Origin of the sequence: Dietzia sp. Die43 (assembly GCF_024519835.1) — a bacterium.
Lineage (GTDB): Bacteria > Actinomycetota > Actinomycetes > Mycobacteriales > Mycobacteriaceae > Dietzia > Dietzia kunjamensis.
Map to the genome: position 1 here is coordinate 56,942 of NZ_JALJRF010000015.1, position 52,373 is coordinate 109,314.

General features: G+C 70.5%; 47 protein-coding genes, 1 tRNA gene and 2 pseudogenes (1 of these 50 cut by a window edge). 33 read left to right on the top strand and 17 right to left on the bottom strand.

Annotated features, from left to right (window positions below):
• A protein-coding gene (locus NR111_RS13545; RefSeq protein ID WP_187352252.1) for a WhiB family transcriptional regulator crosses the window boundary here: on the bottom strand, nt 1-38 show its beginning. It extends 340 nt beyond the left edge of the window; 38 of the gene's 378 nt are visible here — the first part of the coding sequence; its start codon is at nt 36-38; its stop codon lies off the left edge, out of view.
• A 268-nt stretch (nt 39-306) separates the two neighbouring features.
• On the opposite strand from NR111_RS13545, the gene NR111_RS13550 reads away from it, so the two are divergent.
• The 4 genes from NR111_RS13550 (at nt 307) to NR111_RS13565 (ending at nt 6,080) form a co-directional block, all read left to right on the top strand.
• Complete coding sequence (locus tag NR111_RS13550) at nt 307-2,688, top strand: transglycosylase domain-containing protein (protein ID WP_256821110.1); 2,382 nt, start codon at nt 307-309, stop codon at nt 2,686-2,688.
• A 28-nt stretch (nt 2,689-2,716) separates the two neighbouring features.
• Nucleotides 2,717-3,700: a metallophosphoesterase gene (locus tag NR111_RS13555; RefSeq protein WP_069389392.1), complete on the top strand. Its 984-nt coding sequence runs from the start codon at nt 2,717-2,719 to the stop codon at nt 3,698-3,700.
• Nucleotides 3,701-3,752: 52 nt separating this feature from the next.
• Nucleotides 3,753-3,826: transfer RNA gene (locus tag NR111_RS13560), tRNA-Pro, on the top strand.
• A gap of 160 nt (nt 3,827-3,986) precedes the next feature.
• The gene (locus tag NR111_RS13565) at nt 3,987-6,080 is read left to right on the top strand and encodes an acyl-CoA dehydrogenase (protein WP_256821081.1); all 2,094 of its coding nucleotides are present in this window, start codon (nt 3,987-3,989) and stop codon (nt 6,078-6,080) included.
• Between the two features lie 111 nt (nt 6,081-6,191).
• On the opposite strand, the gene NR111_RS13570 is transcribed toward NR111_RS13565, so the two are convergent.
• Nucleotides 6,192-7,649, bottom strand: coding sequence for a hypothetical protein (locus tag NR111_RS13570; RefSeq protein ID WP_256821082.1), 1,458 nt, complete (start codon nt 7,647-7,649; stop codon nt 6,192-6,194).
• A 137-nt stretch (nt 7,650-7,786) separates the two neighbouring features.
• Between NR111_RS13570 and mbhE the strand changes: the two genes are divergently transcribed.
• From mbhE to NR111_RS13615, 9 genes are all read left to right on the top strand, one after another.
• Nucleotides 7,787-10,861, top strand: coding sequence for a hydrogen gas-evolving membrane-bound hydrogenase subunit E (gene mbhE, locus NR111_RS13575; RefSeq protein ID WP_067716239.1), 3,075 nt, complete (start codon nt 7,787-7,789; stop codon nt 10,859-10,861).
• On the top strand, nt 10,858-11,190 hold the full coding sequence (locus NR111_RS13580) for a sodium:proton antiporter (RefSeq protein WP_067716236.1): 333 nt from the start codon (nt 10,858-10,860) through the stop codon (nt 11,188-11,190). Before mbhE ends, NR111_RS13580 begins: the two co-directional genes overlap by 4 nt.
• A complete protein-coding gene (locus NR111_RS13585) occupies nt 11,187-12,785 on the top strand; it encodes a proton-conducting transporter membrane subunit (protein WP_256821083.1) in 1,599 nt (532 codons plus the stop codon). The genes NR111_RS13580 and NR111_RS13585 overlap by 4 nt, the downstream gene beginning before the upstream one ends.
• A complete protein-coding gene (locus NR111_RS13590; protein WP_069390351.1) occupies nt 12,782-13,114 on the top strand; it encodes a Na+/H+ antiporter subunit E in 333 nt (110 codons plus the stop codon). The genes NR111_RS13585 and NR111_RS13590 overlap by 4 nt, the downstream gene beginning before the upstream one ends.
• Nucleotides 13,111-13,383 carry a monovalent cation/H+ antiporter complex subunit F gene (locus NR111_RS13595; RefSeq protein WP_067716228.1) on the top strand — a complete coding sequence of 91 codons (273 nt, stop codon included), beginning with the start codon at nt 13,111-13,113 and terminating at the stop codon, nt 13,381-13,383. The genes NR111_RS13590 and NR111_RS13595 overlap by 4 nt, the downstream gene beginning before the upstream one ends.
• Before the next feature lie 5 nt (nt 13,384-13,388).
• Entirely contained in the window at nt 13,389-13,745 is a 357-nt protein-coding gene (locus tag NR111_RS13600; RefSeq protein WP_067716225.1) for a monovalent cation/H(+) antiporter subunit G, read from the top strand.
• Nucleotides 13,742-15,127, top strand: coding sequence for a magnesium transporter (mgtE, locus tag NR111_RS13605; protein ID WP_256821084.1), 1,386 nt, complete (start codon nt 13,742-13,744; stop codon nt 15,125-15,127). The genes NR111_RS13600 and mgtE overlap by 4 nt, the downstream gene beginning before the upstream one ends.
• 172 nt (nt 15,128-15,299) lie before the next feature.
• The gene (locus NR111_RS13610; RefSeq protein ID WP_256821085.1) at nt 15,300-16,430 is read left to right on the top strand and encodes a TIGR03857 family LLM class F420-dependent oxidoreductase; all 1,131 of its coding nucleotides are present in this window, start codon (nt 15,300-15,302) and stop codon (nt 16,428-16,430) included.
• Nucleotides 16,423-17,484 carry a phosphotransferase family protein gene (locus NR111_RS13615; RefSeq protein ID WP_256821086.1) on the top strand — a complete coding sequence of 354 codons (1,062 nt, stop codon included), beginning with the start codon at nt 16,423-16,425 and terminating at the stop codon, nt 17,482-17,484. Before NR111_RS13610 ends, NR111_RS13615 begins: the two co-directional genes overlap by 8 nt.
• A 118-nt stretch (nt 17,485-17,602) precedes the next feature.
• Here the strand turns inward: NR111_RS13615 and NR111_RS13620 are convergent, their stop codons facing one another.
• Nucleotides 17,603-19,129 carry a catalase gene (locus NR111_RS13620; protein WP_256821087.1) on the bottom strand — a complete coding sequence of 509 codons (1,527 nt, stop codon included), beginning with the start codon at nt 19,127-19,129 and terminating at the stop codon, nt 17,603-17,605.
• A gap of 69 nt (nt 19,130-19,198) precedes the next feature.
• On the bottom strand, nt 19,199-19,639 hold the full coding sequence (locus NR111_RS13625) for a Fur family transcriptional regulator (protein ID WP_256821088.1): 441 nt from the start codon (nt 19,637-19,639) through the stop codon (nt 19,199-19,201).
• A gap of 211 nt (nt 19,640-19,850) precedes the next feature.
• Here NR111_RS13625 and NR111_RS13630 point away from each other — a divergent pair, with 211 nt between their 5' ends.
• Nucleotides 19,851-20,705 carry a universal stress protein gene (locus NR111_RS13630; protein WP_256821089.1) on the top strand — a complete coding sequence of 285 codons (855 nt, stop codon included), beginning with the start codon at nt 19,851-19,853 and terminating at the stop codon, nt 20,703-20,705.
• Nucleotides 20,706-20,895: 190 nt separating this feature from the next.
• Here NR111_RS13630 and NR111_RS13635 read toward each other — a convergent pair whose 3' ends face one another.
• The gene (locus NR111_RS13635; RefSeq protein WP_256821090.1) at nt 20,896-22,548 is read right to left on the bottom strand and encodes a hypothetical protein; all 1,653 of its coding nucleotides are present in this window, start codon (nt 22,546-22,548) and stop codon (nt 20,896-20,898) included.
• A 57-nt stretch (nt 22,549-22,605) separates the two neighbouring features.
• Here NR111_RS13635 and NR111_RS13640 point away from each other — a divergent pair, with 57 nt between their 5' ends.
• Together NR111_RS13640 and NR111_RS13645 are read left to right on the top strand one after the other, a co-directional pair.
• Complete coding sequence (locus tag NR111_RS13640) at nt 22,606-23,580, top strand: class E sortase (RefSeq protein WP_256821091.1); 975 nt, start codon at nt 22,606-22,608, stop codon at nt 23,578-23,580.
• Nucleotides 23,581-23,584: 4 nt separating this feature from the next.
• Nucleotides 23,585-23,737, top strand: a complete 153-nt coding sequence (locus tag NR111_RS13645; RefSeq protein WP_167457851.1) for a hypothetical protein — start codon at nt 23,585-23,587, stop codon at nt 23,735-23,737.
• A 74-nt stretch (nt 23,738-23,811) separates the two neighbouring features.
• On the opposite strand, the gene NR111_RS13650 is transcribed toward NR111_RS13645, so the two are convergent.
• The gene (locus tag NR111_RS13650) at nt 23,812-24,603 is read right to left on the bottom strand and encodes a SurA N-terminal domain-containing protein (RefSeq protein ID WP_256821092.1); all 792 of its coding nucleotides are present in this window, start codon (nt 24,601-24,603) and stop codon (nt 23,812-23,814) included.
• 149 nt (nt 24,604-24,752) lie between these two features.
• Nucleotides 24,753-25,892, bottom strand: a complete 1,140-nt coding sequence (locus NR111_RS13655) for a hypothetical protein (protein ID WP_067716212.1) — start codon at nt 25,890-25,892, stop codon at nt 24,753-24,755.
• 106 nt (nt 25,893-25,998) lie between these two features.
• Between NR111_RS13655 and NR111_RS13660 the strand changes: the two genes are divergently transcribed.
• Nucleotides 25,999-27,648, top strand: coding sequence for an MFS transporter (locus NR111_RS13660; RefSeq protein ID WP_256821093.1), 1,650 nt, complete (start codon nt 25,999-26,001; stop codon nt 27,646-27,648).
• Nucleotides 27,649-27,698: 50 nt separating this feature from the next.
• Here the strand turns inward: NR111_RS13660 and NR111_RS13665 are convergent, their stop codons facing one another.
• Both NR111_RS13665 and NR111_RS13670 read right to left on the bottom strand, forming a co-directional pair.
• Nucleotides 27,699-28,031 (bottom strand): cupin domain-containing protein, encoded by a 333-nt coding sequence (locus NR111_RS13665; RefSeq protein WP_067716210.1) that lies wholly within the window; start codon nt 28,029-28,031, stop codon nt 27,699-27,701.
• A gap of 74 nt (nt 28,032-28,105) precedes the next feature.
• Nucleotides 28,106-30,175, bottom strand: coding sequence for an NADPH-dependent 2,4-dienoyl-CoA reductase (locus NR111_RS13670; protein ID WP_256821094.1), 2,070 nt, complete (start codon nt 30,173-30,175; stop codon nt 28,106-28,108).
• Between the two features lie 333 nt (nt 30,176-30,508).
• On the opposite strand from NR111_RS13670, the gene NR111_RS13675 reads away from it, so the two are divergent.
• From NR111_RS13675 to NR111_RS18560, 3 genes are all read left to right on the top strand, one after another.
• Nucleotides 30,509-31,060, top strand: coding sequence for a CAP domain-containing protein (locus NR111_RS13675; protein WP_256821095.1), 552 nt, complete (start codon nt 30,509-30,511; stop codon nt 31,058-31,060).
• Between the two features lie 253 nt (nt 31,061-31,313).
• The gene (locus NR111_RS13680) at nt 31,314-31,958 is read left to right on the top strand and encodes a CAP domain-containing protein (protein ID WP_067716201.1); all 645 of its coding nucleotides are present in this window, start codon (nt 31,314-31,316) and stop codon (nt 31,956-31,958) included.
• A gap of 162 nt (nt 31,959-32,120) precedes the next feature.
• Nucleotides 32,121-32,690 (top strand): CAP domain-containing protein, encoded by a 570-nt coding sequence (locus tag NR111_RS18560; protein WP_308202019.1) that lies wholly within the window; start codon nt 32,121-32,123, stop codon nt 32,688-32,690.
• 43 nt (nt 32,691-32,733) lie between these two features.
• Here the strand turns inward: NR111_RS18560 and NR111_RS13690 are convergent, their stop codons facing one another.
• Nucleotides 32,734-33,270, bottom strand: coding sequence for a TetR family transcriptional regulator (locus NR111_RS13690; RefSeq protein ID WP_256821096.1), 537 nt, complete (start codon nt 33,268-33,270; stop codon nt 32,734-32,736).
• A gap of 106 nt (nt 33,271-33,376) precedes the next feature.
• Between NR111_RS13690 and bioB the strand changes: the two genes are divergently transcribed.
• The 4 genes from bioB to bioD all read left to right on the top strand — a co-directional run bounded on the left by bioB (nt 33,377) and on the right by bioD (nt 37,983).
• The gene (bioB, locus tag NR111_RS13695; RefSeq protein ID WP_256821097.1) at nt 33,377-34,528 is read left to right on the top strand and encodes a biotin synthase BioB; all 1,152 of its coding nucleotides are present in this window, start codon (nt 33,377-33,379) and stop codon (nt 34,526-34,528) included.
• 91 nt (nt 34,529-34,619) lie between these two features.
• Nucleotides 34,620-35,942 carry an adenosylmethionine--8-amino-7-oxononanoate transaminase gene (locus NR111_RS13700; protein WP_256821111.1) on the top strand — a complete coding sequence of 441 codons (1,323 nt, stop codon included), beginning with the start codon at nt 34,620-34,622 and terminating at the stop codon, nt 35,940-35,942.
• A complete protein-coding gene (locus tag NR111_RS13705; protein ID WP_256821098.1) occupies nt 35,939-37,183 on the top strand; it encodes an 8-amino-7-oxononanoate synthase in 1,245 nt (414 codons plus the stop codon). The genes NR111_RS13700 and NR111_RS13705 overlap by 4 nt, the downstream gene beginning before the upstream one ends.
• Nucleotides 37,180-37,983, top strand: a complete 804-nt coding sequence (bioD, locus tag NR111_RS13710) for an ATP-dependent dethiobiotin synthetase BioD (protein WP_256821099.1) — start codon at nt 37,180-37,182, stop codon at nt 37,981-37,983. The genes NR111_RS13705 and bioD overlap by 4 nt, the downstream gene beginning before the upstream one ends.
• Here bioD and NR111_RS18565 read toward each other — a convergent pair.
• Together NR111_RS18565 and NR111_RS13715 are read right to left on the bottom strand one after the other, a co-directional pair.
• Complete coding sequence (locus tag NR111_RS18565) at nt 37,961-38,266, bottom strand: acyl-ACP thioesterase domain-containing protein (protein WP_306228581.1); 306 nt, start codon at nt 38,264-38,266, stop codon at nt 37,961-37,963. The two genes, bioD and NR111_RS18565, sit on opposite strands and share 23 nt — an antisense overlap.
• Nucleotides 38,152-38,892 carry an acyl-ACP thioesterase domain-containing protein gene (locus tag NR111_RS13715; RefSeq protein ID WP_306228561.1) on the bottom strand — a complete coding sequence of 247 codons (741 nt, stop codon included), beginning with the start codon at nt 38,890-38,892 and terminating at the stop codon, nt 38,152-38,154. Before NR111_RS13715 ends, NR111_RS18565 begins: the two co-directional genes overlap by 115 nt.
• A gap of 201 nt (nt 38,893-39,093) precedes the next feature.
• On the opposite strand from NR111_RS13715, the gene NR111_RS13720 reads away from it, so the two are divergent.
• The 3 genes from NR111_RS13720 (at nt 39,094) to NR111_RS13730 (ending at nt 40,908) form a co-directional block, all read left to right on the top strand.
• Entirely contained in the window at nt 39,094-39,888 is a 795-nt protein-coding gene (locus NR111_RS13720) for a phosphatase PAP2 family protein (protein WP_256821100.1), read from the top strand.
• 110 nt (nt 39,889-39,998) lie between these two features.
• On the top strand, nt 39,999-40,187 hold the full coding sequence (locus NR111_RS13725) for an antitoxin VbhA family protein (protein WP_061229775.1): 189 nt from the start codon (nt 39,999-40,001) through the stop codon (nt 40,185-40,187).
• A gap of 16 nt (nt 40,188-40,203) precedes the next feature.
• Nucleotides 40,204-40,908, top strand: a complete 705-nt coding sequence (locus NR111_RS13730) for a Fic family protein (protein WP_256821101.1) — start codon at nt 40,204-40,206, stop codon at nt 40,906-40,908.
• Nucleotides 40,909-40,961: 53 nt separating this feature from the next.
• Here NR111_RS13730 and NR111_RS13735 read toward each other — a convergent pair whose 3' ends face one another.
• A complete protein-coding gene (locus NR111_RS13735; RefSeq protein ID WP_069390034.1) occupies nt 40,962-41,312 on the bottom strand; it encodes a helix-turn-helix transcriptional regulator in 351 nt (116 codons plus the stop codon).
• A 98-nt stretch (nt 41,313-41,410) separates the two neighbouring features.
• Between NR111_RS13735 and arsB the strand changes: the two genes are divergently transcribed.
• The 3 genes and pseudogenes from arsB (at nt 41,411) to NR111_RS13750 (ending at nt 43,359) form a co-directional block, all read left to right on the top strand.
• Nucleotides 41,411-42,523 carry an ACR3 family arsenite efflux transporter gene (gene arsB, locus NR111_RS13740; protein WP_069390035.1) on the top strand — a complete coding sequence of 371 codons (1,113 nt, stop codon included), beginning with the start codon at nt 41,411-41,413 and terminating at the stop codon, nt 42,521-42,523.
• Nucleotides 42,520-42,927, top strand: a pseudogene (locus NR111_RS13745) (low molecular weight phosphatase family protein); the annotation flags it as partial. The gene arsB and the pseudogene NR111_RS13745, both read left to right, overlap by 4 nt.
• Nucleotides 42,928-42,945: 18 nt before the next feature.
• Nucleotides 42,946-43,359 carry an arsenate reductase ArsC gene (locus NR111_RS13750; RefSeq protein ID WP_256821112.1) on the top strand — a complete coding sequence of 138 codons (414 nt, stop codon included), beginning with the start codon at nt 42,946-42,948 and terminating at the stop codon, nt 43,357-43,359.
• Between the two features lie 55 nt (nt 43,360-43,414).
• Here NR111_RS13750 and NR111_RS13755 read toward each other — a convergent pair whose 3' ends face one another.
• From NR111_RS13755 to NR111_RS13765, 3 genes are all read right to left on the bottom strand, one after another.
• Nucleotides 43,415-44,905 (bottom strand): glutamine synthetase beta-grasp domain-containing protein, encoded by a 1,491-nt coding sequence (locus NR111_RS13755; RefSeq protein WP_256821102.1) that lies wholly within the window; start codon nt 44,903-44,905, stop codon nt 43,415-43,417.
• Between the two features lie 92 nt (nt 44,906-44,997).
• Nucleotides 44,998-45,675, bottom strand: a complete 678-nt coding sequence (locus NR111_RS13760) for a trimeric intracellular cation channel family protein (protein ID WP_256821103.1) — start codon at nt 45,673-45,675, stop codon at nt 44,998-45,000.
• 15 nt (nt 45,676-45,690) lie between these two features.
• A complete protein-coding gene (locus tag NR111_RS13765; protein ID WP_256821104.1) occupies nt 45,691-46,671 on the bottom strand; it encodes an LLM class flavin-dependent oxidoreductase in 981 nt (326 codons plus the stop codon).
• Nucleotides 46,672-46,966: 295 nt separating this feature from the next.
• On the opposite strand from NR111_RS13765, the gene NR111_RS13770 reads away from it, so the two are divergent.
• The 3 genes from NR111_RS13770 to NR111_RS13780 all read left to right on the top strand — a co-directional run bounded on the left by NR111_RS13770 (nt 46,967) and on the right by NR111_RS13780 (nt 51,861).
• Nucleotides 46,967-48,121 (top strand): phosphotransferase family protein, encoded by a 1,155-nt coding sequence (locus NR111_RS13770; RefSeq protein ID WP_256821105.1) that lies wholly within the window; start codon nt 46,967-46,969, stop codon nt 48,119-48,121.
• Nucleotides 48,122-48,223: 102 nt separating this feature from the next.
• Complete coding sequence (locus tag NR111_RS13775; RefSeq protein WP_256821106.1) at nt 48,224-48,652, top strand: (deoxy)nucleoside triphosphate pyrophosphohydrolase; 429 nt, start codon at nt 48,224-48,226, stop codon at nt 48,650-48,652.
• Nucleotides 48,653-48,795: 143 nt separating this feature from the next.
• Nucleotides 48,796-51,861 carry a DUF3427 domain-containing protein gene (locus NR111_RS13780; RefSeq protein WP_374210733.1) on the top strand — a complete coding sequence of 1,022 codons (3,066 nt, stop codon included), beginning with the start codon at nt 48,796-48,798 and terminating at the stop codon, nt 51,859-51,861.
• 48 nt (nt 51,862-51,909) lie between these two features.
• On the opposite strand, the pseudogene NR111_RS13785 reads toward NR111_RS13780, so the two are convergent.
• A pseudogene (locus NR111_RS13785) lies at nt 51,910-52,373 on the bottom strand (hypothetical protein); the annotation flags it as partial.

Sequence of the window (52,373 nt, forward strand, 5' to 3'; positions counted from 1 at the left end):
TCGGAGGAGTGGGTGGTCCCGGGGAGGGTGGACGTCATCGAAGTGCCCCTAGCGTGAGTGGAGTCGTGGACGGGTTCACCGCCCACGTCTCCGGCCTTCTGAGCCCGCCCGACGCGGCGGACTCACTGTGTCGGCGGGCGTTCGCACCTGGGATTCGTGTATCGCGATCCCATTCCGGTCCGATCCGTCCCGCGTTCCCCCATATTGTTACCGCAGTCACACAACAGAAGTAAAGAGTCGACACATGATCGCCGCGCGACGGGTGGTCCCGGAGGGGTGGTCACGTACCCTGTGCGTGTGTCGGCTATGAGTTCGCTGGGAAAGCTGGTCGCGACGTGTGTCGCCGCCGGGGTGGTCACGGCGGGGTCCCTGTTCCCGATCGCGGGGGCAGCGGGGCTGGCATCCAACAAGATGGCCGACACGTTGGCCGGGACGTCCGCGGACCTCATCAAGGGTGACCTGCCGTCGATCTCCACGGTGACCGACTCGGCCGGCGCCCCCATCGCGTGGCTGTACGACCAGCAGCGCGTGCCGGTGCCCAGCGAGGAGATCTCGCAGCAGATGAAGCTGGCGATCATCGCCATCGAGGACCGCCGGTTCGCGGACCACAACGGTGTCGACTGGCGAGGCACCGTCCGCGCGGCCCTGACCAACGCCACCTCGGGCGAGGTCGAGCAGGGCGCGTCGACGATCGACCAGCAGCTGGTCAAGAACTACCAGTTCCTCGTCTCCGCCGAGAACGACGCGGAGCGTCGCGCCGCGGTCGAGACCACACCCGCGCGCAAGATCAAAGAGATCCGGATGGCGCTCACCCTCGACGGGGAGTTGAGCAAGGACGAGATCCTCACCAAGTACCTCAACCTGATCTCGTTCGGCAACGGCACGTTCGGCGTCCAGACCGCCGCGCAGACCTACTTCGGCGTCGACGCCCGCGACCTCAGCGTCTCCCAGGCGGCGATGCTCGCGGGCATGGTGCAGTCCACCAGTCGGTTCGACCCGTACACCAACCCCGAGGGCACCACGCAGCGCCGCAACACCGTCATCGACACGATGGTCCAGACCGGCGCCATCACCCCGGCCGAGGGCGAGGCCTACGCGGCCGAACCGCTGGGCGTGCTCAAGCGACCGAACCCGCTGCCCCGCGGGTGCATCACCGCCGGTGACAGCGGATTCTTCTGCGACTACGTCCTCCAGTACCTCGAGGAGAACGGCCTGAGTCGCGACATGGTGGAGCAGGGCGGGTACACGATCCGCACCACCCTCGACGAGACCGTCCAGTCCAACGTCCAGCGCTCGGTCGACACGTACGGCAACCCGACCGCCCAGGGCGTGGCCGAGGTGATGAGCGTCGTCCGGCCCGGCAAGGACGCCCACAAGGTCGTCGCGATGGCCTCCAGCCGCCAGTACGGACTCGAACTGGGGGACAGCCAGACCGTGCAACCGCAGCCGTTCTCGCTGGTCGGTGACGGCGGGGGCTCGGTCTTCAAGGTCTTCACCGTCGCCGCCGCCATGGAGAAGGGCATGGGCACCAACACGACCCTCCCGGTGCCGCGTCGCGTCCAGGTCTCCGGACTCGGCGCCGGTGGCGCCGCCGGGTGCCCGCCCGCACAGTACTGCGTGGAGAACGCCGGCTCGTACCCCTCCTCCCTGTCCGTGACCGACGCCCTCGCGCAGTCGCCCAACACGACGTTCGTGAATCTCATCAAGGACGTGGGCGTCTCGCCCACCGTCGACATGGCGGTCCGCCTCGGCATGCGTTCCTACGACCGTAAGGGCACCGCGCCCGGAGGCGACTCGATCAGCGAATTCGTCAAGAAGAACAACCTCGGCTCGTTCACCCTCGGGCCCACCGCCGTCAACGCACTGGAGCTGTCCAACGTCGGCGCCACCATCGCCTCCGGCGGCGTCTGGTGTCCCCCCAGTCCCATCGAGTCGATCACCGACCGCACCGGCGCACCCGTCGAGCTGAACGAGCCGGAGTGCGAGCAGGTCGTCGAGGAAGGGCTCGCCGACACCCTCGCCGTCGCCATGTCCAAGGACCACGTGGGCGCCGGCACGGCGGCCAGCGCCGCATCGGGCGCCGGGTGGAGCCTGCCGATGTCCGGCAAGACGGGAACATCCGAGGCCAACCGGTCCTCCGCGTTCCTGGGCTTCACCAACAACTACGCGGCGGCCGTCTACGCGTTCAACGACGGCACCACCACCACCGAGCTGTGCACCAGCCCCCTGCGCCAGTGCTCGTACGGCAACCTCTTCGGTGGCCTCGAGCCGGCACAGACCTGGTTCTCGGCCTTCTCCCCGATCGCCGACATCTACGGTCCGCTCCGACTGCCCGCACCCGATCCCGCCTACCAGGCCGGGACCAGCGGGGCCGCCGCCCCGGACGTCGCGGGCATGAGCCAGTCCGCCGCGACGTCGCTGCTCACCAACGCCGGGTTCGTCGTCAACACGCAGTTCGTCTCCGGCACGGGCCGCCCGTACGGCACCGTCATCGGCGTCGACGGCAGCACCGGCATCCCCGGGTCCCAGCTCACCCTCCGCGTCTCCGACGGATCGGGCGGCGGCGGGGGCGGGGGCACCGGCGCGCAGGGGCAGGGCGCCTCCGGCCCGGGGGCGCCGGTCGGGGACGAACCCATCGTGCTCAACGTGCCGGGCCTGGCCCCCATCACCATCTCGCCGCCGCGGTGACCCCGCCCGGCGTCGGTAGTCTGGACTGATGTCACGCCCTTCACGCAAGACCCGGGTTTCGACGACCTCCCCCGCCCGCGCGGCGGCCGTCCTCGCCGGGGCGGTCGTGGCGGGAACCGTGTACGCCACGGGCTGGGAGCGCAACGCCTTCACGCTGCGCCGCCACTCCCTGCCGCTGCTCGCGCCCGGCTCGCGGCCCCTGACGATCCTCCACGTCTCGGACCTGCACATGATGCCCGGCCAGAAGCGTAAGCAGCAGTTCGTCAACTCGCTGGCGGAGTTGGAGCCCGACCTGGTCGTCAACACCGGCGACAACCTCTCCGACGCCCGGGCCGTGCCCTCCGTGGTCCAGGCCCTCGGGCCACTGCTCGACCGGCCCGGGGCGTTCGTGTTCGGCTCCAACGACTACTACGCCCCGGTCCCCAAGAGCCCGCTGCCGTACATCGGGATAGGCCGCCAGAAACACTCGGCCGTCCCGTTGCCGTGGCGGGATCTCAGGGCCGCCTTCACCGAGCGGGGCTGGGTCGACGCCACCCACCAGCGCGCCGAGATCGCGGTCGACGGCCGTAGCGTGCTCGTCGCCGGTGTCGACGACCCCCACATCGGACGGGACCACTACAACGAGATCGCCGGACCCGCCGGGCCCGCCTTCGACCTGCGGATCGGGTTGCTGCACTCCCCGGAGCCACGCGTGCTGGACCGGTTCGACGCCGACGGGTACGACCTCGCGCTCGCGGGGCACACCCACGGTGGTCAACTCTGCCTCCCCACCGGCGCGATCGTCACCAACTGCGGCATCGACCGCTCGCGGGCCCAGGGTCTGTCCGCGTGGGGCCGGAACCTGGTGTTGCACGTCTCCGCCGGCCTGGGCACCTCCCCGTACGTGCCGGTTCGGACGTTCTGCCGCCCGGAGGCGACCCTGCTGGAACTGGTCGCCGCCCCCGGTGGTGGCGGCGAGGGATCCGAGGTCCCGGTGACCCCGCAACGGGTGAAGGTGCCCCTGCCGGCCTGACCCGGTTTCGCGATTCCGGCGGCGGGGCGCTAGAGTATCCCTCGTTGTCGACCGGGGTGTGGCGCAGCTTGGTAGCGCGCTTCGTTCGGGACGAAGAGGCCGTGGGTTCAAATCCCGCCACCCCGACAATGCGAGGGCCCGGATCACGTCGGTGATCCGGGCCCTCGGTCTTTTCGTGCCCTCGGCCAGTTCGTGCCGTGCCCTCGGGTTCCCCCTGCCGTGGTGCCGTCGACGTGGGGCCGCTCTTCCGGTGCACAGCGGCGCGGACTCTCCGTAGAGTCGTGTCATGACCTCCGAGACCGACGTCCAGAACGCCGCCGCCGCAGGGGACAGTGCACCTGGGACCGGCCCGGCCGTGCACCCGAACTACGGCCGCATCACCACCACCGGGGCGGGGGACGCGGTCCTCGCGGCCTCGCTGCAGAAGGTCCTCGACGGGACCTGGGCCGATGCCCGCGAGTTCACGCGCGAGGCCATGACCCCGGACATGCTCAACCCGATCGGGCTGGGCATGGAGGAGCATCGCGACCATGTACTGGCGCAGCTCCAGCGCCTGGCCGACTCCGGGATGCCCAAGCTGGGGTTCCGCGAGGAGGACGGTGGGACCGGTGACACCGGCGGGGCGTTGACGTCCTTCGAGATGCTCGGCCACCTCGACCTGTCCCTCATGGTCAAGGCCGGCGTCCAGTGGGGCCTGTTCGGCGGCGCGATCGCCAACCTCGGCGACTCCGAGACCCGTAAGAAGTACCTGCCGGACGTCATGTCCCTGGACCTGCTCGGCTGCTTCGCCATGACCGAGGTCGGCGGCGGCTCGGACGTGCAGAACCTGGAGACGACGGCGACGTTCGATCGTGAGACCGGCGAGTTCGTCGTCAACACCCCCACGCCCAGCGCGGAGAAGGCCTACATCGGCAACGCCGCCCGCGACGGCCGGATGGCCGCCGTGTTCGCCCAGCTGATCACGACCGCGGACGACGGCGGGGAACTCCGCCACGGTGTCCACTGCCTGCTCGTGCCGATCCGCGACGAGGCCGGTAACGACCTGCCGGGGGTGCGCACCTCCGACCACGGCCCCAAGGGCGGCCTCGCGGGCGTGGACAACGGCAAGATCTGGTTCGACGACGTGCGGGTCCCGCGGGAGGCGCTGCTCGACCGCTTCGGCGCCGTCGACGCCGACGGGGAGTACTCCTCCCCCATCGATTCGGTGGGCGCCCGATTCTTCACCATGCTCGGCACGCTCATCCGCGGTCGGGTGTCGGTGGGAGCGGCGGCGGGCGCGTCCGCGCGCACCGCGCTGGCGCTGGCCGTGCGGTACTCGCTGGTCCGCCGGCAGTTCGACCACCCGGAGACCGGCAAGGGCATCCCGCTGCTGGAGTACCGCGAGCACCAGCGTCGGCTCATGCCACGGGTCGCCCGCGCGTACGCGTTCGCGTGCGCCCAGAACGCCATCATCCTCGAACTGGACGAGTTCGAGAAGAACCCGGAGGCCTTCGACGAGGTCCGTCGCCGCGAGATGGAGACCCACGCCGCGGGCATCAAGGCCTCGGTCACCGCGTTCGCCAACGACACGATCATCGAGGCCCGCCTGGCCTGCGGCGGCGCCGGCTACATGGCGGAGAACCTGCTCACGGAGATACGCAAGGACTGCGACGTCTTCTCGACCTTCGAGGGCGACAACGTGGTGCTCACCCAGTTGGTGGGCAAGGAGCTCCTGAGCTCCTACGCCGCGGACTTCGGCGACATGGACCAGCGCGAGACCGTCGCGTTCGCGCTGAGCACGGCCGTCGACGTGGTGCAGGAGAAGGCCCGCGCCTCCACCCTGTGGCAGAAGCTCGTCGACGCCGTGACGGACCGCGAGCACACCGACCTGCTCGATCGCGGCAACCAGCTCCAGCTCCTCGTCGACCGCGAGGAGCACCTGCTGGAGACGGTCGCGCGACGGCTGCGCAAGGCGCAGGGCCAGGACGGTTCGGCGGCGTTCAAGGTCTTCAACTCGGCGCAGGATCATCTCCTGCAGGCCGGTCGCGCCCACATGGACAGCTGGGTGTTCGCCCGCTTCGCCGAGGCCGTGGAGGCCTGCGAGGACCCGGAGGCCAGGGAGGTCCTCGGGATGTTGTGCGACCTGTACGTGCTCGACATCGTGGACGGCGACAAGGGCTGGTTCCTCGAGCACAACCGTCTGACGACCGAGCGGACGAAGGCGGCCACCGCGGCCCGCAACCGTCTCTGCACCAAGTTGGCCGGCCGGGCGCGCACGCTGGTCGACGCCTTCGCGATCCCCGAGTTCGTCTTCAGCGTCCCCATGCTCACCGACGGCGGCGTGGACGCGATCACCGACGAGCCCTCCGACGAACACGAGGTCGTCGGCCTGGCCGACTGACCTCGCGCGACCCCTTCATCCCGAAGAGCGTTCCGCACACGTTTCCCGAGAGGGAGGCGTGCGGAACGCTCTTCTCGTCGGCGCGGGAGCGGGTCCGCCTCGGCGCGACGTCTACCGGCGGGCGCGGGGCCGCCCGGCGACGATCACCGCCAGAAGCGAGAACACCGCGACCGCCAGCAGGACCGCCGCGCCGGTCCAGGCGACGGAGGCGGGCCCGGACAGGAGCACGGCGTCGAGCGCCGCGGTGGCCTGCCCGGTCGTGGTCGCCGAGGTGACGGTGACGATCGCCGAGGGCGCACCGCCGGCGACCCACACCCACCACGCCGCGCCGGCCGCCGCGGCGGCGAGGATCACCGCCGTGATCCGACCGGGCCACGGGCCGAGCACCGCGACGAGTGCGCGCCACAGGGCGGAGGAGGCGACGACGACGAGGGCGACGAGAGCCACGGCGGCAGTAGCCCCGCCCGCGGTGGGGCCGTCGGCGGTGGCCAGCGCCCACGCGGACAGGCCCGCGGTGAGCAGGGTCAGCGCGAGAACCGACTCCGCGATCGACGAGCCGGGCCGGCGGACGAGCTGGACGAGCAGTGCTCCGAGCATCGCTGCGGCGGCGACGCCGAGGATCCCGGCGGAGGTGCGGCGCTCGGAGTCGTCGGCGGCCGCGGCGGCCTCCAGCCCGGCGTCGCCCTGCTCGACGGCCAGGGCCCGCCCGGTCTTGCCGATGGACTCCTGGGTGCGGCCGGCGGAGTCGGCGACGCTGGCCGCACCGTCGCGGAGCGTGTCGGCTCCCGTGGCGAGCTCGCCCGCGCCGCCGGCGAGTTCGCGGGCGCCACGGGTGGCGGAGTAGACGCCGTCGCGCAGCTCGGCGCCCGGGGCGGAGAGTTGGCGGGCGAGTTCCGCCGCGCCGGAGTCGAGCTGGTCGAGGTTGCTCAGCGTGTTCTGGTCGAGGCCCTGGGTGGCCAGCTGGTCACGGAGCCCGGTCAGGGCGTTGCGCGCCTGGACGACCTCGGGGGCGTCGCCCTGCAGCCGCGACAGGGCGTCCTCGATCGCGGTGGAGACCTGCCCCTGGATCACGGCGACCCCGCGGACCGCACCCACGACCTGACGGACGCCGCCCGCGACCTCCTCGGCCCCGGATCCGGCCTGCCCCATCCCCGCCTGCAACTGCTCCATGCCCGTGGCCAGCTCCGCGGAGCCGTCGCGCAGCTGCCCGGCACCGTCGGCGAGTTCGGCCGTCCCGGAGCGCAACTGCTCTGCTCCGGCGACCGTGAACGACGAGTTGGCCGACGCCTCCGACAGCGCCGAACGCAGCGGCCCGCCGGCGCCGGGGGCGGCGTCCTCCTGCTGGGGGGTCGGCCCGACCACCGCCCACAGTGCGGCCAGGACGAGGGGCAGGACGATCAGCGCCAGGCCCAGCAGCCGCCGCGCGGGTCCCCCGCGGGCGGCGCCGACCTCGTGGCCCGGGGCGTCCGGCGCGTCCGGGGGGTCTGATCGAGGGGAGGTGCCGGGGTCGGTGACGGGCAGGATGTCGGTGTGCGGCGAGGTCTCAGAGGGGGCGTCCGAGGAGGTCATGGCCGGATCGTAGCCCCCTGGAACCGGTGTTCCCGCAGGTCACTCGGCATGCCCCCGCATCGGTGTCCGTGGCTCTTGATAAACTTCCGTGGAAACCTTCGCACCCCTCGCCACCCGCTGCCGCGCAGGAAGGAGCCATGAGCCCCGTCCTCGCGATCGCTGCTGCAGGTCTGGCCACCCTGCTCGCATGGCCGCTCACACGGTGGTTGGGCCGGGGCGCGGGATGGCCGCTCGCGGCGCTCTACCTACTGGGGGCGTCCGCGCTCCTGTGGCCGCTCTCGCTGGCCCTGTCGGGGAGGCCCACCGAGGTCGTACGCATCCCCTGGGTGCCCGCCCGCGACTGGACCCTGGACCTGTTCGCGGACCCCACGGGCCTGCTCTTCGCGATGCTCGCGTTGGTGATCGGCGCGATCGTGTTGATCTATTCGTCGTCGTATCTCTCCGGCGGCGGTGACCACGGGCACGGGCGTCGGCACGCCCGCGGGCGGCGCCCACAGCACTACGGCTTCTACCAGCTCATGACCCTGTTCACGGTCTCCATGCTGGGGCTCGTCCTCACGGACTCGATGGTGCTGCTCTACGTGTGCTGGGAGCTCACGTCCCTGGCGTCGTTCGCGTTGATCGCCAACTCGGGCCGCCCCGCCTACGCCGCCGCGCTGCGCACCCTCACGGTGACCGTCGTCGGTGGCCTCGTGCTGCTGGGCGCGCTCGTGGCCATGTGGTTGCGCACCGACACCACCTCCATCTCGGAGGCCCTCGCGCACGACGTGTGGTCCACCGACCCCGGCTTCACCGCAGCGATCGCGGTCGCCGTGGCGGTGGCCGCGTTCACCAAGTCCGCCCAGTTCCCGTTCCACTTCTGGCTGCCGGACGCGATGGCGGCGGCGACCCCGGTGAGCGCGTACCTGCACGCCGCGGCCGTGGTCAAGGCCGGGATCTTCCTGTTCATGCGGTTCTCCCCGGCCTTCCACGACGTGCCGGTGTGGAACGCACTGCTCGTGTCCGTGGGCATGGGAACCGCCGTGATGGCGGCCGTGTTCGCCCTGCAGAAGACCGACCTCAAGCAGCTCATGGCCTATTCCACCGTGAGCCAGCTGGGGTGGATCACCGCGGCGATCGGCGTGGGGACGCAGGAGGCGCTCGCCGCCGCCGCACTGCACACCGTCGCCCACGCCCTGTTCAAGTCCGGGCTGTTCATGCTGGTCGGCGTGGTCGACCACGAGGCGGGGGCCCGCGACATCCGCGACCTCGGCCCGCTGTGGCGCCGCATGCCGTGGACGTTCGGCGCCACCGTGCTCGGCGCGGGCGCCATGGCCGCCGTGCCGCCCACCCTGGGCTTCGTGTCCAAGGAGTCCATGCTCATCGCGTTCGGCGACGTCGCCGGCGGGAACACGGTGGCGGTGACCGCCCTGCTGACCGCCGCCGTGATCGGGGCGATCCTCACCTTCCTCTACTGCGCCCGGATCGTGCTGGGCGGCTTCCTCGGCGTCTACCGCGACCCGGCCCGGACGGCGGCCGACCCGGACGAGGTCCACGAGGCACCGGTCCGGCTCTGGCTGCCCGCGGCCCTGCCCGCCGCGATCGGGTTGCCGCTGGCGCTCGTGGTCTGGGTCTTCGACGTGCCGATGTCCGCGGTCGCCGAGGCCGCGGCCGGTTCGTTCGGCTGGCCCCCGAACGAACCGGGCACCGCCGTCGTCTATGGCACCGCTCCCGCCGGGACGATCGACGACCTGACCTACGAGGCCCACTTCGTCCTGTGGCACGGGCTGACCCTCGAGGTCGGGCTCACCGCCCTGATCCTCGTCGTCGGTGCCCTGCTGGCCTGGAAGCGCACGCCGATCGACCGCGCACTCGACCGGGCGCTGCTGCCCTTCACGGGCGCCTCCGTCCTCGAGGGCCTGACGTCGGCGGCCACGCGCGCCGGCCGCGCGCTGGTCCGTCCCACCGCGTCGGACTCCCCCGCTCGGCACGCCGGCGCCCTGCTGGCGGTCCTGAGCGTCTACGCGGTCGGGATCGGCGGCTGGGCACTGGCGACGGGCAGTGAGATCCCCCCGCGCGTCGGCGGGCTCGAGAACGCGATCGACGTCGTGTTGCTCCTCGTGGTCGCGGTGGGCGTGCTGGGGCTGTGCGTCACGCGCTCGCGCCTGTCGGCCGCGGTGCTGCTGTCGGCCGTCGGGATCGCCGTGACCATCCAGATCTTCGGCCTCGGCGCGCCCGACGTCGGACTGACCCAGCTGCTGGTCGAGGCGCTCACGATCATCATGTTCGTGCTCGTCCTGAGGCGGTTGCCCCGCGACTTCATCACCGCCTCCCGCCCGAGGAACACCGCCGCCATCGTGCTGGCCGTCCTCACCGGCATCACAACCACCATCGGTGTGCTGGTCTTCACCGGGCGCCGGGAACGCTCCCCGATCGGCGTGTACCTGCTGGAGAACAGCCCCGAGATCACCGGCGGGAGCAACATCGTCAACACGATCCTCGTGGAGTTCCGCGCTCTCGACACCTTCGGCGAGGTGGCCGTGCTCGGCGTGGCCGGCATCGCGATCCTCGGCGTCCTCGGCTCGGTCCGGGCCACCGCCCAGACCATGGATCCCGAGTCCGTCCGCGAGACCCTGCCCGGTTCCGCGAAGAGCACCGGCACGGCCGCGGAGGCGTTGGAGGACGCCGCCCGCAACACCGTGCCGTTGAAGCTGCTCGCACGGGGCGTGACGCCGGTCCTCGCCGTGGTCTCCGTGATGCTGCTGTGGCGTGGCCACAACGAGCCCGGCGGCGGTTTCATCGCCGCCCTGGTCGCGGCGTGCGCATTCGCGCTGGTCTACCTGGCCCGCGAGTCGGATCGCCCCGTGAGCCGACGCTCCACCCCGGTCGCGCTCATCGGCGGGGGGCTGGTGGTCGCCGGACTCACCGGGATCGGCGGCTACGCGCTCGGGCAGTTCCTCCAGCCCGCTAACGGGTACTTCCTGGGCCAGCGCCTCTCCAGTGCCCTCATCTTCGACCTCGGGGTCTACGCCGGCGTCCTCGGACTGGTCATGACCGCGTTCAACACGCTCGGCGCGGGCCGCGCCCCCGCAGAGGTCGTCTCCGGCCCCGACGCGCCGGACACCGGCCGCCGGAAGTCAGGCCCGCGGAAAACCAGTGGTGGGGCCGGTACCGGCGTAACCGGGGGCACCCCGGGGACTCGTCGCGGAACCGACGAGGAGGTCGCCCGGTGACCATCGCGATCATGATCGGCGTCCTCACCGCGGGCGGCGTCTACCTGATGATGCAGCGCGGCATGGTCCGTGTCGTGTTCGGTCTCGCGCTCATCAGCCACGCGGTCAACCTCACGTTGCTCAGCGCTGGCGTGGCGGCCTGGCGGGCCGAGCCACTCGCCGACGTCAACGCAGTCGACGTGTCCGCCGACCCGCTCCCCCAGGCGTTCGTCCTCACCGCGATCGTCATCACGCTCGCGGTGACCGTGTTCATGCTCTCGCTCGCGGTGGTGAGCCGCGACGACGACACCCACAACGTCCCGCCCACCGGTGAGGAGTACGCGTCGTGACCGCCCTGCTCCTGCCCCTGCTGGCAGCCATTCCCGTGATGGCCGCCGCCGTCACGGCGATCCTGCCGTCCCGGCAGGCCGGCCGTCTCGTGGCGCTGGCGGTCCCGGCGGCCACGGCGGTCGCCGGGCTCGTGCTCCTCGTACTGCACCGGTCCGAACCGGTGATCGCCGCCTCGGTGGGCGGCTTCGTGCCGGGCGTCGCGATCCCCTTCGTCTCCGACTCGTTCGCCGCGCTCATGCTGGTCACCACCGGTGTGGTGGCGTTGATGTCCCTGGTGTTCTGTGACCAGACCGGCGAGTTCGGCCGGAGCCGCTACTTCGCCCCGCTGGCCCTGCTGCTGCTCGCCGGCGCCAACGGCGCCCTGCTCACCGGCGACCTGTTCAACCTCTTCGTCTTTGTCGAGGTCATGCTGCTGCCCTCGTACGCGCTCATCGCCATGACGGGCACGTGGCGCCGCCTCGGCGTGGGCCGGTTGTTCGTCGTGATCAACCTCCTCACCTCCACGCTGCTGCTCGCGGGCGTCGGCTTCGTGTACGGCACCGCCGGAAGCGTCAACCTCGCCGTGCTCGCGGGAGCGGCACAGGAGGACGGCCGGGTCGCCGCCGCCCTGGGTGTGGTGCTCATGGCCCTGTGCATCAAGGCCGGCGCCGTACCCGTCCACGGGTGGCTGCCCCGCGCCTACCCCGGCACCTCCGCCGGGGTCATGGCGCTGTTCTCCGCGCTGCACACCAAGGTGGCTCTCTACGCGGTCATCCGGATCTGGGCCACCGCCTTCGACCTCGATCCGGCATGGGGCCGCGTCCTGTTGGTCGTGGCGCTGGTGACCGCGCTGTGGGGTGCCGTCGCCTCGGCGTCCCCCGTCGGCGCCCGCGAGATCCTCGCCTGGCAGATGGTCTCCGGGGTCGGCGTCATCCTCGCCGCGCTGGCGGTCGCGCAGGCCCCCGGCGGTGCGATCGTCTACATGATCCACCACATGGTCACCATCGGGGCGCTCGTGATGCTGATCGGTGCCGCCGAGCACGTCTACCGCAGCGGACAGCTGGCTGGGCTGTCGGGCCTCTGGTACCGCGAACGTCCGCTAGGGGTGCTGCTGGTGCTCGCCATCGCGGCCCTCGTCGGACTGCCGCCCACCTCGGGGCTGACCGGCAAACTCGAGGTCGTGACCGCCGCCCTGGGGACGGGTGGCGCATGGGGAGTCGCCACCGTCGTCGTCGTCCTGGTCTCCTCCCTCATCGGGCTCGTGGCCATGCTCCGGTTGTGGCGCGGCATCATGTGGGGCGGACCCGCGCCCCGTCCCGGCGATGACGACGGTGACAGCGACGAGCGCCAGCAGGGGGTTGACGAGCACGGCGGCGATGACGGCGACGACGACGATGACGACGACGTTCGCCCGTCTCCGCGCGTGCCGGCGCGCCTGCTCGTGCCCGGGGGCGTACTCGCGGCCCTGTCGGTGGCCATCTTCCTGGGGTACGGGGCGATCGCCCCGGAGGTGGACCGGGCGGTGGCCGGCCTCGTCGACACCGGCGCGTACGTCTCGGCCGTGCTCGACGGCCCCGATGCGATGACCGACTCGACGATCGGGGGACGCTCGTGATCCGCCGGGTACTCCGCGCCCCGGTCGTCCTGGGGTGGTTGCTGTGGAACGTCGTGCTGTCGTCGGTGGCCCTGGCCAAGGAGGCCGTCACACCCGGTCCGATCGGCACCCCGGTGCTGGTGCGCTATCCCATGCGCTGCCGCACCGACGTGGAGATCACGGCCCTGGCCTGGGCGATCACCGTCACGCCGGGGACACTGGTGACGGTCATCGGTGATGACGAGATGTGGGTCCACGTCGTGCTCGGCGGGCCCCGTCAGGAGATGATCGAGTTGCTCGGTCGGACCGAGGACCGGGTGCTGTCCGTTCTGCGAGGTGAAGACGAATGAGCCCGCTGCTGACGGTGCTGCTGGCCGTGTCGACCGTGATCGTCGTCGCGAGCATGGTGGTGGCGGCGGTCCGCGCGGTACGCGGACCGGGCGATGCCAACCGTGCCGTCATGGCTGATCTGAGTTACTTCTGCGCGGTGGCACTGTTCGTGCTGTTCGTGATCCGTCAGGGATCTGCGGTGGCACTGGACGTGGTGATGCTCGGATCGCTCATCGGTGTGCTCTCGACCGTCGCCCTCGCGCGGTTGCTCTCCCGAGGACAGCGGTGACGGGGATGGAGGGCTCGATGATCGCGGACCTGGTGATCGGTGTACTGGCGCTGCTCGGGTCGCTGTGCTTCCTGGTGGCCGCTGTGACCATGTCCCGGGCCGGCGACGCGCTGACCCGGATCAACATCCTGTCCGTGGCGACCGGCCTGGGGATGATGCTGTTCATCTTCTCGGCCTACGGGCACGAGCTGAGATCCGGGTTCTCCTGGGCGCAGCTGCTCATGGCGCTGGTGGCCCTGGGAGCGACGGTGGTGGTGACCACGGTCGCCTCCATGACGCTGGCCCGCGCCGCCTACCGGGCGGACGGCAGACTCGACCCGCTGACGGCCTACGACGACATCGCCGAGGAGACCGGGACATGACCGGGCCGGGTGACGCACGCGACGGCCGGGACCAGACCCTGCGTGATCCGGCCGACGCCGCCCGACGGATCGACTCACTGATCGACAGTGGTGACCTGCGCACGGCCTCCGACATGGTCGAGGAGATGCCGCCCTGGCTGATCGTCGACGTCCTCGAGCGCAGCGGCGCCAAGGACCGGGCCGTGCTGTTCCGGTTGCTGTCCAAGGGCACCGCGCTGGTGGTCTTCGAGGCCCTCGACCCGCCGCTGCAGTCCGAGCTGATCCGCGCGCTGCACACGGACCGCGTCAACCAGATCTTCACCGACCTCGACCCCGACGACCGGGCCGGGCTGATCGACGAACTCCCGGCGCGCGTGGCCACCCGGCTCATGCGGGAACTCGACCACGACGAGCAGGCCCTCACCGCAGCGGTGCTCGACTACCCGGTCGGCTCGGTCGGTCGGCGGATGAGCCCGGAGTTCATCTCCACCCACCCCGACGTCACCGCCGGCGAGACCCTCGACCGTGTGCGCCAGCGGATCGACGAGGCCGAGACGATCTACGGCATCCCGGTGACCGACGACCAGCGTCGCCTGGTGGGGATCGTGGGCCTGCGCGCGATCATGCGCGCCGAGCCGGGGACACCGGTCCGCGACCTGATGAACGACGCGATCACCGCGCGGGCACGCGAGTCCGCCGAGACCGCCGCGCGCAGGTCAGCGGAGGAGCGCCTCATCGTGATGCCGGTCGTCGACGACGAGGGCCGGCTGGTCGGGATCCTCACATTCGACGACGCCCTGCGGGTCCTCGAGGACGCCGAGACCGAGGACACCGCGCGCGCCGGTGGTGCGGAACCGCTGCGCGCGCCCTACCTCGCGACCCCGGTGCGATCGCTGGTGCGGTCGCGTGTGGTCTGGCTGCTGGTCCTCGCCCTCGGTGCCGCGCTCACCGTCCAGGTGCTCGAGGTGTTCGAGGGGACGATCGAGCAGGTGGTGGCGCTGTCACTGTTCGTGCCACTCATCATCGGCACAGGCGGCAACACCGGAAACCAGGCGGCCACCACCGTGACCCGCGCCCTCGCACTGGGCGACGTGCGTCCCCGCGACGGGCTGCGCGTCCTGGGCCAGGAGGTGCGGACCGGGTTCACGCTGGGTCTGGTCCTCGGCGCGGTGGGGGCACTGGCGGCGGGATTGATCTACGGCACCGATCTGGGCCTCGTGATCGGGTTGACCCTGCTGGTGTTGTGCACCGTCGCGGCGACCGTGGGCGGTCTGATGCCGCTCCTCGCGCAGGCCGTCCGCGCCGACCCGGCCGTGTTCTCCAACCCGTTCATCACGACGTTCGTCGACGCCACCGGGTTGATCGTCTACTTCCTCATCGCGCGGGCGGTCCTGGGCCTGTAGGCGGAACTCCCCGGTGCGCTGCGGTGCGCTGCGCTGCTTCGCCGACCCGCGACACCGTAGGGCGACCGAGCCGACGGAGCGCGGGAACCGCCGCTGACGGGCACCACGTGGCGCTAGGGTGACACATGTCACATCCGGCTCGTCCGGAGTCCCCACCGCCCTGAAGGTGTCCATGGCCGACGAAGCCACAGCACAACCGCCTGCCGTTCCCCCGGACCTCATGCCCGAGCTCGCCTGCTACGGGCTGGCCGGACACAGCGCCTCCCCGGCGGATCTCATCGCCGAGGCCGCGCGGGCCGAGGAACTGGGCCTGGGATCCATCCTGCTGTCCGAGAGGTTCGCACTCAAGGACGCCGCGGTGATGGCGGGCGCGGCGGTCGCGGCCACCACCCGGATCGGAGTGGGCACCGCCGCGACCAACCACAACACCCGCCACCCGCTGGTCACCGCGACCATGGCGACGACCCTGCACCGGATGTCCGGCGGACGCTACGCCTTCGGCCTGGGCCGCGGGATCCCCCTGCTCTTCGACATCATGGGCCTCCCGCACGTGACGTCGGCGCAGCTCGAGGACGCGATCGGCATCTACCGCACGCTGTGGGGCGGTGAGGCCGTCATCGGTCACGACGGCCCGGCCGGCAGCTACCCGTACCTGATGCAGGACGCGTCGTTCGACGAGGACATCCCGGTGCTGATGATGGCGATGGGCGACAACCAGCTGCGGCTGGCTGGGCGGATCGCCGACGGCGTCGTGCTCCACACCTTCATGTCGGATGCGGCGGTGCAGCGCTGCGTCCGCCTGGTCCGGGAGTCCGCGGAGCAGGCCGGCCGCGACCCCGCGGGCGTGCGGATCTGGTCGGTGATGGCGACCATCGAGCACTCGCTGGACGAGACGGCGCGGTTGCGCAAGCTCGTCGGGCGACTGGCCACCTACCTCACCGGCTACGGCGAGGTCCTGGTGCGGGTGAACGGGTGGGACCCGGCGGGACTCGAGGCGTTCCGCTCGGACGAGCGACTGTCCTCCCATTCCGGCGCGCTCGACGCCACCGACGATCTCGACCTTCTGCGCCATGCCCGCGAGGTCCTGCCCGACGCGTGGCTCGCCACGGCCGCCGTCGGCAGCGCCGCGCAGTGCGCCGACCGGATCGAGGGCCAGCTCGCGCTCGGCGCCGACTCGGTGGTCCTGCACGGTGCCACTCCCGACGAGCTCGCCCCGGTGCTCACCGAGTGGCGCGGGCGCCGGGACCCCGACCGCTTCGCCCACCTCGAGCCCAATCCCGGAAGGATCTCCCGTCATGACTAGTGTCGCGTCGAACCCGCAGGTGGTCTGTACGCCGGAGGAGGTCACCGCGCCGTGGCTGTCGCAGGCCCTGGGCACCGAGGTCCGGTCGGTGCGGACGGAGCTGGTCGGCACCGGTCAGATCGGATGCGGCCTGCTCGCCCACGTCGACGGCGACGGGCTCCCGCCGACGCTGTTCGTGAAACTGCCGAACCCCGACGAGGGCATGCGGCCGCTGTTGCACGGCGTGTACCGGACCGAGGTGCTGTTCTATCGTGACCTCGCGCCGACCGTGGCCGTGCGGGTCCCGCGGGTCCGGTTCGCCGCACTCGGCGAGCGGGAGGGCGAGTTCACGCTCATCCTCGACGACGTCACCCCGCTCGTCCAGGGCGACCAGCTCGCCGGGCTGACGATCGACCAGGCCCGCGACTGCGCCGTCAACCTCGCGGGACTCCACGGCCCGCGCTGGTGCGACCCCACGCTCCGGAGCATCGAGGGCCTCGCGGCGCCGACGGTCGAGGACAACGTCACTCTCCAGGAGCTCGGCGGGCCGGCGCTGGAGGCGTTCCTCTCCGAACTCGGGGGAAGACTCGACGACGACGAGCGCCGCATCATGGCGGAGATCGCCCCGCTGATCGCCCGGTGGGCCAACGGGCGGGCCGAGCGGTTCGCGCTCCTGCACGCCGACTACCGGGCCGACAACATGCTGGTGGACCCGACCGGGAACCGTCCCTCGCTGGCCTGCGACTGGCAGACGCTCGCGGTGGGCCTGCCCGGGCGTGACCTGGGCGGATTCCTCGGTTCGAGCCTCACCGTGGACGACCGGCGGGCCGCCGAGCGCGACATCGTGGCGGACTACCACCGGGCCCTGCTGGGTCACGGTGTCACCGACTATTCCGCCGACGCCTGTTGGGACGACTACGTCTACGGCCTGCTGCAGACGCCGGTGCTGGGGATCTTCGGCTGGATGTACGGCACCCGGACGGATCGGGGTGACGAGATGTTCGCCCTGCTGATGCGGCGGGCGTGCCGCGCCATCGCGGATCACGACGCGCTGGCGGTGGCCAGGGCCGGTTGACCGACGACGACACAACGAAATCCGCTACCCCGCCCCCGGATTCGCTAGTCCAATCGGAGTAGCGAATCCGTAGGGGGAGTAGCGGATGTTGGCGTGCTACTGGCCGGCTACCGGGGTGTCACTCCTGCAGCGTGTGGTTGCCGCGGGGGCTCGCCTCGACGCCTGCCTTGACGGCCTCGCAGAGGCCCTGGTCGACGGCGGCCCAGTAGGCATAGACGCGGTCGAGCAGCTCGGTCTCCGACGGGTCGATCGCCGAGACGTGACCGGCGATGTTGGCCGCCAGCCGCTCGCGGGCGGCGTCGTCGAGGACCTCGCGGTACAGGATTGAGGCCTGGACCGAGTCGGTGTCCTCGGCGTGCGGGCTCACGTCGCCGCGGTGGATGTCCGAGCCCTTGGTGTCCCAGGCGCCGATGTCGAACGCCTTGGACGCGTCGGCGGTCGGACCACCCAGCGAGTTGGGGTGGTACTCGGCCTGCGCGGGGTGCGGGTACTCGTACTGCATGGCGCCCTCCTTGGAGTAGGAGTTCACCGGAGACAGCGGACGGTTGACCGGCACCTGCTGGTAGTTGGCGCCGATGCGGTAGCGCTGGATGTCCGGGTAGGCGAAGACGCGGCCGAGCAGCATCTTGTCGGGCGAGAAGCCGATGCCCTTGACGATGTTGGTCGGCGCGAACGCGGCCTGCTCGATCTGCGCGTGGTGGTTCTGCGGGTTGCGGTTCAGCGTCATGGTGCCGACCTTGCGCAGCGGGTAGTCCTTCTGCGACCACGTCTTGGTGAGGTCGAAGGGGTTGTACTTGTACCCGTCCGCCTCGTCGACCGGCATGACCTGGACGTGAAGGTCCCAGGACGGGTAGTCACCGTTCTTGATGGACTCGAACAGGTCCTGACGGTGGTAGTCGGCGTTCTCGCCGGCCAGCTTGTCGGCCTCGGCCTGCGTGAGGAAGTCGATGCCCTGGTTGGTCTTGAAGTGGAACTTGACCCAGTGGCGGACGCCGGCGGCGTTGATGAACTGGTAGGTGTGCGAGCCGAACCCGTCCATGTGGCGCCAGGTCTTGGGGATGCCGCGGTCGCCCATGAGCCAGGTGACCTGGTGGGTGGACTCGGGGCTCAGGGTCCAGAAGTCCCACTGCATGGCGTGGTTGCGCAGGCCGGAGGCGTTCTTGCGGCGCTGCGAGTGGATGAAGTCCGGGAACTTCATCGCATCGCGGATGAAGAAGATCGGCGTGTTGTTGCCGACCATGTCGTAGTTGCCCTCTTCGGTGTAGAATTTCAGGGCGAAGCCGCGCGGGTCGCGCCAGGTGTCCGGGCTGCCCTTCTCACCGGCGACGGTGGAGAAGCGGGCGAGCATCGGGGTCTTGACGCCCTTCTGGAACAGGCCGGCGCAGGTGATGTCCGAGATGTCCTCGGTGGTCTCGAACTCGCCGAACGCGCCCGAGCCCTTGGCGTGGGGCAGGCGCTCCGGGACGTTCTCCCGGTTGAAGTGGGCGAGCTTCTCGATGAGGTGGAAGTCGTGGATCGGCTGCGGACCCTGCGGGCCGACCTGGGCGCTGAACTCGTCGTGCGGGACGGGCTGGCCACTGTCGGTGGTGGTGTGGGAGTTCGGCTGGAAGTCGCGCACGCCGCGGTCTGCGGGATGAATGGTCACGTCAGTTGCTCCTCGAGATGGGGTGTGGAGTAGAAGGTGCGGAGTAGTGGTGTGGTCCAGGTCTCAGTATCAGACACGCGAGGCCTGCTCTGCCTGGCATTCGGGGCAAGTTCCCCAGTAGTTGACCTCTGCTTCATCGATCTCGAAGCCGTGGTCCCGGTCGACGGTGAGGCAGGGGGCGTGTCCGACCGCGCATTCGACGTCCTCGATGCGCCCGCACGTCCGGCACACGAGGTGGTGGTGGTTGTCCCCCGTCCGTCGCTCGTACAGCGCCGGGGAGCCGGCGGGTTCGATGCGGCGCATGAGGCCGACGTCGGTGCACACGCGCAGCGCGTCGTAGACGGTCTGCGTGGACACCGCGCCCAGCCGTTCCCTGACGAGAGTCGCGACGTCCTCCGCCGCGATGTGGGGACGACCGGCGACGACGGCGAGGACCGCCAGCCGCGGCGAAGTGACCCTCAGCCCGGCATCGCGGAGCACTGCCCCCTGGTCCTCGGTTGCTGTCGTCATGGGCATCACCCTAGCCCACTTTCTGGAATAGGTCCAGAAAACGAGGGGCTCTGTTCTAGGAATCCCATCGGCCGACCCGGCACGCGTCCGGGGTCCGCGGGGCACGGGCGACCGTCAACGGGCTGCGACTAGGCTGGACCCGGACCCCGGATCGCCGTCACCGCACCGCGGCGGCCCTGACCGCGTGCCCCCGAACCTGCAGGAGGAACCCATGTCGGAGACCACCACCGGACCGGTCGTGTGCGGGTACGACGGCTCGCGTGACGCCCGCAGAGCCGTGGCCTGGGCGGCCGCCTGGGCGCGCGACCACGGCACGTCACTCGAGGTGATCTCCGCCGACCGGGCGGTGGGCCGCGTCGTGGCGTTCGACGAGACCGCCCGCGCGAACGTCGAGGGAGCGATGCGCGACCAGCTCGCCGACCTCACCGCCGACGTCCCGACCACCCACCGGGTGATCGCGGACAGTCCCGTCAGCGCGCTGGTCGGGGCCGGCGCCGCCGCCTCGGCGATCGTCGTGGGCAGCCGCGGCCTCACCGCGCGCGAGGACTTCGCGATGGGGTCGACCTCCGCCGGCGTCGTCGAGCACGCGACCTGCCCGGTCCTCGTCATCACCCCGCGGACGCCCGAGAGCCCCACCGGGGGCCCGGTCGTCCTGGCCGCCGACGGTTCGGCGGCGAGTGACCCCGCCGTGGCGTTCGCGTTCGCCGAGGCCGAGCGCCGGGGTGTCACCCTGCGCGCCGTGCACTCGGTGGAGGTGCCCAGGTTGCCGGGCACGTCCCTGTTCGACCTCGACCAGTTGGCCGAGAGCGTGCTCGCCGAGGACGAGAAGGAAATCCTCGACTCCCTCGCCCCGCACGAGGCCCGCCACCCGGAGGTCAGCGTCGAGCTCATCCTCGTCGTCGGCGAGCCCGCCGTCACGGTCGCTGACGAGGCCACGGGGGCGTCACTGCTGGTCACCGGCTCGCGTGGCCACGGCGGATTCGCCGGATTGCTGCTCGGGTCCGTCAGCCGCCGCCTGCTCCAGACGGCGCCGTGCGCGGTCGCGGTCGTCCGCCCCGCCGACTGACCCCCGCCGCCTGACCCGCGCCGACAAGAGGATTTCGCGTGTATCGCCCGAGAGCGGCCGCGCGTTTTCCTCTTGTCGGCGGCAGGGTCGGCTTGTCGTCGGGAGGGTCGGTGCGCGGGTGCGCGGGTGGGCGGGAAGACGGTTCGGCGCGGGTGGTCGGGCGTGCGCCGCCGCGGTCGTGCAGTCCGCGTCAGGCCGGGCCGATGCGGAGCATGCGGGTGAGGGTGGGTTGCCACATCACGCCGGGCGCGTCGCCGCGGGAGGCGATGGTGCCGGTGAGTTCCATCGGTTCGTCCAGCGGGGCGTGGCCGAGGAAGCTGCGGGCCACCTCGCGGCCGGTCTCCACGTCGGTCGAGGTCACGTCGACGGGCCCGAACTTCTGCGCGAGCCCCTGATCGAGCGCCGAGGCGAGCCCCGGGTCGGTCGCCGAGCCGGGCCCGGACAGCACGCGGGGCGGGCCGTAGGCCAGCGCGTGGATCTGCCCGTCGCCGGTGGTGAGCTTGGGCAGAGACGCCGTCCGGGACAGCGAGGTCCACGCGCGCGAGCACGCATCGTCTCCGACGCCGACGCCGTCCGGCCCCCCGGCCCCGTCGGCCCGCACGTCGATACGGGTCATCCCTCCCGTGTACGGCGCCGACGGGGGCACCGCGGGACCGTCGACGGCGAAGGGCGGGTACTCGAAGCCGTATGTGTTGACCAGCACCAGCGCGTTTCCGGTCGCGATGATCGAGTTCTCGGTGGCCGCGGGCCCGTCGATGAGGACCCCGTCGGCGGCGGCCGAGTCGGGCCGCAGGGTCGTGGCGAACGCGGGCATCCGGCACACCTGCGACCCGTCGTCGCGGCGCAGGACGATCAGCTCGGGGTGCTCGGCGTCGTCGCTGATCGCCACGAGCGAGTCGCCGGGCCCGAAGTAGGTGGGCGTGGTCCCCGACCCTTGCGCGAGCAGGCCCGGTTTCCGCGCCTGCCCCACCTCGTAGCCGCGCCGCCAGCGCACGCTCGGCGTCCCGTCCTCGGAGCTGTCGATCTCGTAGAGGGCGCGGGTGGTTATCGCCGACGCGCCGCCGGGCCGGACCGTCAGCCCGTTGGTGATCTTCTCCCCTGCCGGCAGGGCGAGACTGCGGAGCTCGTCGTCGTCGCCCCCGGGCCGCACGGTCCCCACCACCCCGCCGGAGGTGGCGAACCACACCCGCCCGTCGAAGGCGGGCATGAGGCCGGTGACCGCATCGCCGGCCGGGACGGCCGGGGAGAGATCGGCCAGGACGTCGACCGTCATGCGCCACGGGCCGGCGTCGGTGCGTTCGTGCCCGACGGCCAACAGCCTGCGGTTGCCGTCCGCGACGACCACCCGGTCGCGGTCGTCGAGGTACCCGTAGACCCCGCCGAGCAGCGCTCCCTTGGCCAACTGCACCTCCGCCAGCACTGCCGCGGTGTCGGGGTGGAACAACTTGACCGTCGGCGCGAGCGGGGTGGGCGGGGTGAGTCCGACGTACGAGGTGCACAGCGCGACCGGGAGGCCGTCCGTGCCCACGAAGACGGTCGAGCAGGTGGCTCCGGTGAGCGCTGACGTGACCGCCGGGGTCGTGCCGGGACCGCGGCCGGGCAGGGTGTCGGTCGAGGCCGCATCGCCGTGGACGGTGGCCGTGCCCGCGGGGCCGAGCCCGGGCGGGGCGGCCGCCTGCGGCGCGGCGACGGCGGGCGCCGACGGTGCTTGCGCGGTGGCAGAGGCGGGCAGCAGGACCGCGCCGGTGCCGAGCCCAACGATCAACGCCGCAGCCGTGACCGCCCCGGCGGCCGAGACCCTCCGGGCAACCCGGACCGTCCCCGCCGGGGGCTTCCGTCTCATCGAGCGCATGGGGTTGATTCCATCACCGCCGGCACCGCGGTGTCCCCGGATCCGGTCGTGAGACGATTCCAGCGTGGCGCCGAGGAACGGGCATGCACCGGGGTGGTCGAGCAGATGAGCCGGCCCCCCGACCCATCGCGCATACCGGCCCCGTCGCGCACACCGGCCCGCAGCGCAGCCGGCGACTCCCGCCGCGAGCCCGGCGAGCCCCGCCGCGCGCCGGGCGTCGGCCAGATCCTCGGCGAACTGCTGCTCACCGTGGGCGTGGTCCTGCTGCTGTATGTGTTCTACGAGGCGTTCTGGACGAACCTCGCCTCCGGGCGACTGCAGGCCGAGGCCGCCGCCGGGCTCGAGGAGAAGTGGAGCGACGGCCCCGTCCCCGACGCGAGTGGCCCCGACGCGGCCGGTCGGCCCGCCGGCGATCCGGTCCCGCCGCCCGGGCCGACGCTCGGCGACCCCTTCGCCCGGATCCACCTGCCGACGCTCGGCCCGGACGCGGTCTACGCGGTGGTGGAGGGGACGCGGGCCGAGGACCTGCGCACCGGGCCGGGCCACTACCCCGGGACCCAGCTGCCCGGCGAACCGGGCAACGCCGCGCTCGCGGGCCACCGCAACGGCTCCGGCGCCGTCTTCGAGCACCTCGACCGGCTGGACTCGTGCGACGCGATCGTCATCGAGACCGAGACCCAGTGGCAGACCTACCGGCTCCTGCCGGTGGAGCGCGGCGGCGCGGAGCGGCTCGCGGCCGCCCGCGACTGCCTCACCCCGCGGCAGGCCGACCGCGTCGCCGTAGGCGACTACGCCCACGTCGCGGGCCGGCACATCACGACCCCCGACGCGGTCGAGGCGATCGCCCCGGTCCCCGGCGTGGCGGGCGCGCCCGCGGACGACGCGACCGAGGCCCCCGAGCGCCTGCTCACCCTGACCACCTGCCACCCGATGTACTCCAACGCCGAGCGGCTCATCGTGCACGCCGCCCTCGTGGAGACCGCCGCGAAGACCGACGGCCGCCCGGCCGCCCTGGAGGAGTGAGCCGATGTACGCCTACCTGTGGCGATCCCTGCCCGGCCCGCGCCCGGTGAAGGTCGTGCTCGTCCTCCTCGTACTGGCGGCCGTGTTCCTACTGCTCATGGAGGTCGTGTTCCCGTGGGTGGCGCAGCAGCTGCCGCACACCGACGTCACCGTGTAGGCACGATCACCGCGCAGGCGCCGTGACCGTGGCGGCGACGTCACCGCGGCGGCGACGTCACCGCGGCGGGCCCCCTAGATGTGGACGGTCACGTCCGCATCCGCGCGGAGCTTCTGCGACAGCTCCTCCATCGCGCCGGCCTCCTTCTCGGCCCGCACCTGCTCCTCGACCTGGCCGCGCACCTGCTCCAGCGGCGGCAGCCCGCCACCGCCGGCCGCACCACCGCCGGACATCGCCTGCTGCTGCGCGACCTGCTCGTAGGCGGCCTGCACCTCGGCGTCGGTCACCTCGAACACCCCGTACTCGTCGGTGATCAGCTTCTGGACGCGCAACTGCTTGTCGATCTGGTCCAGCACGGCCGCGCGGTCCAGGCCCTGCCCGCCCATCGCCTCGACGAACTCGTCGGTGCTGACCTGGTTGCGCTCGGCGAACACGGCCAACTCGGCCTGGATCTCCTCATCGGAAACCTCGATCCCCCGAGTGCCGGCCTCCTGCGTGAGCAGTTCGGTGCCGATCAACCCGTCGGTGGTCAGCTCCTTGAGCTGGGCCTCGTCGACGGGCTGGCCGGACATCTGGGCCTGCATGCTCATCTGCTGGTACTGGTTCTCGAACACCGACAGGAACTCGTCGCGTGAGATCTCGGTGCCGTTCACCTCGGCCACCGGGTCGGGGATGTCGGAGGTGTCGGGCCCGTCCGCGGACTGCTCGCTCTCCTGCCCGGGCTCAGCTGCCTGTTCGGACTGCTCGGCTGCTGCCTGCGTCTGGGCGGCGCCGCCCTCGTCGTCGTCGCCCCCGGCGCCGCACCCCGCGACCACCAGTACGAGTCCTGCGGCGGCGACCGCCGACCTCCATGTTCGTGAGCGCACTCGATCTCCTGACGTTGACGTGTGCGTGAAGCCGCGACGCTACACATCCGAGTTGAGCGGGAGCTGTGCACGAGACGCCAGCGGGTGCGGGCAGCGCGCCGTCACGCGCCGCCCGCACCCACGTCGGCGTCGGGGGCCGGCGTCGGGGGTCAGAATCGGAGGATCGCGCCCTCCGCCACGTCCTTCGGCAGGGAGTCCACCACAACCACCGATCCGGACGTGGCCAGGACCTGACCGACCGCGGTGTCCAGATCGTCGGGGCCGTGCTCGGCGGTGCAGCGACGACGGGTGAGCAGCAGCGTCTCGACGCGTCCCTCGCGGGCGGCGTGCAGGATGTCCGACCCGCCGCCTGCCAGTGCGCGACCGGCGCCGATCGCGTCACCGAAGCGTTCCGCGACCGCGTCGGACTGCCGTTGCATCGCCGGCCGGACCACCGCCCACGCGCGCTCGTGCAATTCGGCGGGCGACAGGGCGTCCGGGTTGCCGGCGGCCACCTCGTCCACCAGGTGTTCGTAGTTCAAGTACCCGCGGAACTGCGGGAGATGCTCGGTCACCGCCGCCAGGACGACGGGCCGCCGATCGTTGGGGCGCAGCGCCTCCTGCAGTCCCTTCGCGATCTGCCGCAGGAACTTCTCCCGCTGCACGTCCCCGACCTCGGCGCCCGTGCCGTGACTGTGCACCATCCCCCCGCCGGCCCTGTTCGCCCCGGGGCCGGCGCCGGCGGCCCCGCTGAACCGCTGCTGCTGGTGCGAGGGCGGCTGGATATCGCCGGCCATGTCGTCGATCGAGGACGGGATCGAGCCCAGGTCGAGCTCGCGGATAGTCGAGGCGGTGCCCTCGAGCAGGCGGACCTTGTTCTGACTGCCGGCGAGGACCAGGAACTCGCCGTCACCGACCGCGGCCGGCACGATCGGCCGGACGGCGAACCGGTCGCTCACGTGGACCGCCTCGGCGACGTCCGTGGACAGGCGGTACGCGCGCCAGAACCCCTTCGACGCGAACAGCGCGAGACCGTCGGACAGGCGCTGCCAGTACGCGTCGTCCTCCAACAGGGCGACCAGCGGGCCGAGGATCTCGTCGGACTCCTCCTGGGCCACGCCGTGCGCCTTGAGTCGGGTCTCGGCGTCCTTGATGAGCGACTTGGCGCGGATGGGGTTCTCGCGGACCTCTGCCCCGGCCCGGGCCGTGGGCAGGAAGATCGACACGGCCCGGCCGCTGGCGGTGCCCAGCTCGGCGAGGTCGGTCAAGGGGATCGGATCGACTTCTGCGGTGCGGGTGACATCAGCCATGACCCGACGCTACTGACCGCAGCGGGGCACGGGTAGGTCGTGACAGGGTTGTTGCGCGCCCGTGACCTTCGGGCCCGGGGCGTCCGCCGTGGATACCATCGCGGAAGTGACCGATGCGCCCGTGACCCCCGCGACGACCCGGCCGGTTAGCACCGCCCGGGTCCTCACCACCCTGATGGTCCCGATGTTCATGGCGCTGCTCGCGCTGTCGGTGATCAACGTGGCGCTGCCGGTGATCGGCACCGCGCTGGACTCGGATTCGCAGGGCCTGCAATGGGTGGTGTCCGGGTACGCGCTCGCGTTCGGGCTACTGCTCGTGCCGTCGGGGCGGCTGGGCGACGCCACCGGACGCAAGCGCCTGTTCCTGGCGGGCGTGGCGGTGTTCGTGGGCGGCGCGGTGGTCGCCGGGTTCGCCCAGTCGATCGAGATGCTCAACCTGGCGCGCCTCATCCAGGGTGTGGGCTCGGGGATGCTCAACCCGCAGACGTTCGGCCTCATCCAGAAGTACTTCAGCGGCGGGGCGCGGGCGCGCGCGTTCGCCACGCTGGCCACGACGGTCTCCGTCGCCACCGCCTCCGGGCCGCTGGTCGGCGGGGTGCTCATCGAGGTCCTCGGCGACGACCTCGGCTGGCGCGCGATGTTCCTGGTCAATGTGCCGCTCGGCGTGCTGGCGCTGGTGTTGGGGTGGCGCTGGTTGCCCGACGACCGCCGCCTCCCGCCCGGCGAGGCGGGGCCCGACGTGGGCGGGTCCGCCGCGCGCGCCGGCGACATGGCGCGGCTCGCCGCGCAGGGTGACGGTGGAGCGCGGGGTGATGAGGCCGCACGTAGGGGTGAAGCGGCACGTGGGGGTGAGAGTGGATACGACGACGAGGCCAGCCGCGCATCCAGGATCGCGGCCGCCGTGAACGCAGGCCTGCCGAGGCCTCGGCACCGGGGCCGGCGGGATCGCCTGGACCTCGACCCGGTCGGCATCGTTCTGCTCGGCGTGGCCGTGCTGTCGCTGATGCTGCCGTTCCTGACCCGTGGCGGGAACCTCGCCTACTGGGCCCTGGTGCCGGTGGGGCTGGGCCTCATGGCCGCGTTCGTCTGGTGGGAGCGGCGGTACGAGCGGATCGGGCGGCCTCCGCTGGTCAACCCGGACATCTTCCGGGATCCCGCGTTCCGCAACGGCATGGTCATCGTGTCGATCTACTTCGTGGGCGGCACGAGCCTGTGGATCGTCATGCCGATGTACCTGCAGTTCCACCTGGGTTACGCGCCCATCGATTCCGCGTTCGTCAGCCTGCCCGCTTCTGTGCTCGCGGCCATCTCGGCACAGGTGGCGGGGCGGTTCGTGCTCCAGCTCGGGCGGCGGATGGTCATCGGCGGCTTCTGCCTGACGATCACCGCGCTGCTCACGTTCATCCTGCTCGCGGGCGTGGTGGACTCCGGGGCGGTGAGCTATCTGATTTTCATGGTTCCCGCCGCGATGATGGGCACCGCGCAGGGCATGACCATCTCCCCCAACCAGACGCTCACCCTGCGCGCGGTGGATCCCGAATACGGTGGGGTCGCCGGCAGCATCATCTCGCTGGGCCAGCGCATGGGTACCGCGGTGGGCACGGCGATGGTGCCGGGCGTGCTGTTCTGGATCGTCGAAGAACGGGACGACTGGCTGCTCGCGTTCCGGGTGGCGCTCGGCGTGATCGCGGTGTTGGCCGCGGGCGCGTTGGCGTTCAGCATCGTCGACCGCCGCCGCGAAGTGCGCTGCGGCTGACCGGCCTCGGCCCTCACCGCTGACCGCCGTGTGCCCGGCCGGTATGGGTGCTACCCGATTTTTGCCACTGTCAGGAGGACGACCGAGTCCTCTTCAGCCTCGAGTCCGTGCCGACTGTCGGGGATCCGGAGCAGGTCCCCCGGTGAGCCGTTCCACGCGTCATTCTCGACAGTGAGCGACACCCTGCCCTGGAGGACGTAGACGGTGGCCTCCCCGGGGTTGTTGTGCTCGGTCAGGGCCGTTCCGGCGGTCAGCGCGATGAGCGTCTGGCGCATGACGTGCTCATGGCCGCCGAACACCGTGTCCGCACTGCGGCCACTCGTCGACTGTTGCGCGGTTGCCAACAGATTCCGCCCGAGCGCGGTCAGGGAGTTCTTCTTCATGTGGGTTCTCCTGTCTCCTACGACCCACTGTGCCAAGAGGGCGCAGGGTCCGTTGACGGAATGGCCCACTCGGATCACAAGGTTGCTGCCAGCTCCACGCCCTGCTTGATGGCGCGCTTCGCGTCGAGTTCGGCGGCCACGTCCGCCCCACCGATCACGTGGACACGCGAGCTCCGCCCGTGCGGGCCACGCTGCGCCTCCAGCCCGGCGACGAGATCGCGGACCGACTCCTGCCCTGCACACACGACGACCGAGTCGACCTGCACGACCCTCGAGAATCCCTGCGCATCGCGGATGTGCAGCCCGTCGTCGTCGACCTTCACGTAGGTCACCCCTGTGTGCTTCCGCACGCCGCCGGCCTCGAGCTCGGCGCGGTGCACCCAGCCGGTGGTCTTGCCCAGGCCCCGGCCGATGCGGGAGGTCTTGCGCTGGAGCAGGTGCACCTCGTGGGCCGGCTCGGCGTGCACGGCAGTGCCCAGTCCCGCGCGCTCGAGCGCCGGATCGGTCACGCCCCAGTGGCGCCGCCACGCCTCCACATCCGTGGAGTGGCCGCTCGGTTCGCGGCCGTCGACGGCGATCCCGGGCCCGCCCGCCAGCAGGAACTGCGAGACGTCCACGCCGATGCCGCCGGCGCCGATCACCGCGACCCGGCGGCCGGGGGTACGCGCGCCGGTGAGCAGCTCGGGATAGGTCATGACCATGGGGTGATCGGCGCCGGGGATCGTGATCTCGCGCGGCCGCACCCCGGTGGCGATCACCACGTGGTCGAAGCCCGCGAGATCGTCCGGGTGGGCGCGGCGGCCGAGGTGCACCGGCACGCCGAGGACGTCCAGGCGCCGGCTGAAGTAGGCGATCGACGCCGCGAACTCCTCCTTGCCCGGCACGCGCATCGCGTAGCGGAACTGCCCGCCGAGCTCGTCCTCCGCCTCGAAGACCTCCACCGCGAGCCCGCGGGACGCGGCGGCCTCGGCGCACGCCAGCCCCGCGGGTCCCGCGCCGACCACCGCCACCCGACGCCGGGTGGGGGCCACGGTGAGCAGGAGCTCGGTTTCGCGGCCGGCGCGCGGATTGACCAGGCAGGAGGCACGTTTGTTGGCGAAGGTGTGGTCGAGGCAGGCCTGGTTGCAGGCGATGCAGATGTTGATCTCGTCGGCCCGCCCCTCGGCGACCTTGGCGGCGAACGCCGGGTCCGCCAGCAGCGGCCGCGCCATGGACACCAGGTCCGCCTGACCGCGGGCGATGATCTGCTCCGCGATGTCCGGAGTGTTGATGCGGTTGGACGCGATCACCGGGACACCGACGGTCTGCTTGAGCCGGGCCGTGAGGTCGACGAACGCGGCCCGCGGCACGGAGGTGACGATGGTGGGGATGCGGGACTCGTGCCAGCCGATGCCGGTGTTGAACACGTCGACACCAACGGCCTCGAGGCGCTGCGCGAGTTCGGCGGTCTCCTCCCACGACTGGCCGCCGTCGACCAGGTCGAGCAGGCTGATCCGGTACTGCAGCAGGAAGTCGCGGCCCACCTCGGCGCGGATGCGGCGCACGATCTCCTCTGGCAGCCGCATCCGCCTGCTCGCGGTGCCGCCCCACGAGTCGGTGCGGTCGTTGGTCCGGGCGGCGAGGAACTGGTTGATGAGGTAGCCCTCCGAGCCCATGATCTCGATGCCGTCATACCCCGCGCGCCGGGCCAGGCGGGCGGCCCGGACCCAGTCGTCGATCGTCCGCTCGACACCCCGGGCGCCCAGGGCGCGCGCTCTGAACATGCTGATCGGCGACTTGGTCGACGCGGCCGAGCGGACGAACGGCTGGTATCCGTAGCGGCCGGCGTGGAGGACCTGCAGGAGGATGTGGGCGCCCTCGGCATGGACGGCGTCGGTGAGGCCGCGGTGCTTGTCGGCCATCCGGCGCGAGGCCATCATCGACCCGGCCGGCAGCAGCCACCCCTCCACGTTGGGCGAGTACCCGCCGGTGACCATGAGGGCGGCCCCGCCGCGCGCCCTCTCGGCGAAGTAGGCGGTGAGCTCGGGCAGGTGCTTCGAGCGGTCCTCCAACCCGGTGTGCATGGACCCCATGACCACGCGGTTGCGCAGGGTGAGATGCCCGACGGCGAGGGGACTGAGGAGGTGAGAGTGACTGTGGCCCATGGGGGCTGATTCTGCCCGGTATCCGGTCCCCCGACACCGCCGTAGAGGAATTTTCGCTCACCGGGGCGTCCGGACCGCCCGTGGCGATGCGGGCCGATCAGGCGCACGCCCGAACATCGATCCGGAGGCGTCGCACGCCTTAACTGGACGAACGTCTGTGTGACGAGTCAGCAACTTGGGCGCCTGACCTGCAGTTTTGAGGGTGCACAAACTTGTGTCGCGGGGGTCGATAATGCGGCGATCTCGAAGAACTGACCTTATCCTCAGATTCGTGGCTTCCCTCGGTCACATGTCCTCCCCCGACGTTCCCCCAACCCCTCAGGAATCCCCTCAATGCGAACCATCGTCAGGCGGCGCATCGGCGCCGTCGCCGCCGCTGCCGCCACCTTCCTCGCCCTGGCCGCCCCCGTCACCGCCGCCCAGTCGCTCCAGTTCACCGTGGGCGCGCCCGCCCCCTGTGAGCAGGCGACCCCGGCGGAGACCGAGCAGGTGATCGCGGACATCCACGAGTACACCAACCGCGAGCGCGTCTCCCGCGGCCTCAACCCCGTCACGCGCCTCGCCAGCCTGGACCGGATCGCCCAGGACTGGAGCGAGCAGATGGCCAGCGTGGACAAGATGACCCACAACCCGCAGATCGAGACGCTGATGGAGATCACCTACGACGGATCTCCGCTGAGTGACGGGGACTGGAAGAGTTACGGCGAGAACGTGCTGCAGAACTGGTGCGGCGCCTCGGGCGAGGCGCTCGTCCAGCAGTGGATGAACTCGCTTCCGCACCGCCTCAACCTACTCAACCCGTTGCACACCCACCTCGGTGTGGGCGTGCAGGTCGCCGACAGCCGGAAGCTGTACTCCACCCAGAACTTCGCCCGACTGACCTGACCCCCGCGGCCCCCTCGGTCGTCGCCCCCTCCTACGGCGCCCCCACCCCCGGTCCACACCGGCGGCGGGGGCGCCGTCGTGTCGGCGCCGTCTCGCGCGCCGCCATACGAATGGGAATCGCATCGGTGTAACGCATGTGACTAGAGTGACGACAGAGGCAGGAGTGAACCGGCTCGGGTGGCACCGTCCGATCCGGCACACGCTCCACACGCAGGCCACGGCGCGAGCCGCGGCCCGAGGAAAGGACCATCGCGTGCGTCATCCCCTTCGTTCCGCCGTCGCCACCGGCGCGGCCGCCCTCCTGCTCGCCTCCGGCACTGGCACGGCGGCCGCGCAGGGCTCGCTGGAGCTCGCGCTGCCGTTCTTCGCCACCATCCCCGGCCTGGCCTCCCTCACCCCGGACGCCCCCGGGGCACGCTCCGCCCCGGCGGCCGACCCGGCTGCCGCGGCCGCGGACGATCTGCTGCCCGAGGAGATCAGGCTGATGGCGTTCGAGGGCAGCGTGGTGGCCGCCGTCAACGAGGCCCGCCTCGTGGTGGGCGCCGACCGGCTCGTCACCGACCCCCGACTCGAGGCGTCAGCCCGCGAGCGGGCCGCCCAGCTCGCCGCGGGCGACCCCACGACCGGCGAGGTGACCGTCCCCGCGGATGCGCGAGTCGACGCCGATACTCCCGGCGCGGACGCTCCCGGCGAGGCCGCGGACGTCGACCAGTCCGGCGACCGCACCGTTCTCGCGCTGCCCGCCGGCGCGACCCCGCAGAAGGCACTCTCGGCCCTGCTCGCCGACACCGGCATGCGCGAGCGGATGCTGGACGGCCGGTTCGTCCGAGTGGGCGTGGGCGTGGCCACCGCCGAGGACGGCACCGTGCACGTGGTGCAGGACTTCGCCCGCGACTGACTGCCGGACGATCGTCCAGCGGGGGTGGGGTGGATAACGCCCCTCCCCTGCTCACGGTGGTTACGGGGTGATGACGGCTGGCTTAGGGCTGGAGCCGGTTCCTACCGTTGCGCTCGGCGACCCGACAGTCGGGTCCCCAGCACCCGAAAGTTACCGACACTCGTGACCCGAGCCCTCCAGCACCTGCGTCGTGGCCTGATCCTGGCCGCCGCGGCTTCCGCCACCCTCGCCCTGAACGCGGCCCCGCAGGCCTCGGCCCAGGCGCCGCAGATCCAGCTGCCCCAGATCCACCTCCCGGGCCTGACGATCGGTTTCGCCAACCCCGCCCCCGCCGGCACCGTGCCGACGATCGACCCCGCCTCCGCCGAGTACCGGGCCCAACTCGAGGGCGCCACCAACGCCGCCCGCGCCGCACACGGCCTCGCCCCCCTCGCCGTCAACGGCGGCCTCACCGCGGTGGCCACCAACTGGAGCGGCACGCAGGCCGCGCAGAACCGCATGTTCCACAACCCGGACGTGGGCGCGCAGATCCCCGCCGGGTGGGGCCACTACGGCGAGAACGTGCTGCAGAACTACGCGCACGCCACCCCGCAGCAGCTGGTGGACCAGTGGATGGCCTCCCCCGGCCACCGCGTGAACCTGCTCAACCCGGGCCACACCTCGATGGGCGTCGGCGCCGCAGTGGCCGCGGACGGCAAGCTCTATGCCACCCAGGTCTTCGCCCGCTACTGAAGCGCCCAGCCCCCGCCCCGGACGCTCTTCTCGATGGGAGTCGTCAGGCCTGGACGCCGGCGAGCATCGCGTCGAGACCCTGCCGGAAGCGCCGATCGAACTCGACCGTCGGCGTCGCGGGGTCGGCGACCGTGAGGTTGTGGTGGGTCTGCTCCTCCAGGCTCAGGCCCACCACGTAGCCCGTCAGGGCCGTGGTCAACCCCGGCGCGCGGCCCTCGAGTCCGTGGCGGGAGCACGCCGCCTCGACCACCTCGGCGACCGGATTCACCGCACCCGCCGCCAGACCCAGCGCCACGATCTCGGCGCCGTCCGGAACGCCCGTGACGGCCGCGCGCAGCGCCTGAACCACCGCCCGTAGTTCGTCGGCGGCCGAGTTCCCCTCCCCGACGGGACCCATCGTCGCCAGGATGCGCTCCGCGACGACCGTGAGCAGCGCCTGCTTGGACGGAACGTGCCAGTACAGCGCGCTCGGTTGGACCCCCAGCCGGGTCGCCAACGTCCGCATCGACATACCGGGCAGCCCCGATTCGCGGAGCAGTTCCAGGGCGGTGTCGACGACCGCCGTCTTTGTCAGGGCCACGGGCGCCGATCCTACCGGCCGACACCACCCTCTCCTGAACGCTGTACAAGTCGACGACCGTGCGCTAGCTTGAACGGCGTTCAATGAACGGCGTTCAGGAGGAACCATGGCCATCACGACCCCCCGCTGGCACGAGCTCGCGGATCACGTACTCGACGGCGGAGCCGTCACCGCGGCGGACGCCCTCGCCGTGCTCCGGTCCCCGGACTCCGAGCTCATGGAGGTGGTCGCGGCCGCGTCCCGGCTGCGGTTCCAGCACTTCGGCAACAAGGTCAAGGTCAACTACCTGGTCAACCTCAAGAGCGGCCTGTGCCCGGAGGACTGCTTCTACTGCTCGCAGCGGCTCAACTCCACCGCCGGCATCCTGCGCTACACCTGGCTCAACACCGAGGAGGCCGTCACCGCGGCCAAGGCGGGCATCGCGGCCGGCGCCTCCCGAGTGTGCCTGGTCGCCAGCGGCACCGGCCCCAGCAATCGCGAGGTCGGCAAGGTCTCCGACATCATCGAGGCCATCAAGTCCGACACCCCGGGCGTCGAGGTGTGCGCCTGCCTGGGTGCACTGAAGGACGGCCAGGCGGAGAAGCTGTGCTCCAGTGGCGCCGACGCCTACAACCACAACCTCAACACGGCCGAGAGCCATTACGAGGACATCTGCACCACCCACACCTACGCCGACCGGGAGCACACGGTCGCCCAGGCCCACGGCGCCGGTCTCTCGGCGTGCTCGGGCTTCATCGCGGGCATGGGTGAGACGCACGACCAGCTCGTCGAGCTCGCCTTCGATCTGCGCGCCAAGGACGTCGACTCGATCCCGGTCAACTTCCTGCTGCCCTTCGACGGCACCCCGCTCGAGGGCGTGGACACCCTCAACCCGCGCGACTGCCTGCGCATCCTCGCGATGGTCCGCTTCGTCGCCCCCGACACCGAGATCCGGATGGCCGCCGGCCGCGAGCGCCACCTCGGCTACCTCCAGGGGATGGGCCTCTACGTCGCCAACTCGCTCTTCCTGGGCGACTACCTCACCAGCGAGGGCCAGCCCGGCGGCGAGGACCTGCAGATGATCGCCGACGCCGGCCTCGAGGTCCTCCAGATGGACCACCCGGCCGAGGACACCGGGGACGGGACGGTGGAGGCCGCCACCGCGAACGCGCCCGCGAATGCCGCCGGGCCGGCCACGCCCGCCGTCGCCACCGGGCGGGACCAGAAGGTGGCCATCCGCACCCGCGGGGCCGGCACCAGCGAGCCCGCGAACGCCTGACATGTCCGCCTCGGTCCACTCTCCCGGTGCCCGGGACCTCGTCGTCGTCGACACTCCCTCCTCCCCCGCCACCCCGGACGACGCCGCGGCGATGCTGGCCGCCGACGCCGAGCAGGCCACCACCACCGCGCTGCTCGCCGCCGACGCCGAGCACGTCTGGCACCCCTACGGCGGGTTCCCGGCGAGCACGCCGCCGCTGCCGGTCGTCTCCGCCTCGGGGGTCCGGCTGCGGCTGGCGGACGGGCGCGAGCTCATCGACGGCATGAGCTCGTGGTGGGCGGCCATCCACGGCTACCGGCACCCGCACCTCGACGCGGCCGCGCACCGGCAGGTCGACACGATGAGCCACGTGATGTTCGGCGGGCTCACGCACGCGCCGGCCGTCGAACTCGCGACCAGGCTCGCCCGCATGGCGCCGGGCGAGCTGAACAAGGTGTTCCTCGCGGACTCGGGCTCTGTATCCGTAGAGGTGGCCGCGAAGATGGCGATCCAGTATCAGCGCTCCCTCGGCCGCCCCGAACGCACCCGGCTCGCGACGTGGCGCGGCGGCTACCACGGCGACACCCTCTCCCCGATGAGTGTGTGCGACCCAGACGGCGGCATGCACTCGATGTGGCGCGGCGTCGTGGCCGAGCAGGTGTTCGCGCCCGCTCCGCCCGCCGACTACGACCCCGCTTACGTCGCCGAGCTCGAGCGGGTCATCCGTGGGAGCGCCGACGAGCTGGCGGGGGTCATCGTCGAGCCGGTGGTCCAGGGCGCGGGCGGGATGCGCTTCCACCACCCCGGGTACCTGCGCGACCTGCGGCGGCTGGCCGACGAGACGGGCACGCTGCTCATTTTCGACGAGATCGCCACCGGCTTCGGCCGCACCGGCGAGCTGTGGGCTGCCGACCACGCGGGCGTCGCACCGGACGTGATGTGCGTGGGCAAGGCCCTGACCGGCGGGTACCTCACCCTCGCCGCGACGCTCACCACCGACCGGGTGGCCGATGTCATCAGCGCCGGCGAGGCGGGGGGCCTGGCGCACGGGCCGACGTTCATGGGCAATCCGCTGGCGTGCGCGGTGGCGTGCGCGTCGCTGGATCTGGTGGCCGGCGGCGGGTGGCGGCGCGATGTGCCGCGCATCGCGGCGCGCCTGCGCCACGGGCTGGCGCCCGCGCTCGACGTGCCCGGTGTGGTCGACGTGCGGGTGCTCGGGGCGATCGGCGTGATCCAGCTGGCCGAGCCGGTGGAGATGACGACGACGACAACAGCGATCACCTCGCACGGCGTGTGGCTACGCCCCTTCCGGGATCTCATCTACACGATGCCCCCGTACACCTCTACGGATGACGAGATCGACCGGATCTGCGCGGCGGCGCTTTCAGGAGCGAGAGCAGCGGCCGGGGCGGCAGCGGCGGGGGCGGGCCGATGACCGGGCAGAGCTCACCGGTCGGGGCCACGCCCGACCTGAACCGCGCGCCCGACCGCTCCCCCGCGCTGGACTGGCTCGACGACGCCGCCGCCGACCGGGCCTCCCGGCATGTGCGGCGGGTGCTGTCCCCACGCGCGGCCGAGGATGGCGTGATCGACCTCGCCTCCAACGACTACCTCGGACTGGGTCGGCACCCCGAGGTCGTGGACGCCGCCGTGGCAGCGACGCGCCGCTGGGGTGCGGGCGCGACGGGATCACGCCTGGTCACGGGCACGACGGAGGAGCATCTGGCGCTCGAGGCCGAACTCGCCGGGTTCTGCGGTAAGCCTGCGGCGCTGGTCTTCTCCTCCGGGTACACCGCCAACCTCGGAGCCGTGGTGGCGCTGTCCGGGCGGGGATCGCTCATCGTCTCCGACGGCGGCTCGCACGCGTCGTTGGTGGACGCGTGCCGGCTCGCGAGGGCGCGTGTCGTCGTCGTCGACCGGGGTGACGTCGGCGCGGTGGCCCGGGCCCTGGCCGAGCGCACTGAGGAGCGCGCACTGGTCGTCACCGACTCGGTGTACAGCGCCGACGGTGAGCTGGCTCCCCTGCTCGCGCTGCACGGGGCGAGCCGCGCGCACGGCGCGGTCCTGCTGGTCGACGAGGCCCACGGCCTCGGCGTGCGCGGCAGCGGCGAGGACGGCAGCGACGGGCGCGGTCTCGTGGACGAGCTGGGCTTGAGCAGGCACGAGGACGTGGTGGTCACGGCGACGCTGTCCAAGGCGCTCGGGTCCCAGGGCGGGGTGGTCCTGGCGTCCGAGCGGGTGCGCGAGCACCTCATCAGCAGCGCGCGCACCTTCATCTTCGACACCGGCCTCGCCCCCGCCGCGGTGGGCGCGGCCCGCGCAGCCCTCGGCGTCCTGTGCCGCGACCCCGCGCTCGCCTCGCGCGTGGTGGAGGTGGCCGAGCACCTGGCCGCGGTCACCGGCGCCGAGCAGCCGCGGTCAGCGGTGGTGTCGGTGATCCTCGGCGACCCCGCCCGCGCGGTCTCCGCCGCCGGCAGGTGCCTCGAGCTGGGCGTCCGGGTGGGGTGCTTCCGCCCGCCGTCGGTTCCCGAGGGCACCGCACGGCTGCGCCTCACCGCCCGGGCGGACCTCTCCGGCGCCGATCTCGCGCGGGCGAGCGACGTGCTGGCGCAGGTGTTGGGCGAGCACGGTCACCCAGTTGGCGCGGCCGCGCGGCTCGAGGGGGCCCGCGCATGACCACCTCGCCCGGCCCGGCGCCGATCGTCATCACCGGCACCGGCACGGACGTGGGCAAGACCGTCGCCACCGCGGCGCTGGCCGCCCACGGCCTGTCGGAGGGCCTGGACGTGGGGATCTGCAAGCCGATCCAGACGGGACTGGGCCCGGGCGAGCCGGGCGACGCCCACGAGGCCGCGCGCCTGTCCGGGGTGCGGCGGGTGCTGGAGGTCCGTCGGCTGCCCGATCCGCTGGCACCCGAGACCGCCGCCCGCGTCGCCGGCCTGCCGCAGTCCACGCTGCCCGAGTTGATCGATCCGATCCGCGCGTGGCTCCGCGCGCCCGGCGGGTCGGTGCCCGACTCCGCGCCCGACTCCGCGGCGACCTCCGGACCTGCACGTGGGCGCCTGGATCTGGTCGAGGGCGCCGGCGGGGTGCTCGTCCGGCTCGGCACCGGCCTCACCGTCCTCGACCTCGCCCGATCGCTCGACGCCCCGGTGGTCGTGGTCGCGAGGGCCGGACTGGGCACGCTGTCGGACACCGAGCTCACGGTCCGCGCGATCGAGGCGGCGGGTCTGCGGTGCGCGGGGATCGTCATCGGGTCGTGGCCGGCCGATCCGGACCTCGCCGAGCGCTGCAACCTCGAGGACCTGCCCCGCCTGACCGGGGTTCCGGTGCTCGGCCGGGTGCCCGCGGGTGCCGGGGCGCTGGAGCCGGACGAGTTCGGGAGGCGCGCACCGGGGTGGTTCGAGTCGGGGCCGGCGACCGCCCTCCGGCGGGACGCCCCCGGCGCGCAGGTCACTCCTGCGGCCGGTACCTGACGGAGGCGGTGGGACTGGCGGAAGCGGGGCTGGCGGAGGCGGGGCTGGCGGAGGCGGCGGGGATCGGGGCGACGAGGACGGCGGCAGCAACGACGCCGTCGACCATCAACCACAGCTCGAGCCGGTCCCCCGCGCGTCGGCGGCGGACGGTCATCGTCGCACCCGGTCTCACCGGGCGGAGGTACTCGATGACGACCCGGTGACGTCGCTGCAGCAGGTCAGCGTGCTGCTGGAGCTCGTCTTCGACCACCGCCAGATACGCGGCGTTGTTGACATGCTGCAGCGGGTCGAAGTCGGTGCTGCGCAGGAGGTGCGGCCTGTCCTGCGGCTCGCGGGCCGCTCAGGTGGGCAGTCCTGCGTCAGGCCGGCCCACCGGAGGCGGTGGATGTCGGTGGTGCCGGCCAGGCTGGCCATGCCGGAGTCGCTGATCCGGGCGGGCAACCCGGCCGCGGTGACGTGGATCCAGAACGCCTCGGTCTCCACCAGCCCGCCTCGGGCAGTCGGGGGGCCGAGTGCCGCGGTGCCGGGTGCTGGCATGCCGTCGGGGCCCTCAGGGTCCTCGGAGGCCTCGGAGTCCTCGACGGTCAGCCGCACGCGCATGTTCGCCCACCGGCTGGACAGGCCGGAGCACCACCGCTGGAGTCCGACGGTGGCCGGCCACGAGATCGGTTCGATCACGTCGATCACAGTTCGGCGCACGATCCAGAACGGGTCGGTCCGGGCATGACCGGTGGCGTCGAGGTTGTCCGCGGCGATGTCCTGGAGGTAGCGGGCGACGCTGTCCAGCCGGAGCCTGCGCTGGGGATCGACGTCGCCCGTCCGCACCCGCCGGCGAGTGGAGAATCCCGCCTCCGGCGAGGGCGGCGGTCCAAGGGCGTGCAGTGACGCACCGCGATCGAGATCGTCCATTCGAGGGACCCCTTCCACACCGTGAAGCACCACAGCTCGCCGGCCACCGGGCACACAGAGCGGCGGACCGCTGTGCGGGTGAGCTCGGGCGGTGGTGAGAGCAGAGTACCGATCAACGGGCCGTGGCGGGAGCACTCGCTCGCGCCGATCCGGGCTCGTCCGATCCGAGTGCTCCCGGTGAACCTCCCTAGGCTGGTCAGCGTGACGTCTGACAACACCGGCCCGGAAGCCGACCCGGAAGTCGAGCCGGTGGCCGACCGGGGACCCGACCGGGACGGGAACTTCGACGGCCGGAACATGGCACGCAGATCGGTGTCGGCTCTCGCGGTGGCCGGGCTCGCCTTCGTCGTCCCACTCCTGTTCTTCGTCCTGCTCGCGGAGGACGTGGCCGAGCAGGAGATCTTCCCCTTCGACCGACCGGTGATGCTGTGGCTCCATTCGGTGTCGACCCCCTCGCTCACGGCGGTGATGGAGGCGGTGACGCTGCTCGGGGGGATCGTCGTGGTCCCGGTGGCTGCGACCGGAGCGGCGGTGGCGCTGTGGTGCCGCGGCTCTCGGCGGAACGCCACGCTGCTGGCGGCGGCGGTCGTCGGATCGACACTGCTCAACACCGCGCTCAAATCGGTCTTCCAGCGGTCCCGCCCCGATTTCTGGGAACACCTCGTCACGGAGAACTCCTACTCGTTCCCGAGCGGCCATGCGATGGCCAGCATGGCGCTCGCGGCGGTGCTGGTGGTCCTGGCCTGGGGGACGCGGTGGAGGTGGAGGGCCGTGGTCGCGGGGGCGGTGTACGTGCTCGCCGTCGGGGTCTCGCGGATGTACCTGGGAGTCCACTACCCGAGCGACGTGATCGCGGGCTGGTGCGTATCCGTGCTGTGGGTCGCGGTGGTCGTCGTGGTCCTGGATCGCATCGTCCTGGATCGCATCGAGGCGTGGCACCACCGGCGGGGCGGCGGCACCGACCGGCTCGCCCGAACACCTCGTCGGGAGCGCTGAGTGCCGGCCCCCCATCACCGGCGAGGTCTCGCCGCACAGTTCGGGTCACAGATGCCCTCTAGTGCCGCTGAGCAGGTAGTATCGGCTGCACGTCGACGCAAGGAGACTGTGTGGCCACCCGCATCCGCCCGACCACCGACCAGGCACTCGCAGGAGCGGCCGCCGGCCATCGCATGGCCGGCATGGAGCCCTCACCCGAGGCCCTCGAGATCACCCGCCGGTTCGCCGACGGGCTCCTCAGCCGCGACCGGGCTCTCGCCGAGATCCGCGCCGCGGTGCGTGAGCGCACCGCTCCCTGACGCTGCCCTCACGCCCATGAACCCCCGAGATCCGTACAAGGAACCCTCGGGGGTTCTGCGTAACCGACTGGGCATCTCCGACCCCGCCGAGCTGGCGGAATACGAGCGCGACCTGGCCTTCTTCCGGGTCGTGGAACTGGAACTCAGCCCGCTGGAGGGTCGATTCGATTTCGAGCACCTCCGCGCGATCCACCGCTACATCCTCCAGGACATCTTCGACTGGGCCGGCGAGCTCCGCACCGTCGACACCCGCGCCCTCGGCATCCCTCATGCCCGCCCGCAGTTCCTGCCCGACGAGCTCGACCGGGTCTTCCGGCAGATCGCCATCCGACCGCCGAGCACCACCGACCCCGACGCGGCCACCGACACCATCGCCGAGCACTGGTCCGAGCTCACCCTCGTGCACCCGTTCCGCGATGGGAACAGCCGCACGCAGCGAGTCTTCTTCGACCAGATGTTCCGCCACGCCGGGTGGGCCGTCAACTGGGCCGGCATCGACGCCTCAGCGGCGCACGCCGCCCGCCACATGTCGGTGTACGGGCGGCCGGACTACCTCGCCGACCAGCTCAGACACGCCGTCCACCCGGCCACCGAGCTCGCCGAGGGCCGCCTGGCCACCACCCTGGGCAACCGCTCGCTGCTCGACTCCTCCGCGCACTTCCGCGCCATGCGCGAGCACCACAGGGCCGCGGTCATCACGCCCTACGGTCGCACTGGGTAACCGACTGTTTACCGGGCTACCCACCGGGCTCCCCACCGCGTCGTCGCGCCCGGTCAGGACAGGTCGAGAAAGCTGCGCAGGTCGTCGAAGGACTCGCGCACCACCGAGTAGTGCGCCCACTTGCCGCGCTGCTCGCGGACCAGCAACCCGGCCTCGACGAGCTTCTTGAGATGGTGGCTGATCGTCGGCTGGCTGATGTCGACCACCTCGAGCAGGTCGCACGCGCACACCGAGTCACACCCCTGCGCCGCGATGTGCGACAGCAGGCGCAGCCGCATCGGGTCCGCGAGCGCCTTGAGTCGCGCCGACATCCGCTCGGCGGTGGGAGCGTCCACCGGCCCCGCCGACATCGAACAACACGCGTCCTGCTCCGGCGCCGACAGGCCGGGTTCCACTGTTGTCATCGTCCACCTCACCTGCCCCCGAAGATACATTGACACTCACCGATATGTCAGCCTAGCCTCCCCCATAGACAATCATCGATCTAAGGACGTTCCCCCGGATGAGCACCATGATGACCGGTCCCGGCGTGGCACCGGTCGCCAAGAAGATGTCGTTCCTCGACCGCTGGCTGGCCCTCTGGATCCTCACGGCGATGGCCGTCGGGCTACTACTCGGACGGTTCATCCCCGGCCTCGACCGGGCGCTGGACTCGGTGAAGATCGGCGGGATCTCCGTCCCGATCGCCATCGGCCTGTTGGTGATGATGTACCCGGTCCTCGCGAAGGTCCGTTACGACGAGACCCACCGGGTCACCGGCGACCGGAAACTGCTCACACTGTCCCTGTTCCTCAACTGGATCGCCGGTCCGGCGTTCATGTTCACCCTCGCGTGGGTCTTCCTACCCGACCTGCCGGAGTTCCGTACCGGGCTGATCATCGTGGGCCTGGCCCGCTGCATCGCCATGGTGTTCATCTGGAACGACCTGGCCTGCGGCGACAGGGAGGCCGCGGCGGTGCTGGTGGCGATCAACTCGGTGTTCCAGGTCGTGGCGTTCGGCGCCCTGGGCTGGTTCTACCTGCAGCTGCTGCCCTCCTGGCTGGGGCTGGAGACCACGACGGCCGAGTTCTCGGTGTGGGCGATCGTGCTCTCGGTGTTGGTGTTCCTCGGCATCCCGCTACTGGCCGGCTTCCTCACCCGAGTGTTCGGCGAGCGGGCCAAGGGCCGGGAGTGGTACGAGGAGACGTTCCTCCCCCGGATCGGCCCGTGGGCCCTCTACGGGCTGCTGTTCACGATCGTGTTGCTGTTCGCCATGCAGGGCGATGCCATCACCTCCCAGCCGCTCGACGTGGCGCGGATGGCCGTGCCCCTCCTGCTGTACTTCGTCCTCATGTTCCTCATCAGCCTGTTCGCCTCACGGGCGGTGGGGCTGAACTACGCCAAGTCGACCAGCGTGGCCTTCACCGCGTCGGGCAACAACTTCGAACTGGCGATCGCGGTGTCGATCGGCACCTTCGGCATCGCCTCCGGCCAGGCCCTCGCGGGCGTGGTCGGGCCGCTCATCGAGGTCCCGGTCCTCATCGGGCTCGTCTACGTCGCCCTGTGGGCCGGACCGAAACTCTTCCCGGGCGACCCGACCCTGCCCGATCGTTCGGTGACCGGGACCCGCTCATGACCGCCGAGCAGCAGGCGCACCACGTCCCCAGCGTTCTGTTCGTGTGCGTCAAGAATGGCGGCAAGTCCCAGATGGCGGCGGCGCTCATGCGCCTGCACGCCGGTGACGCCGTCGCCGTCCATTCGGCGGGCACCAAGCCCGGCTCGGCGGTCAACGCGATGTCCGCGGAGGCGGTCGCCGAGGTCGGCGCCGACATGTCCGGCGAGACCCCCACGGCCGTCGACCCCGACCTGCTGCGACAGGTGGACCGGGTGATCGTCCTGGGCGACGAGGCCGCCGGGGAGATCGACGACGACGACGAGGTCAGCGCGCTCGAAATCTGGCGCACAGACGAGCCTTCCGAGCGCGGGATCGAGGGCATGGAGCGGATGCGTCTGGTCCGCGACGACATCGATCGCCGCGTCCGCACCCTGCTCGCCGAGCTGACCGATTCCAGGCCCCGCGTGCTGTTCGTCTGCGTCCACAACGCCGGGCGCTCCCAGATGGCCGCCGGCTACCTGTCCCACCTGGCCGGAGGACGAATCGACGTCCTGTCGGCCGGGTCGGCACCCAAGGATCAGATCAACCCGGTCGCCGTCGAGGCGATGGCCGAGGACGGCGTCGACATCACCTCGGCCACGCCGAAGATCCTCACCACCGACGCCGTCCGCGCGTCCGACGTGGTCATCACCATGGGCTGCGGCGACGCGTGCCCGGTCTTCCCCGGCAAGCGGTACGAGGACTGGGAGCTGGCGGACCCGGCGTGCCAGGGAATCGAGGCCGTCCGGCCGATCCGTGACGCGATCAAGCGGCGGGTCAGCGCGCTGATCTCCGAACTGCTCGAGACCGAGTCGTAGCGGACGGGCAGGGGGCAGGCCCGCTCCCCCGCGGCACCTCGCCGACCGGGCGGGCTCAGCCGACGTGCCAGTGACGGCGGATGAGCTCCTCCCGGTCTGCGTCGCCGCTTCCGGAGTCGCCCACCTCGTCGTCGTCGTCATCGTCGGCGTCATCACCGCGTAGCCCCGCCAGCACCGAGTCGATGAGCGCGGCGGGGAACACACCGTCGGCCTCGAACATCTCGCGCTCGGCCTCCAGCACGTCGGCCGACTCCGCGCACGAGGTGGGCAGGGTCTCGAAGTCCTCGCCGTCGGCGGCGTTGAGGCGCTCGGCCTGCTCCAGGCTGCCCGGGTCGTCGAGCCCGCGCCTGGCCGCCACGGCCATGCCCGCCAGGAGCAGGTGCACGTCGGCTGAGCCGTCGCCGAGCCGGAACTCGACGGTCTGGGGGTGCGTGGCGGGCTCGGGGATCGGCTCGGAGCTGCCGGGGTTGGCGTGGGCGACCATGTCGGCCAGCACGTCGCCACCCCAGGCCAGCGGGACCCGGACCAGGCCGGTACGGTCCTGCATCCCCCAGCAGATGTCCTCGGGCGACTCGTCACCCTCGGCGAACCGCAGGTACGAAGTGGGGACGGTGTTGCCGAACGCGGACAGTGCCCGGGCGGCCGAGAGGTAGCCGGCGATCAGTCTGCGCGCGGTGTCGGTGATGCCGCCGTCGTCGACGATGACGTTGGTGCCGTCGCGCACCAGGCGGCTGTGGATGTGCAGGCCGTTCCCCGCGCCGTCGCCGCTCACCAGCGGGGCGAAGGTCGCCTCGAGGCCGTGGGCGTAGGCGACCTGACGCACCACCCACTTGGTCAGGACGATGGCGTCGGCGGCCTGCTCCAGGGGGACGGGCTGGAGTTCGATCTCGTGTTGGACCAGCTGTCGGTCGTCCTCCAGGATGTTGCCGACCTCACCGTGCACGTACTTCATCGCGACCCCCATCTCGCGGAGGTGTCCCAGCACCTGCTCGCGGACCCGCTCGTGCTTGGAGAAGGGCGCCGACTCCTGGTAGCCGCGTTCGGACTCGACGGGGTAGATCGGCTCGGGCTCGGCGGCGAGGTAGTACTCCAGCTCACCGAAGGCCTCGAGCGTCATGCCGGTCTCCCGCGTCAACACCTCGGCGGCGCGGCGCACGACCTGCTCGCGCGCGTAGGGCAGCGGCGTGCCGTCGGGCGCGTAGAACGAGCAGAGCACGTCGAGTGAGGTGCGTTCCCCGAAAGGGTTGAGGAAGGCGGTGCGGTGGCGCGGGACGATGTAGACGTCGCTGGCCTCGGTGTCGGTGCCGGGAAAGACGCTCGAGCCGTCCACCCGCTCGCCGCGGGTGAGCACCTCGTGGAGGTGATCGCGCGAGTTGATGGGGAAGGCGAGGGTTTTGAGCCGGCCGTCGCCGCCGACGTAGCGCAGATTGACCTGGCTCAGCTCCAGCTGCTCGACGGCCCGGACGAGGTCGGCGGCGGTGAACTCGGCGGACGGCTTGCCCAGCAGTCGGACGAGCGGGTGGGGTTCCAGTGCGTCGATGGCCATGCCCCGTTCTACCAGCGGCGGGGCCCGGGCGCCTCCGGTCGACCGGGCGTCCGCGCGGCAGGCGGCCCGCCGTCGGTGACGAGCCCGATGTGTCAGTCCAGGTCTGCCGACGAGATCCGGCTCCAGCGATGCCGACGACGTCCGCGTCGACGGTGCTCGATCGCCTGGTAGTCGAACACCGGCAGCGAGAGTGTGAAGCGGATCGCAGCCACTCGCAGGCCGAACCCCACGACGAGGGTGACCGCCGCGCCCCAATTCTCCGGGACGCCCGCAGCCGCGAGGCCCACGTAGACGAGTGCGGCCAGGATGGCGACACTGGCATACAGCTCGTGCCGGAACACGAGCGGCACCCGGTCGCACAGCAGGTCACGCATGACTCCCCCGAACACGCCCGTGATGACCGCGGCGGCGACGGCGATGAGGACGCCGTGCCCCATCTCGAGGGCGATCCGGGCACCGAAGATCGCGAAGACGGTCAGTCCGAGTGCGTCGAGCCCGAGGAAGAGCACCCTGAAGTGCCGCATGAGCGGGGCGACGAACACGGTCACGACCGCGGCCAGCGCGACCAACGCGAGGTAGGACGGATTCTCCACCCAGATGAGCGGATAGTGGCCCAGCAGGACGTCCCGGATCGAGCCACCGCCGATGGCGGTGACGCACGCGACGATCACCACTCCGAACAGGTCCATGCGCTCGCGACCGGCGGCCAGCGCGCCGGTCATCGCCTCGGCGGTGATACCGATGAGGAACAGTATGGTGAGGAACTCCACGGGTGCGACGCGTGACTAGAACCAGAGGTCGGCGAGCAGCTCGATCGACCGGTTCCGCACCGCCGGGTCGTAGGCGTAGGTGACGGTGATGAGCTCGTCGGCGTCGGTGCGCTCGACGAACTCCTCGAGCTGCGCCTTGACCGTCGCGGGCGAGCCGACTGCGCTGATCTCGAGCATCGCGGGCGTGCTGCCTGCGAACTCCGACGGGTCGACGGGCGGCTGGATCTTGCGGCTGCGCCCGGCCCGCAGGTCGAGGAACATCTGCTGCAGGGTGGTGAACTGCCGCTGTGCCTCCTCGTCCGTGTCGGCGACGATGACGTTGATGCCGGCCATCACCTGCGGCTTGTCGAGGCGAGCGGTGGGGGCGTCGGTGCTGAACGAGTCGCGGTAGACGCGGATGGCGTCGTCGATCTGGTCGGGCGCGAAGTGCGAGGCGAGCGAGAACGGCAGTCCCAGCTGCCCGGCGATGGAGGCGCCGTTGACGGTGGAGCCGAGCACCCAGATCGGCACCTCCGTGTTCTGCGAGACCGACGACAGGATCGGGGTGCTCCGCGCCGTGCCCTCCTCGCCGAACCAGCCCTGCAGGTCGTAGATGTGCCGGGCGAAGGCCTGCGGCTCGGCAGACGAGCGGCTCAGCGCCTGGGCGGTCATCCCGTCGGTGCCGGGCGCACGGCCGAGGCCCAGGTCGATGCGGTCGCCGTGGAGGTTGGCCAGCGTGCCGTACTGCTCGGCCACCATGAGCGGGGCGTGGTTGGGCAGCATGACGCCGCCGGAGCCGACGCGGATCCGCTCGGTCACCGACGCGGCCTGGGAGATGAGCAGCGCCGTGGCGCTGGAAGCGAGGTTGGGGGTGTTGTGGTGCTCGGCGAACCACAGTCGCGTGTAGCCGAGCCGGTCGGCGAGCTGCGCGGACTCCATCGAGGCGGCGATGCCCTCACGCGCGGTGGAGCCTTCCGAGATGGAGACCAGGTCGAGGATGCTCAAGGGGACCGACACAACACACCTTTTTCTACGTTCACCGTTGCTTTAAGGGCCGTGGTGGCCCACGCCCAGAGGCTACCGATCCGCCCATGTCGGTGACGGATCACCGATCTCCCCACCCCCTGTCGGTCCGGGGAACTACCGCGAAGCACGACGACGACGAGGCCCACCGCCCCAGACCGCGTGGGCGACTGCGGGGATGCGCATTACGGATCCCCCGGATTGTGCGTTGGGTCACACTATGCTCATCGCGGGCCCCGCCCGCGCATCAGGTCCGTACGAAGGGTCCGAACCACATGACGACGATCGCATGACCACCGCACGCTCCGACGAACCACTCCATCAACGGGTGACCTCGGGCGAGGCCAACCTGGACAAGTTCCGCGACCGCCTCACCGCCTGGCTCGCGGCCCGCGACGAGGTCGATTCCTCCGCAGGTGTCGAGGTCTCGGCGGTGAGCAGGCCGGAGAGTTCGGGGATGTCCAACATCTCGGTCCTCTTCGACGCCACCTGGACCCCGGCCAGCCCGGCCTCAACAGGGGAAGCAGCCGCGCCGCAATCCGCTCAGCTGGTCGCCCGGATGTGCCCGCAGGATGACGCGTTCCCGGTGTTTCCCGTCTACGACCTGGCCAAGCAGTTCGACGTGATGCGGGTGGTTGGCGAGAACACCGACCTGCCGGTCCCCCGTGTCCGCTGGCTCGAACAGGACCCGGCCATCCTTGGCACGCCGTTCCTGGTGATGGACCGAGCCTCCGGGCGCGCGCCGGTCGACAACCCCCCGTACGTCTTCGACGGCTGGTTGCTGGAGATGGACCCCGAGCGGCGGCGGGAATTCCAGCGCGAGTCTGTCGCCGTGCTGGCGGCGATACACCAGATCCCGCGGCCGACCGAGCTGGTGTCGTCGCTCGCGCCCGCGCCGGGCATGAGTTCGCTGCGCGCGCACGTCGACGAGCAGCGCGCGTACTACGAGTGGACTACCCGCGAGGACGGGCTCACGATCCCGGTGATCGAGCGGGCCTTCGACTGGATCGAGGCCCACTGGCCCGCCGAGACCGGGCCGGACGTACTGAGCTGGGGCGATGCCCGGATCGGCAACATCCTCTACGAGGGCACCACCCCGACGGCCGTGCTGGACTGGGAGATGACCGCGATCGCGCCGGCCGAGGTCGACCTCGGCTGGTTCTTGTACTTCCACGACCTGTTCCAGGAGCTCGCGGTCGCATTCGACTTCCCCGGCATCCCGGACCTGTTCGACCACGGCGAGGTCGTCGAACAGTACGAGCAGCTCACCGGTTCCACGGTCCGGGACCTGCCGTTCTACTACGTCTACGCGGGCCTGCGGCAGGCCATCATCCTGTCGCGGATCACTCGACGTCGTATCCACTTCGGTGAGCAGGACGCTCCCGCCCACCCGGACGAGTACGTGCTCCACCACACGATGCTCCAGCGGTTGATCGACGGGTAACGGCGAGCGCACGCCACGGTGGACAACCGCGATGCTTCTCGAGCCACTTCTGGCTGGAGCGGAGCCTCGCGTCAGACTCGTCAGGTAGGAATAGTCTAACGCGTGAAGACACCTACCCGCCTGACCGAGGACTCAATGGCCAAGACGATTACCGTTGTTGGAGCAGTATTTAGCACCGATGAGAGCGTCCTAGCGTTCCGTCGTAATGCCGATCGCTCCGCAGGGGGGAAGTGGGAGTTCCCGGGGGGCAAGGTCGAGTCGGACGAGACTCCTAAAGAAGCGCTTCGTCGCGAGATCCTCGAAGAGCTTGGTCTCCACATCACCGTGGGAAGCCTGATAGACCGCTCCCGCACTGTCGTTGGCAGTAACACCATCGACCTGGCCTGTTACTTCGTCGAAGCCGATCGGTACCCGACCGAGAGTTTGGACCACGACCGAATCGTCTGGCAGCCTTTCTCCGCAATACAAAATCTGGACTGGGCTGCCCCGGATCTTCCCGCCATCGAAGCCCTACTCAAGGCCCGACGGTGACTGAACCGCTACCCCTCGGTGTATACGAGTCTGTAGTCACCCCGCCATTCGCTCGTCGCCTCTCCGCGACCCAGGGCGACCCCCACTATTCGTCGCCGGACGACTCCGACCTACCGCTCATACTCTCTCGACACGTCCAGCAGATGGTGCAGGCGAGACTTTCCGGGAAGACCGCCTCGGAGCAGCTTGAGATCACCCGCGAGTTGCTCCGTTCGTTTGAGGAAGATCAGCAAGTCACTACGTCCCAGCTTCTGCACGCCATCACTGCACCCGGCAACCGGCTACCCAATCGGCCGTCACATCCCTTGACGGCGGGAGCCCTCCTCACGAATGCGCGAGACGAGCCCAACCTGGGAAATGAACTCGCGCTTGAAATGGATTCCGCAGACCGCGTGGACTTGCTTTGCGCATTCGTGAAGTTTTCCGGCGTACGCGTGATCGAACATCAACTGGCCGCACTACAGCGCCGCCAAGTTCCATTGCGCGTCATCACCACGACTTACATGGGGGCTACAGACCGACGCGCTTTGGACGTACTCGTCCGCGACTTCGGTGCCGAAGTTCGAGTCAGCTACGAGGTGTCGACTACACGCCTCCATGCCAAGGCATGGCTCTTCCATCGATTGAGCGGTTTCAACACGGCATACATTGGGAGTTCCAACCTGTCGAAGCCAGCCCTGGTGGACGGTCTTGAATGGAATGTTCGACTAGCGGAGGCCGCGAGCAGCAAAGAAATTGCGAAGTTTTCGAAGGTCTTTGATTCTTATTGGAGTTCGCAGGAATTCGAGACTTACGACCCCGCCAAGGACTCAGATCGCCTTGATGCCGCCCTGAGTGCCGCGGGGAGTTTCACGCGCCGGGAGCATTCCGCCTACCCGTCTGCTGATCCCGGCAGTAACGTCATCACGGACCACCACACAGCGGGTCCGATTGCGAGCGAAACCGAGTCCGAATCCCCTCCGACCGGAGGTATGCACCCACCTAGCTCCACTGCCGAGGGAAGTCTGCAGTTAGTCCCGCTTCCCGAGACCACTATTGCGCACTTCACGCCTTACCCGCATCAGCGACGCATGCTGGAAGCGCTCGAGGTCGAACGCCAAGTCTTCAATCGGCACCGCAATCTGATCATTGCCGCAACGGGCACCGGGAAGACAGTTGTGGCCGCCCTGGACTACTACCGTCTCTGCGACAGCGGCGGCCATCGGCCCACGCTGTTGTTTGTGGCGCACCGCAAGGAGATCCTTACTCAAGCTCTTGCCACATACCAAAGCGTTCTCAATGATCCATCATTTGGCGAACTCTATGTAGGCGGCGACAGGCCACTTCGGAACTCTCACGTCTTTGCCAGCATCCAGTCGTTAAGTCGAGGTGCGGAGACTCTCCTGCCGCAGTCGTGGGACGTCATTGTCGTGGATGAGTTCCATCACGCCGAGGCCGCAACGTATCAGCGGTTCCTAGAAAGTTACGAGGCCACCGAATTGCTCGGTCTCACCGCAACTCCAGAACGAGCGGACGGCGTTGATGTCAGCAAGTTCTTCGGAGGGCGGACCGCGGTTGAACTCCGGTTGTGGGACGCTCTCAACCAAGACCTACTGTGCCCGTTCCACTATTACGGAATCGCGGATGAAACAGATCTCAGTTCCATCAAGTGGACCTCTGCCGGATATGACGCCACGCAGCTCTCAAACTTGTACACCGGAAATGACGCTCGCGCAGTCCTCATCTCCAGGGCACTTCACGAGAAGGTTCTCGACCCTCGTTCCATGCGCGCTCTGGGATTCTGCGTCACCATCGAACATTCCGAATACATGGCGCAGTGGTTTGTCGACCACAACATCCCTGCAATGTCTATCAGTGCGAACACCCCCCGCGATGTGCGCGAACGAGGCATCCAGGATCTTAAGGCCGGTCGAATTAACTGCATCTTCACCGTAGATGTGTTCAACGAGGGCGTGGACATTCCCGAAGTCGACGTCGTGCTCATGCTCCGCCCCACTAACAGTTCGACGGTCTACATTCAGCAGTTGGGCCGAGGCCTACGACGGTCACCAGCGAAGGCGGTCCTCACCGTCCTGGATTTTGTTGGCCACCACCGGGCAGATTTCGATGTGTCGGGTCGTTTCCTATTGATGACCGGACAGACTCGGCGAGAGCTCGCCCGCGACCTCGAGGTTGGTTACCCCAACCTCCCAGGTGCGTCTCGAATTGTCCTGGACGAAGTTGCACGCAAGGAGGTGCTCGATTCCATTCGTCGCGCCGCGCAAAACTCCCGCATAGCGGCTCTGATCGCCGATGTTCGCGCAGTGGGAGTTGAGAAGAGGCTCGCCGCATTCCTCGAAGCATCGGGCCGAACGGTCGATGACGTATACCGCTCCGACCGCTCGTGGCACACGATTCAACTGAAAGCTAAGGGGCAATCCCCCGCGTCCAAGGACGAGCACGCACTACTCAAGCGACTGCATCGCTTGCGGACGGTGGACGATCTAGATCGAATCGAGAACTACACGCGGGTGGCCTCGACGCTGCGTAGCGGCGGTTCAATTAGCTCGAACGACCCGTGGGCCCAGATGCTGGTCGACTTCATGTTCCCAAGAGAGAAGTTCGCTACTCTCGCCGGCGCTCTAGAATTGCTGGCTAACTATCCGAGCGTCCTCGACGAAATACCCGAGTTAATGGAAGCCGCTAGCTACAACATCGAGATGCTACCCCTGCCCCTTGGGCATGGGCTCGAATCGCTGCCGCTTCGGTCACATGCTCGCTACCAGAGGGAGGAGCTCTTATCGGGCCTGAAGTGGACCACGATGGACCGCCGTCCCGGCACGCATCGCGAGGGGGTGCTGTGGTCGCCGGATGTCCAGTCCGACCTATTCCTTATCAACCTGCATAAGGACGAGAAGACTTTCAAGGAATCTACGATGTATCGGGATATCCCTGTGACGAAGGACTTGTTCGACTGGGAATCGCAGTCAACCACTCGCCAGCAGTCCCCGACTGGCCGCCGCTACATAACTCACCGGGAGAATGGAACGAATATCCTCCTCGCAGTGCGCAATGCGCCTGACGACGAGGTGGGGACAGCGCCATTCCTCCTGCTTGGCACGGCCCAACTCGAAACGTACGAGGGTGACAAGCCCATCCGTTTCCGTTGGCGACTCGACCGTTCAATGCCGGCGGATGTCCTGGCCCAAGCATCCGTCATAGGCGCCTAACGTAAGGGGCCCTTCCGGATTTAGACCTGACTTCCACAAGTTTTAGTGTCACCCTGCGTTGATCGCGTCGATGACGGCTCGCGCGGCGTCCGGGATTGTGGGTTCGACGAGCATTTCGTGGTCGCCAATGGCGACGGTGACCGTGCGCAGCGGCCGCAGGGTGGTGACGATCTTCTTGATCGACATGCCGGTGACGTCCTGCAGGTGCCGCGCCACGGCCAGGGCCGCGAACACGACGGTGAGGTGAGCTTCGATCGCATCGCGGGTGCGGTGGAAGATCGGGCGCGCCCTCAGGTCGGCCTTGGCCATGCGGAAGGACTGCTCGACCTTCCAGAGGTCGTGATAGGCCGCCACGACGGCATGGCCGTCCATCGCGGCCGGGGCGATGTTGGTGACATACCCCTTGTAACCTGCAGATTCGCGGGCCCGCTGGATCGAGGCCTCGTCCAGGATTACCGGCCCTTCCGGATCCGGAGTGCATAGCTGGGGTTCGCCGGTGATGCGGTGAGGCA

Coding starts and splice junctions, on each gene's coding strand:
- NR111_RS13550 (WP_256821110.1), top strand. CDS start 307: ATGAGTTCGCTGGGAAAGCTGGTCGCGACGTGTGTCGCCGCCGGGGTG.
- NR111_RS13555 (WP_069389392.1), top strand. CDS start 2,717: ATGTCACGCCCTTCACGCAAGACCCGGGTTTCGACGACCTCCCCCGCC.
- NR111_RS13565 (WP_256821081.1), top strand. CDS start 3,987: ATGACCTCCGAGACCGACGTCCAGAACGCCGCCGCCGCAGGGGACAGT.
- NR111_RS13570 (WP_256821082.1), bottom strand. CDS start 7,649: ATGACCTCCTCGGACGCCCCCTCTGAGACCTCGCCGCACACCGACATC.
- mbhE (WP_067716239.1), top strand. CDS start 7,787: ATGAGCCCCGTCCTCGCGATCGCTGCTGCAGGTCTGGCCACCCTGCTC.
- NR111_RS13595 (WP_067716228.1), top strand. CDS start 13,111: ATGAGCCCGCTGCTGACGGTGCTGCTGGCCGTGTCGACCGTGATCGTC.
- NR111_RS13600 (WP_067716225.1), top strand. CDS start 13,389: ATGGAGGGCTCGATGATCGCGGACCTGGTGATCGGTGTACTGGCGCTG.
- mgtE (WP_256821084.1), top strand. CDS start 13,742: ATGACCGGGCCGGGTGACGCACGCGACGGCCGGGACCAGACCCTGCGT.
- NR111_RS13610 (WP_256821085.1), top strand. CDS start 15,300: ATGGCCGACGAAGCCACAGCACAACCGCCTGCCGTTCCCCCGGACCTC.
- NR111_RS13615 (WP_256821086.1), top strand. CDS start 16,423: ATGACTAGTGTCGCGTCGAACCCGCAGGTGGTCTGTACGCCGGAGGAG.
- NR111_RS13625 (WP_256821088.1), bottom strand. CDS start 19,639: ATGACGACAGCAACCGAGGACCAGGGGGCAGTGCTCCGCGATGCCGGG.
- NR111_RS13630 (WP_256821089.1), top strand. CDS start 19,851: ATGTCGGAGACCACCACCGGACCGGTCGTGTGCGGGTACGACGGCTCG.
- NR111_RS13635 (WP_256821090.1), bottom strand. CDS start 22,548: ATGAGACGGAAGCCCCCGGCGGGGACGGTCCGGGTTGCCCGGAGGGTC.
- NR111_RS13645 (WP_167457851.1), top strand. CDS start 23,585: ATGTACGCCTACCTGTGGCGATCCCTGCCCGGCCCGCGCCCGGTGAAG.
- NR111_RS13655 (WP_067716212.1), bottom strand. CDS start 25,892: ATGGCTGATGTCACCCGCACCGCAGAAGTCGATCCGATCCCCTTGACC.
- NR111_RS13665 (WP_067716210.1), bottom strand. CDS start 28,031: ATGAAGAAGAACTCCCTGACCGCGCTCGGGCGGAATCTGTTGGCAACC.
- NR111_RS13670 (WP_256821094.1), bottom strand. CDS start 30,175: ATGGGCCACAGTCACTCTCACCTCCTCAGTCCCCTCGCCGTCGGGCAT.
- NR111_RS13675 (WP_256821095.1), top strand. CDS start 30,509: ATGCGAACCATCGTCAGGCGGCGCATCGGCGCCGTCGCCGCCGCTGCC.
- bioB (WP_256821097.1), top strand. CDS start 33,377: ATGGCCATCACGACCCCCCGCTGGCACGAGCTCGCGGATCACGTACTC.
- NR111_RS13700 (WP_256821111.1), top strand. CDS start 34,620: ATGCTGGCCGCCGACGCCGAGCAGGCCACCACCACCGCGCTGCTCGCC.
- NR111_RS13705 (WP_256821098.1), top strand. CDS start 35,939: ATGACCGGGCAGAGCTCACCGGTCGGGGCCACGCCCGACCTGAACCGC.
- bioD (WP_256821099.1), top strand. CDS start 37,180: ATGACCACCTCGCCCGGCCCGGCGCCGATCGTCATCACCGGCACCGGC.
- NR111_RS13715 (WP_306228561.1), bottom strand. CDS start 38,892: ATGGACGATCTCGATCGCGGTGCGTCACTGCACGCCCTTGGACCGCCG.
- NR111_RS13730 (WP_256821101.1), top strand. CDS start 40,204: ATGAACCCCCGAGATCCGTACAAGGAACCCTCGGGGGTTCTGCGTAAC.
- NR111_RS13735 (WP_069390034.1), bottom strand. CDS start 41,312: ATGACAACAGTGGAACCCGGCCTGTCGGCGCCGGAGCAGGACGCGTGT.
- arsB (WP_069390035.1), top strand. CDS start 41,411: ATGAGCACCATGATGACCGGTCCCGGCGTGGCACCGGTCGCCAAGAAG.
- NR111_RS13755 (WP_256821102.1), bottom strand. CDS start 44,905: ATGGCCATCGACGCACTGGAACCCCACCCGCTCGTCCGACTGCTGGGC.
- NR111_RS13770 (WP_256821105.1), top strand. CDS start 46,967: ATGACCACCGCACGCTCCGACGAACCACTCCATCAACGGGTGACCTCG.
- NR111_RS13780 (WP_374210733.1), top strand. CDS start 48,796: ATGGTGCAGGCGAGACTTTCCGGGAAGACCGCCTCGGAGCAGCTTGAG.